The organism is Tenacibaculum aquaeponti (genome assembly GCF_057221555.1).
In genome coordinates this window covers 1,055,514-1,113,184 of record NZ_CM170147.1, presented here as the reverse complement: position 1 = coordinate 1,113,184, position 57,671 = coordinate 1,055,514, and the positions used below count along the sequence as shown (strand labels likewise).

The following is a 57,671-nucleotide window of genomic DNA, read 5'->3' as shown; positions in this document are numbered from 1 at the left end:
GAGTCAGCATTGTAAGAAATGGGAGATATTAGTAAGGATATTCATTCGACCTTCGATAACCATCGAGTTAAAGCTTTTATCAATATTAAATACACAGCAAATTGGATTAATACTAAAGAGGTAGAGTTTTTTAAATCGTATGGTATTTCGCCACAGCAGTATAATATTCTTAGAATTTTAAGAGGAGCAGCAGATAAAATTAAAGTTCAAGTTGTAAAAGATCGAATGGTAGAAAGAGCTCCTAATGCCACACGTTTAATGGATAAGTTGGTCGATAAAAATTTAATTCATAGATCCAAAGGAGAAGTAGATCGAAGAGAAGTATACGTGGCTATTTCAGATGAAGGTTTATTGTTATTAACCGAAATAGATAAGGAAATAGATACATTAAATCCTTTAGATCGACTTACTGAAGACGAGGCTGAATTATTAAGTGATTTATTAGACAAAATAAGATAAATAATTATGCGAGTAGAAAAGTTTCCAGCAAAAACTCGTGGTTTTGTAAACCATGGTTGGTTGCAAGCGAATTACTCTTTTAGTTTTGCGAATTTTTATGATCCTAAAAGAACAAATTTTGGAGCATTACGCGTTTTAAACGACGATTTAATTGCTCCAAGTATGGGATTTAGTACGCACCCACATCAAAATATGGAGATTATTACAATCCCATTAAGTGGCGTACTAAAACATAAAGACAATACTTCTAATGAATGGTTGTATGTACATCCTAATGAAGTTCAAGTTATGTCTGCCGGAACAGGTATTTATCATTCTGAAATGAACGGTACTACTGATAAATATTTAAGTTTATTTCAAATCTGGATTATTCCTAATCAAGAAGGAGTTTCACCAAGGTATAATCAAAAGGACTTTAAAGTTGAAGATAGAAAGAATAAACTTCAAGTTTTGGTCAGTTCTATCGATGATGATAATTTCGATGGTTTAAAAGTGCATCAAAATGCTAAACTATCAAGAATAGATTTAGATGAAAATAATGAGTTTATTTATAAATTATCTTCAGAAAATAATGGAGTTTATGTTATGAATATTTCAGGAGAAATAAGTATTAGTGATGAAGTATTTTCAGATAGAGATGCTGTTGGAATTTCCGAAACTTCTTCGTTCAAAACTAAAGCAAAAACAACTTCAGAATTATTATTTATAGAAGTACCTATGGTATTTTAATTTTTAATAAAATTTAGAAATAAAAATCAACCTAGTTTTTAGGTTGATTTTTTCTATAAAATAATTATTCGTTAAAATTAATTGGGGGGATTTTTCTCCTGTTTTTAGGGAGAAATATTTTTTCTTTTTTAGTGTTTTACATGTCTGTTTATTAGTTGTTTACATGTGGTTTTTTTGTGTTTTTAAAATTAGGTTTGATAACGTTTAATCAAATCGAAATGAAGAAAATAAACATTAACAAAGCAAGTAAAGAGGAGCTAGTGAAAATTCCGGGTATAGGAAAATCAGCAGCCGAAAAGATCGTTAAATTCAGAGATTCAGGCGGAGTTTTGAATTCTTTTGAAGAAGTAAAAAAAGTAGGAGCAGTTCGTAAAAATTATGATGAAGCTTTAGCAGAGGCTTTAGTTTTTGATGATATTGCAGTCCCCAGTAATCCTAAAATTCCAGGTTTACCAACAACACCTCCTATTGTAATAGCACCAGATCCAATTCTACCAGCAAATCCAACGCTACCATTGCAACCATTACCTTTTCCAGTATTTGAATCATATAAGTTTAAGGTGAAGCTAGAAGGTATTAATGATGAAAAATTACCTAGCTTAGTAGGATATAAACTGGTTGTAGGTTATCGAGTAGGAAACTATATAGGTGGAGGAAAAACAAATTATGTAGAAAAAAGCAAAACATTTAATATTGGAAATACTCCAATTGTTAATGTAAGCTTGGTTAAACCTTTTCTATCTGCGAGTTTTTTAGAAGATAATTTTAATTTATTGATTTTAGATGATGAAGGAAAGGCAATCTACGATTCTACTTTTCAAATAGATGAAGCAGGAGAAGTAGAAATAGGTTTACCTGTTTTTTTGGAACAAGATTTAAAAGTCAATTTAAAAAAAGAACAAGGTGTAAACTATGAAGGTTATAAACTAAAAGTTACTTCAAAAACGAATAGAGGAGTCTCTGGAATTCAAACTCAATCTCAAACATTCGACATAAATTCTCAAAGTAGTTTAGATATATCTTTCGATAATTTTGGTGAAGTAGAAGAACTTACTTTTGAAGCTTTTGCAGCTACTGGAGTTAAGATTTTAGAAGAAAAATATGATTGGTCAGATATCAATGAAGTTGGAGGAATTAAATCATTAACTATTAATTTACCAAAACCTAGTGAATTAGCTTATACAATTCAATTAGTTGTAGATCCAGATGAATTAAACAATCCATATTTAGATCATCGTTTAGTACTAAGTTATGATATAAAAGATTCTAACACCTTAGATTTTGTAAAAAGAATTGAAAAAGTATTTGTAATAAATGCTTTAGGACAGGCTAAAGTAGATTTAGATTATTACGGAATTATTGATAAAATGGAGTTGCAAGTAAAAGCTCCAAGTGGTGAAGTAATAGGAAAACGTACCATAACTATTCAAGATATTGATGCTAATAATGAGGTTGAAGTAAAAGTTCCACCTAAGCAATTAGCAGGAGTAGATGGAATTGAAACTTTACCAGAACGTCCTAAAAAAACATCAGGAAGAGTTATAGATGCAAAAGGAGATAAAAAATTTAATGATGTTCAAGTAATTATTTATGCTGCAACAAAGGAAAATCCTGAAGAAGAAGATTTCAGACCTATTGTAATTGCCACTACAGAAGCTGAAGGTTATTTTGTAATAGATACACCAGTAGGATATTATACTGAAGCTTTTGCTAAAGTTGGTATTCCAAAAAAAGGTCATAATGAAGCACAATCTATAGATGTAACTATAAGATTAGAACGAGATAAAGTTGTAACTGTTGATGATGGAGATGTAGAGATTGTTGAGAAATTATTTTTTCCTGCAAATGTAATTTTAGTTGTAGATACTCCAGAAGAAGATGAAGAAGATTGCGATTGTAACGATTGTGGTTCTTTAGATTTCCATTCATACAAACGAGTAGTAGATGAGTTTTCATTCTATACTGTTGTTAGAACTACTGAACCAGACATTAAAGGGTATACTTTAGAAGAAGATGGAGATATGTCTGTTCAAGATGTAATTAATATAATTCCTTCTTTAGAAGTAGAATCATCTAAAAACTCAAGTATAACTGCAGATTTCAGACAGCAAAAGATTAGTAAAAATATTCTTTTAAAGTATCTAAATGATAAAAAGGGAGTAACATTTACAACACTAACAAAAGCATTAAATGAAAGTAATGCTAAAAAACTTAGAGGAAAAATATTACCTCAAAAACAAATTAAAGCTGTAGGTCGTCATGTGTTAGATATAAATACAGCTATCGATTGGGATGAAGAACCAACAATTTATCAAGCAATAACATTGTCGCATGGACATTTACTACAATTTAAACAAGAATGGGTAAATGATGGTTATGGAATGGGAGATTTATTATATAGTTTACCATTAGCTCCAGGACAAAAGAAACAAATTGTAGTTTACGATTGGGAAAGAAGAGAATCTGCATCAAGAACAGAAGCTTTAGATTACCAAGAAAGTTTATATAACTCATTAAGTAGAGATAGAGATATTAATGAGATTGTAAGAGGTTCTTTACAAGAAAATGTACGAGGCGGTTCAACAGCTAAAAACTCTGCATTTGGAGCTGGTTTAGGTATAGGAGGAATTTTTAAAGGAATTGGAGCTTTATTAGGAGTAGCCGGAGGTTCAAGTAAAGCAAGTTCTAGTGCTTGGCAAAATTCTTCAAGAACAACAGCTTTAAATGATTTACAACAACTAAGAGATAAGACTGTACAGTCTGCAAATTCTGTAAGAAGTCAAAGAGGAACTGTAATTCAAACAGCTGCTCAAGGAGAACGTTTCACGGTAGAGTCAGAAGTAGTAGCAAATTATAATCATTGTCACTCTATGACGATGCAATATTTTGAAGTGTTACGTCACTTAAAAATCCAACAGCGTTTATCTTCTGTTCAAGAGTGTTTATTTATTCCATTAATTATGACGCCATTTGATAGTCAGAAAATTTTAAGATGGCGAGAAGCTTTAAGTCGATTTGTATTTAGTAGAAGGTTAAGAAGAGGTTTTGATGCTATTGAAAGAATTGATAATGATTATGAAGGAAGTGATTTACCAGAAGGAACTTTTGCTGAAGAGAATTTAAATTTTATTGAAGGAGGTTTAAATATAAAGTTCGATATTCCTAGTCCATCCGATTTAACACTCTTAGAAACTAGAGATAAAATAAAACAAGCTTTAGCACCAATTTTACCTTTACTTGGAAATATTGATGCGCATATAGATAGGGTTTTTGCAGCAGAAGCAAATAAAAGAAATGAAATTTTTTATAATTATATAGCTCCGGAATTAGCGGCTGCTTTTGTAGAAAATCTTAAGATTGAAGCGGTAATTCAAACAGGAAATGATGGTAATGAAACAACAGTTCAATTACCTGTAGATACTTCTTTAATTACTCGTTTCCAGAATGGAAGATCACATTATGTAACATTACGTCAAAACGATCAATTAGACGGAATTTCTAGAGAAAGTATTAAAGCAATAAACATAACTAAAGCAGCAAATGTTACTTTAAGTGGTGGTCAAAGTTTAGCAGATACTTTGCCAGGAAATACCAAAATAACAATTACTTCAGGTAATATGCGTTACCGAACAGAGCATTTCTCTGGTACTTTGTTCAGAAAGTCTAGAATTTTAGATGATTTGGTAGGTTATGGTTATAATGACGATTCAGAAAAAGTAAGAATTGCTACTCCTTTAAATAGAGCTGAAATGAGAAATCCTCGTAACGAAGATTTAGAATTAGCTAACGCATTACAAGATCATTTAAATGATAATTTAGAGCAATATCATAAAGTAATTTGGATGACAATGAGTGATGAACGTAGATTTATGTTCTTAGATGGTATTCAAGTTACAGATTATTCTGATACAACTAATTATCCTGGAGGGATTATTAGAAGTGTAGCTTCTGTGGTAGAAAACAGAGTTATTGGTATTGTAGGAAATAATTTAGTAATGCCAGTAGCACCAGGTTTCAGATTAGACCCAAATACCAGAGGAAGAGATATCGATTTACTTTCATTATACCAGCCATTAACACCATTAGAACCAATTAATGTAAGTATTCCAACTAAAGGAGTATTTGCAGAAGCCGTTATGGGTAAATGTAATAGTTGTGAAATTAAAGAGGAAGATAGGTTCTGGAAATGGGAAGAGCATCCAATACCAGATTCACCTACAGCGATAGGTACTATTAATACGGATAGTAGACGTAGTGAACCGTTAAATACAACACCAACTAGTTTCCCTAATCCAATTGTAAATATTCAAAATGCACCAGATGCACCAAATCCAACAGGAATAGCTGCACTTCAAGATTTATTAGGTAAACAATCGTTTAAAGATATTACAGGATTAGAGCAAAATCAGAAAAATGCATTAGAAGCTTTAAAAGCGTCTTTATCTACAGCACAAGCATTTGGAACTAAAGCAGGTGATATGGCTGCGCTTGGAGCACAACTTGAAGCAATTAAGAAAGCGAAAGAGAATAAGATGTTAGATCATGATAAAGCAAAATCTTTAACAGAAGAAGCTATAAAATCTTTTAATTCTGGAAAATCATCAAGTAAAGTACTACAAGGTTTAGAGCAAATGAAGAAGGTTGATGAAATGAAAAAATCAGGAACAATATCAGATGATAAAGCGAAGGAAGTAACAGATGCTATTTTAAAAGGAATGAGTAAAGAAACTGGTTCTAATGAAAATGTAAATGATATTATGGAAAAGAGTTCTAGTTTATTAGGCTCTGGAGCATTCAATTCATTACAAGCAAAAACAACCAATCCTGATGGTTCTAGCTCTGAAATTTTATTAGCTAGTAATGGAAATAATGGAGTATTAATTCCTTTAATAGCTCCTAATAATTTTGATGAGTTATTTAAAAACGCTAGTAATCACAGAACCACTACTGTAGGTGCTGGAATTAAATTGAGAAAATCTCATAGAAATCTTACTTCAGCTGAATGGACTCAATTTACAAACGCAATTACAGCATTAAAAAATAAACAAAATGCGAATGGAGATCCTGTGACTGCTACAGAAAATAGGTATCAAGACTTTGTGAAAATTCATCAAGATGCAATGACAATGGCTAATATGGCAATTGTAAGAGCTCATGGATTAATGCTAAATCACCAAGGATTAAGTAATTTTTTAGCATGGCATAGAGCATATTTATGTCTTTTTGAAGATGAGTTAATTGCTGAAGGAGGTATTCCTTTACCATATTGGGATTGGTATAATGATCAAAGCGTACCATCAGAGATTTCAGTTGCAACAGATTTAACAAATTGGAATGTAACTAGAAATGTTGGAGGAGACACAACTCCTGAAGGAAATGGTAGATTCTTTGGAAGATTTAATGATAAATCTGAAATCGAAACACATTGGAAATCTAATGTAGACAACCCAGATTGGGCAGGTTTTCAAAGAACATTTGAAACTCCAATTCATGATAGAATTCATGTATATATTGGAGGAGATATGGCGACAAGTGGTTCTCCTAATGATCCTATTTTCTGGATGCATCATGCGTTTATTGATAAATATTGGGCAGATTTCCAAACGATAACTAACAATAAAGTTCAACCAAGTAATACGAGTGATAAATTAGAGCCTACAGGAACATTTAACAATGTAACTGTACAAGATATGATAGATTATAAGACTTCTTGTAAATATGAATATGAAGAAGCATTTTTTATCCCAGTAATCACTGGTCCATCTAATAATAATGGTACTGTAATGGCTTAAAAATTTAATTATTTGTTTGTGATTAAAGCTCTTGATTTATCAAGAGCTTTTTTATTAAGATTTTTTGTTGAATAATTTGTGTCTTTAATAAAGTGTTTTTCCTCATAAAAAAGGAGGATATATGATTTTAAAAATAGTTAAATTATTGTTAGTTAGTGTGTTATCGTGTTTTAGATTTGTAACGTATTAACCGATTAAAATTAATAATATGAAAATTTTTAAAAGCATCGCAATTATTTTTATTGTATCGTTAATGATGACATCTTGTGAAAAAAACGAGATAAACGATATGAATGAAGAAACGGAAACTATTTTAGTACAAAGAGAAGGTACTAAAGAGAAATTACGATTGGATTATCATGAAAAGTATGGAGTTGTTAAAGCTCATGAATACCCAATGAATCCAAAAGGAATACAAGCAGAGCCTACTTTAGAAGACTTTTTAGAAAAATCTGATATTAAAAAGGAAGAGTTACTGGATTACAGAATTGTAAAAGATGAATTCTCAGGAGTTGGTTTAGCAGAGCATAGAATGGAAGATGGTAATGTGATTAACGTACCGCATAGATTCGAAAGAGAGCCTGTTTATAAACTTGAAGGAAAAACGATTCACGGGAAAAAGATAATTATTATTATTATCATTAGATGTGCTAATGGAATGATAATAGATGTAATCGTTATAGAGTTTTAGTAAAACCAAAAAAGACTGTCTAAGTAATTTTAGACAGTCTTTTTTATAATTAAAAGTTTAATTTTTATTTTTTAAGGACTTTTATAAACTTTCGTTCTCCTTTTGAATTCGTAATTGCTAAATGATAAAGTCCTACAGATATAGTATTAATATCTAATTCTATCGAGTTTGTTTCTTCTTCAGTAGTTAAAATTAAATTTCCAACGGCATTGTATAAACGAATATTATATGTGTCAAAAACATTAAGTTGAATATTAATTTTATTAGTTGCCGGGTTTGGAAAAATCTTATTTATGAAAGCAAAATTTTCATCAGTATTCAATGTATTTCTATTAATAGAAAAATCTGCTATTACTGGAAAATGATCAGAAGCTGTGCTAGTATCAAATTCTTGTAACCCAAATAAATTTAATCGTTCACTAGGCATTTCTTCAGTTTGAATTACAAAGGTCTTTTCCGCTTTTAAAACATAATCAGAGTAAATAATAAAATCTAGTTTACCTGGAGGAAAATTAGAACCATCAGATCTCCATGTGTAAGCCATAGGAATATCTGTTTGTAAAGCATTATCGTGTTTAAAATCTGTATCATCCCAATCTAAAGGTGCACCAGAACCATAAGTACTTACATTTTTAATTTGTCCAGTTAATAAAGTTGCTAATTGATCTGAAAGTCCAACTAAGTTTAAATCACCAGAATATACAATTGGAGTATTTTTTGGTAAAGTAATTTGTCCGCCTGGAGATTTTGCATCTAAAACAAAAGCAGCATATTCATCAACTTGCCTTTGTCTTCTGTCATCAGCTCCACAACAATTTAAGTGTGCATTGGTGTATAATAAATCTGTTCCATATTTTTCAGGTAAATTTATAAGTACTGGGAATTGACGATCTAAATCCCATTCTTGAGTAATTTTCCAACGAGAAACAGTTACTTCTCCACCATGTTTTTTAACATACCATCCATTAGAAGTTTCTAAAGGAATCCACGAATCAAATAAAGATTTAATGTATTCTGTAGTCGTGTCTGCACTTTCTACAAAACCAATAATATCTGGTTGAATAACTTTTATTAATCGTTCGTATTCATCTAATTTATTGGTGTCTAATAACGAATTTAATTTTGTGTTATACGCTACAATTCTTATGTAAGAATTATCAGACTTATTAATATCAATAGGTTGATAAGGAGTTGTAGGGGTTTCATCAAAGGTGTAAGTGAATACACTATTTAAATTAGGTAACCAATCAAAGTTAGCTCTATTACGAATTAGGATTTTTACCGAAGAAGAAGGAAATAATGGATTAATTCCATCAGGTATACTTGCTCTAGGAATTGCAATTTCAAATTCTTTTGATGTTACTGTTGGTGCAGCTCTTAAACCTACTTCAGAAAAATTAACTTGTGTTTTTGGAGTGTTCACAAAATTATTGAATAATACACGTTCTCCAAATTGAATACCTAGTTCAGCGCCATAGTCATCTCGTACTCTAAATCCTGTACTAGAATTATTATCAGTGTCTAAGTACATGAAAAAATTATGTGGAATTATATTTCCATCTGTTAAATCGAATTCTTTATTTGCTTTAACTTTAATATATAAATATTCAGCATCGTTCGTTACTTGAAATTCTAATAAATCAATACCATCAAGAGATTCATTTGTATCAGTAAAGGTTGTTAATTCAGAAGTCCAATCATCAAAATTTCCATCAATACGAATTGAAGTAGATTGAGAATAACTACAAGTACAAGTAAAAATTAAAAGAGTTAATAAAAATTTTATCATTTATTTTTTAGTTATAAAAAGGTTAGCAAATTTATGTTTTCATTAATTTATAACATAAAAAAATAAGATTAAAAGAAAGTTAAGGTTTACAAATTCGAAAAATAAAAGTATCTTGCAGTTATTATGCATGCATAATAAAATTTAAAATCAGACTGAATGACTAAGTACAAGAATATTTTTGAGCCGTTAGATTTAGGTTTTACAACAATTAAAAATAGAATCCTTATGGGATCTATGCATACTGGTTTAGAAGAAGAGAAAAATGGATACGATAAAATAGCCAGATTTTATGCCGAAAGAGCAAAAGGAGGAGTAGGATTAATCGTTACTGGAGGAATTGCTCCAAATATTCAAGGATGGACAGGTCCTTTTTCTGCTAGAATGAGTACAAAAAAACATGCAGAAAAACATAAAGTAATTACAGAAGCTGTTCATGCGGCTGGAGGAAAAATATGTATGCAAATTTTACATGCAGGTAGGTATGGTTATCATCCACTTAATGTAGCTCCATCTGCAATTAAATCGCCAATAACACCTTTTAAACCATTTAAACTTAGAGAATCTGGTATTAAAAGGACAATTAAAGATTTTGTTAAGTCTGCTGTTTTAGCAAAAGAAGCAGGTTATGATGGAGTCGAAATTATGGGATCTGAAGGGTATTTAATTAATCAGTTTATTGCAAAAAGAACTAATAAAAGAAACGATGATTGGGGAGGAAGCTACGAAAACCGTATGCGTTTACCTATTGAATTAGTTAAACAAACTAGAGAGAAAGTAGGTGAAAATTTTATTATTATTTACAGACTTTCTATGTTGGATTTAGTAGAGAACGGAAGTTCTTGGGATGAAATCGTAATGTTAGGAAAGGAAATAGAAAAAGCAGGAGCAACAATTATCAATACAGGAATTGGTTGGCACGAAGCTAGAATTCCTACAATAGCAACTTCGGTACCAAGAGCAGCTTTTACTTGGGTGACTAAAAAGATGAAAAGTGAAGTTTCTATTCCTTTAATTACTTCGAATAGAATTAATATGCCAGAAACTGCTGAAAAAGTTCTAGCAGAAGGTCATGCAGATATGATTTCTATGGCTCGTCCATTTTTAGCTGATCCAGAATGGGTGAATAAAGCAGAACAAGAAAAAGACGACGAAATTAATACCTGCATAGGCTGTAATCAAGCTTGTTTAGATCATGTTTTTGAACAAAAAGTAGCAAGTTGTTTAGTAAATCCAAGAGCTTGCCACGAAACAGAATTAAACTATTTACCAACAGATAAAAAGAAGAAAATAGCAGTTGTAGGTGCTGGTCCGGCTGGTTTGGCTGCTTCTACAGTTGCAGCGCAAAGAGGACACGAAGTTACTTTGTTTGATAGTGAAAGTGAAATTGGAGGACAGTTTAATATAGCTAAACAAATTCCAGGTAAAGAAGAGTTTTATGAAACGATTCGATATTTCGGTAAACAAATAGAACTTCACAATGTTAATTTGAAGTTGAATACTAGAGTAAATGCTGAAGATTTAGCACAAGGAGATTTTGATGAAGTAATTTTAGCTACAGGAATTACACCTAGAACACCAAGAATTCCGGGAGTAGATCATGAAAAAGTATTGAATTACATAGATGTTTTAAAACTTAAAAAAGAAGTTGGTAAAAGAGTCGCTGTAATTGGAGCTGGAGGAATTGGATTCGATTTATCTGAATATTTATCACATGAAGGAGAAAGTACTTCTCAAAATATAGATGCATGGTTAAATGAATGGGGAATTGATAAAAGTTTAGCAGCTAGAAGTGGTATTGAAGGTGTAGAAAAACATGTACATCCTTCTCCAAGAGAAATCTTTATGTTCAAGAGAAGTAAAGGAAAGTTTGGAGGTAATTTAGGGAAAACTACAGGATGGATTCATAGAGCAAACCTAAAGAAAAAGAATGTACAATTTATTAATGAAGTACAATATGATAAAATAGATGATCAAGGTTTACATTACACTCAAAATGAAGAACAGAAAGTTTTAGAGGTAGATAATGTAATTATTTGTGCAGGTCAATTACCATTTAAAGAATTACTACAACCATTACAATCTAAAGGAGTTAAAGTTCATGTAATTGGAGGTGCAGATGTAGCTGCTGAATTAGATGCTAAGCGTGCTATAGATCAAGGAAGTAGATTAGCTTCTCAATTATAAAAAACTATAAAGAATCACTCTTCCTTCAAAGGAAAATCAAGAAAAACTAGAATTATAATACGCTCATGAAATCATATCTAATAAACGAAATCGCTACTTTTCTAAAAGGAGATTTAATAGGTAATTGTACTGAAAAAATACATGCTCCAGAACAAATAGAAAAAGCAACTAAAAATCATATCACTTTTATAGGAAATAGTAAGTATGCACGTTTATGGGAGAAATCAGAAGCTAAGACAGCCATAGTAGATGAGAAAATAACAATAGAACCAGGAGAAGGTAGAGCTTTTGTTAAAGTTAAAAATGCAGATTTAGCAATGGCAAAAGTATTAGAACTTTTTCAAGCTGAATTACCATTTTTTTCTACAGATATTCATGCTACAGCTGTAATAAGTGAGACAGCAAAATTAGGTGACAATTGTAAGGTTGGTGCAAATTCTTTTATAGGAGAAAATGTTGTTTTAGGAGATAATGTAATAATATATCCGAATGTATCAATCTTTGATGATACAACGATTGGAGCTAATACAATCGTTTGGTCTGGAACAGTGATTCGTGAGCGAAGTGAAATAGGTAATAATTGTATCTTTCATACTAATGTGAGTATTGGAGCCGATGGATTTGGGTATAGACCAAGTGAACAAGGATTAACAAAAATTCCTCATATTGGAAATGTTATCATAGGAAATAACGTAGAAATTGGGGCAAATTCATGTGTAGATAGAGGCAAATTTAGCTCAACAATATTAGGAGACGGTTGTAAAATAGATAATTTAGTACAAATAGGTCACAATTCTGTTTTAGGAAGATTCTGTATCATGGCCGGAAATAGTGGTTTAGCAGGTTCTGTTACTTTAGGAGATGGAGTTGTAATTGGAGGTAGTGCATCTATAAAAGATCATACGACTATACATTCTGGTGCTACCGTAGGTGCAGGATCAGGTGTTATTTCAGATGTTGCTGCAGGAAAAACTGTTGTAGGATATCCAGCTTGTGAGTCAAGAGAAATGATGAAACAATGGGTTGCACTAAGAAAACTTGCACGAAAATAAATAACTCAATTATATAGAACCGTTAATTTATTCTTGAATAATATAAATATTTCTCGATATTTGTATTTCATTTTGCGTAAAATACTAAGGCATTTATATGTTTATCTCAAGAGAATGATAGGCTTAGTATAAACCAGATTTGTGGAAGCGCATTAAAAGATAGATATATGGCAATGAACAAAAACACAGTGTTGGCTTACGCCACACTTTTAATGATTTTTATTGGATTTTTATTAATAGGATTAGGAGCATACAGATACGAAGACATAGGCTGGGGTTTTGCGGCAATAGGTTTAGGATTCTTTGCCATAGCTTGGGTTTTTAATGCTTTAAAAGGCCGTGTATAAAACAAATAATTACTTCTCAAATAAATTTTATAAACAAAATTAACCGCTACATAAATGTCAGACGATAAAAAAGTCATATTTTCCATGAACAGGGTTTCTAAAACCTATCAATCAACTGGAAAACAAGTTTTAAAAGATATATATTTAAGTTTTTTTTACGGAGCAAAAATTGGAATTTTAGGTTTAAATGGATCGGGTAAATCTACCTTACTTAAAATTATAGCCGGAGTAGAAAAAAATTATCAAGGAGATGTTGTTTTTTCTCCTGGGTATAAAGTAGGATATCTAGAGCAAGAACCTCAACTTGATGAAGACAAAACTGTACTTGAAATCGTAAAAGAAGGAGTTGCCGAAGTTGTAGAAGTGTTAGATGAATACAATAAAATCAACGATATGTTTGGTTTAGAAGAAGTGTATTCTGATGCTGATAAAATGCAAAAATTAATGGATCGTCAAGCAGAATTGCAAGATAAAATCGATGCAACTAACGCTTGGGAATTAGATACCAAATTAGAAATTGCAATGGATGCACTTCGTACTCCAGATCCTGATAAAAAAATAGGTGTTTTATCAGGAGGAGAAAGAAGAAGAGTTGCACTTTGTAGATTATTACTTCAAGAACCTGAAATATTATTATTAGATGAGCCTACCAACCACTTAGATGCTGAATCTGTACATTGGTTAGAGCATCATTTAGCACAATATAAAGGAACCGTAATTGCCGTAACTCACGACCGTTATTTCTTAGATAATGTAGCAGGTTGGATTTTAGAGTTGGATAGAGGTGAAGGTATTCCTTGGAAAGGAAATTATTCTTCTTGGTTAGATCAAAAAGCAAAACGTTTAGAACAAGAAAGTAAATCTGCTTCTAAGCGTCAGAAAACTTTAGAACGAGAGTTAGAATGGGTTCGTATGGCACCAAAAGGGCGTCAAGCAAAATCAAAAGCTCGTTTAAAGAACTACGATAAGTTAATGAATCAAGATCAAAAGCAAACAGAAGAGAAGCTTGAGATTTACATCCCTAATGGTCCACGTTTAGGAACTAATGTAATCGAAGCTGCTGGTGTTTCTAAAGCTTTTGGTGAAAAGTTATTATATGAGAATTTAGAGTTTAATTTACCTCAAGCAGGAATTGTTGGTATTATTGGACCAAACGGTGCCGGTAAAACAACAATTTTTAGAATGATCATGGGAGAAGAGAATCCAGATGCTGGAACTTTCTCAGTTGGAGAAACTGCTAAAATTGCATATGTAGATCAAAACCATGCTAATATCAATCCTAATAAATCTATTTGGGAGAACTTTTCAGATGGTCAAGATTTAGTAATGATGGGAGGGAAGCAAGTAAATTCTCGTGCATATTTAAGTCGATTTAATTTTTCTGGTAGTGAGCAAAATAAGAAGGTAAATACTTTATCTGGTGGTGAGCGTAACCGTTTACATTTAGCCATGACGCTTAAAGAAGAAGGAAACGTACTATTATTAGATGAGCCTACCAACGATTTAGATGTAAATACACTTCGAGCTTTAGAAGAAGGATTAGAAAACTTTGCAGGATGTGCAGTAGTCATATCTCACGACCGTTGGTTCTTAGATAGAATTTGTACACATATTCTTGCTTTTGAAGGAGATTCTCAAGTGTATTTCTTCGAAGGATCTTTCTCTGAATATGAAGAAAATAAAAAGAAACGATTGGGTGGAGATATTATGCCTAAACGTATTAAGTATAAAAAATTAATTAGATAATCTCTGAAGCTCACCTAAATGGTGAGCTTTTTTAATGTTTAAAATATCTTTATTAATACATTTATTCTTTAAGTTTTGTAAATCTATTTGTAAACTAATATTTAAACAAATTAAATAATAATAGATAATAACTATAATTTACAATTCTGTGAATTATAAGATGAAAAAATTAAGTATAAATTTAAAAGGTGAATTTTTATTAATTTATCTTTTTTTATGGATTAGAGTTTTAACATATTCATAAAATATATGATATTTATTATCAGACTGATAAAAATATTATATTTCTCAAAATTTGTGTTTTATGTCTACTAAATAGATTGTAATTTTCAGACTTGAATGGATAATTAAAAGCCATGAGTAAATATTATATTTTCGATTTCGACAGTACGCTTACAAAAGTAGAAGCGTTGGATGTTTTAGCTGAAATAACATTAGCAAGCAATCCAAAAAAAGAAGAGGTAATTAATGAAATTATCAAAATCACAAACCTAGGGATTGATGGGGAAATCTCCTTTACCCAGTCGTTAGAACGTAGAATAAAATTACTTAATGCAAAGCGATCCGATTTAAATCTGTTAATTCAAGAATTAAAGAAAAGAGTGTCCAGTTCTATTGAAAGAAATAAAGAATTTTTTGAATCGTATTCAGAAAATATTTATGTAATTTCAGCAGGATTCAAAGAATTTATCATTCCTATAGTTGCAGAATACAACATTCCAGCAGAAAGAGTATTTGCTAATACTTTCGAGTTTAGTGAAAATGATGAAATTATAGGATTTGACAGAGACAATGTTCTTTCTGTGCACAATGGAAAAATAGCTTGCTTACAAGGCTTACAATTAGATGGAGAAATTCAGGTAATTGGCGATGGTTATAGTGATTATATAACTAAAGAAGCAGGAGTAGCCGATAAATTTTTTGCTTATACAGAAAATGTTCAGCGTGAAAAAACAATTAAAAACGCAGATTATATTACACCAAATTTAGATGAATTTTTATTTATAAACGATTTGCCAAGAAATATATCATATCCGAAAAATCGTATCAAAATGCTATTATTAGAAAATATACATGCAGATGCGTATAAGAAATTTACAAATGATGGTTTTACAGTAGAAACTGTAAGTAGAAGTCTTTCAGAAGAAGAGTTAATTGAGAAGCTACAAGATGTACACGTAATAGGAATCCGATCTAAAACACAAATTACTGAAAAAGTAATTAAAAATGCTCCAAAGTTATTAGCTGTAGGAGCGTTTTGTATTGGAACTAAACAGATTGACTTAGATGCGTGTAAAGAAAATGGAATAGTTGTTTTTAATGCACCATATAGTAATACCAGATCAGTTGTAGAGTTAGCCATAGGAGAAATAATTATGTTAATGCGTAGTGTTTTTCAGCGTAGCACAGAGATTCATAACGGTGAATGGAATAAAACTGCACAAGGCTCAAAAGAGGTAAGAGGAAAGAAGTTGGGTATTGTAGGATATGGGAATATCGGAAAACAATTATCTGTTTTAGCTGAAGCCCTAGGGATGGATGTGTATTATTATGATGTTGAAGATAAGTTAGCTTTAGGTAATGCTACTAAAATGAACTCTTTAGTAGATTTGCTAGCTGTTTCTGATGTAGTAACTTTACATGTAGATGATAACTCTTTAAATAGAAATTACATTGGTGCTAAAGAAATTTCACAAATGAAAGACGGAGCTCATTTAGTAAATTTATCAAGAGGTTTTGTTGTAGATATTCCTGCTTTAACAGAAGCATTAAAATCTGGTAAGTTAGCTGGTGCTGCAGTAGATGTTTATCCTGAAGAACCTAGGAAAAATGGAGAGTTTTATACAGAGTTAAAGGGATTACCAAATGTTATTTTAACACCTCACGTTGGTGGAAGTACAGAAGAAGCTCAAAGAGATATAGCAGATTTTGTACCCGGAAAAATTATGGCATATGTTAATTCAGGAAATACTGTTGATGCTGTAAATTTTCCAAATATTCGTTTACCAAAACAACAAAATTCACACCGTTTTTTGCATATGCATAAAAATGTATCTGGTGTAATGGCTAAAATTAATAAAGTTGTTGCGGAATACGGATTAAATATTGTTGGGCAATATTTATCTACAGATCCTAAAGTAGGATATGTTATTACAGATGTAGATAAAGATTATAATCAAGATGTAATTCAAGAATTAAAGAATGTTGAAGGAACAATACGTTTTAGAGTATTGTATTAATACATTATTTACAGCTTTTTTGAGTCGTCCTAAAATAGGTTAAGATAAATCTTTCAACCTATTTTAGGACGACTTATTGATTATTACTTCTTCATTTGTAAAGCTAAAGAGAGAGTTAAAATAGAAAGGCTATTAAATTTATCAAATGATATATTTCCAAATTGAGGATAGGTTTTATTTAAACATGCTTCTGCTGAAGTTTGAATAAGTGAGTATAAAGGGTCGGAAGTGTTAGAAAGTTTTTCAGAGATTGGGTTACTACCTTTTAAATACCCATATAATAAATAACGCATACAGATACCTGATCCAGAAGCATAATCACCAGAATCAGTAACTTTAAGTCCGTTATTAGGAGTGTAAGGGAACCAAGGAGCTATAATATTATTTTGAATGGGAGTAATTGGATTAGTGGTAGTCATATTAGGGATTCCACTTAAAATTACATTCATCGTTTCATTAGCAAAACTTTCTTCAGATAAGATTATCGTTGAATATTCATAAAATCCACCTAGATATAATCCTTGATCTCCTGCCCAACATGTATTTGCTTCATACCAAGAATTAGGATTTACTAGAGTACTTCCTCCATAATTTTGAACACTATTGTTATAGGCAGGATATCGTTCTCTAATTAGTCCTGATTGCTCTCCAGTTTTGAATAAAATACTGTATTCAGAATCAGTTATCCATTGTTTAAAAAAAGATACAAAAGAATCAATGTATGGAGAAATACGTTTTTGTAATTCAAAATCTTCAGATATTTTATATAATCGAGTAGATAAAGTGAACCATAACCCATTTACTACACTATCTTGAAAAGGACCGAGTTTTGCAGTTAAGGGATCACCAAAATTAGCTTGCCAAACTCCTCCTTCGTATCTAGGTGCAGTTTTGTTAATATAAGGGCTGTTTTGGTTTATAGCAGTTAGGTATACATTTGGAGCCCCACCATATTGTGTATATGTACCTGTTTCCATTGCGATCCAGCACGCTTTAGCTATATTTTGAGCCTTTACCTTAGTTTCAGGAGTAAATAATTTTTCATAAAAAGGATCATAAGCTTTAGAACAGGCAATACCCCACCAACCAGCATCGTCATACCAATTTGCACACTGAGCAGTTCCTGGAATTGTACTTGTTCCGTTGTAGTAAACATTAGCAGGTACTTGTTGTGTTCCATTTTGGTTAAAAATAATATCACAATTGTATTTTGCTAAAACATCAGATACAGCTTTTTGAGCTTCTGTTTTAGTAATATTAATATCTTCAGTGTTATCTAAAGAATTGGCAATAGAAAGAGCAAGGAAATCTAAAACAGTATCAAAAATACAACCAGCTTGCCAATAGTTTGGAGACTCAGCTAATAATGTATTATTTAATAAATCATGATAATTTGAATACGCTAATGCGTACTTTGAAATTGTGGTGTCAGTTTTCATAATAAAAGCTTTAATGATAAGTATTTCTTATGTATTAAATTTACTGTTCTACTTTAAGAGGTATGAAAAAAATGGAATAAGCGATATGAAAATTGGAATTAATATGGAGTTTTAATTCACAAGATTAATGGATAGAAATAAATTTAAAAAACGAAAGCCTTGTTTTTAACAAGGCTTTTTAATTGTAATAGAATAATTGTTATTTAGATTTTTGTAAATTCCCTTGAATAGACCAAGCAAAGTCTAGCATTAATCTATTTTTTAATACTGGATCTTTATAACTTGTGTATTTGTCTCCTTGGTAACTAGGTCCGTTAAAGCTTGAGCCTTTTTTGGTGTCGATAGCTGCAACCATATGGCATGACATACAGTTAGAATGTACACCTAAATTCGTGTTTATTTTATTGCCATTATTTATAACATAACTGTCAGATCCAAATCTCCCAAAATGAGATTCTAGGTATGGATTGAAAGCAATTAAAGGGTTTCCTTCATTTTTACCATTAATGTATGGTTGGCTAGGTGTTATCATAGAATAAGCAACAGCCATAGCGTAATGCGTAGCTGCACCTTTAAGTTTAATTCCTTTTTTAGAAGAAGCAATTGCATTAGAGCTAGGATTTCTTGGATTTAAAGGTGTAGGTGACCACCAATAGGTTTGCCATGTCCAACGTTTAATTTCTTTTGTAGTAACATGCATTGCCACTAAAAGAGCAATATCTCCTTCTTTAGCTTTTATATCAGCATTGTTTATTTGTTGATTATAAGATTCTGCTTGTTTTTTTGAAATTTTAAAATGTATAAAATCATCTAAGTAAAATGTGTTGTTTTCATTAATATTGTTACAGTTGTAGTCTAAACGGCCATTTGGATTGTTTTTCTTTTCGTTTAAATTTATGTGAATACAAGATTTCCATTTACTTTGAGGATAACCATCATCATATGATTTTGGACCATTCCATGCTGACATTGTATACATACCATCGTATATTTTATCTTCCGTTATAATTTTATATACAGGTTTAATGTTTATTGCATCCGAAGGAAAATCTGGAATTTTACTATAAGGATCTTTTTGCATTTTTTGTAAACTAGATAAATAAAATATTTTATTATCAAGAGCAAATTTTTCAGAAGCCTCGTTATAACCTACGGTAACAACAATGCTTAAATCATCGGTAACAAATTCAGGGTTATGGTGTGTAAATTGATGAGGTTTTTCAAAGAGAGTTTCAGTTTTATTTTTTTTAGATGAACTATTTAGTTTGTCAACAATTTGAGAAGGACTAGACCACGTTTGATATCTTAATTTATTATCCTCTACACTCGTAGTTAAATGTTTCCAAATATACCAACTATGTTTATACATAGCTTTAAGATCATTAGAAGTAATCCATTTATTAATAGTTATAGAGTCCATTGGATATCCATAGTTATTAGAAACTTTTGTGTATTTCTTTTCTTCTTTCTTTTTTTCATTATTGCATGATACAAATACAATCATACAAGTAATTAAAGTGATTAGTTTTATTGATTTCATGACTCGATTTTGTTGGTTATTTATTACATTAAAATTACAAATGCTTTATTTACTTTTGATATAAAAATGCACAAGTGTAGTTAAAAGATTCATCAAAGAGTGTTTTTGTATAATAAGAGTTTTAAAAAAAAATAAACCTTGTTGAAGCATTTATCAACAAGGTTTTAGTAGTAGTAAATATAAAGTTTGGTTAAACTTTTTAATTGAAAATTATTTCATTTTCTTGACAATATTTAGTATTTCATTTAAGTGTTTTTGTTTTGTTTGTTTTTTAGATAACTTGTTGTTACGATCAACAGCACCATTAAAAATATGACTTATATTTAAAGGAGAACCGCTAGATCCATTACTACTATGACAAGAAAAACAATTCCCCATTGTCTTAACAGATTGTTCGTGTATAGCTTTTGGTGGAACAAAGCCTAATTGCTCATATGTTTCCATTGTAATATTATATGCTGCAACCGATCCACGAGTTAATTTGCCAGGAGCAGAATTACTTAAATTATTTCCTAAAGTATTTAATAATTTAGCTTGTTCAGTAGGGTATTTGTATCCTTCGGTATCAATCCAAATTGAACCATTATAAAAATAATTATTCCAAACATCTTTTAATTGAAGTTTTACGCTTTCATTAATAATTTCAATATTATCAAAGTTTTGTTTTCCATCTTGACTTGTAGCTAAAAAAGTATTTCCTGCTTGACGAGGTACTCCATATTTGTTAACTGCAAAAACATTTGGATTATCTTTGGAAGGGTCATTAAAATGACTAGCAAGATTATCAATTGTTCCTGTTGCATCTTTGTTGAAAAATAATTTATTCGTGGCAGATGTAACTGGTACATCAGATGTAGTGGTTGCTTTCCAATCATAATAAGGTGCTAAATCATCATGTTCAAAAGTAGCCCAAATAAATTCTGGGTGATTGTATACAACACCAACTACATGCATACCTAACAAAGCTATTTGTGTATCGTTACCATTAATTACAGCATCTGTTAAGAAATAAGAACTTGTATCTTTAATAGCTTTTGCATCAACCCAAGCAACCTTTAATTCTAATGAGCTTACAGGGAAAGTTGCATCAACATACTTACTGGCTTCCATTTTAGCATAATGTTCAATGTTTTTGTATAATGTATCATTTACATGAATAGAATAATAAACATCATAACTTGTGTTGTCTGTACTAAAAGCCTTATTTGATTTAAGAATATCGCCTGTTGCTTGAAGGTTTTCTTGAGCTGTAAGAATAATTTTATCCTGACCTTCAGGTTGAGTTACAGGTACATTATGACTATCAACTTGAGTTAATTCTCTCATAAACAAGGGTTTTCCGTTGATGTCATTTGTTAACCAAAGAAATTTTTGCCAAGACCATTGATGAAAATCACAATTTGAAACCGTTTTATTGTTACCAAAAACACTAGATTGCCCTTCTTCTGGAGCTTTGGTTTTTCTTTTTCCTGTAGTTGGATCAATAGTAAACCACGATGATTTTGCTGTACATAAATCTTCAATTTCGTTTTTAATGTACGTTACTATCTCTTTTTCAATTTTCTTTATTTCTTTTTTTTCTTTTTTACAGGATATAATTGATAATACACCAATTAAAAAAGTGAAAATTAATTTAAGAAGCTTCATAATTATTTAATATTAGTTAGTTTATAATGGTTTTAAAGTTATTGAAAAAGCAATTTGAAGCTATTATAAAAAGCTTAAGAATATAAAAGAAAGGTATGAAAGTGTAGTTTTAAGCTATGAAGTATGTTTGTTTTTAATGAAATAGGAGTAGTTAATATTTTAAATTTATAGTAAAATTCAAAATAAAACTGAAAAATATAAAGTTTAGTTATATTCTATAAATCGTTAAAGTCACTTAATTCGTTTTCAATTTCAAGAACTCCTTTTTGTAAAATGTTAATATATTGAGTAATATTTTCAACTTTAAATCTACTTAAAGGTCCTGAAGCACTTAATGAAGCTATAACAGTTCCTGTTTTATTTTTAATGGGAATAGCAATACATACAAGTCCAAATTCAAGTTCTTCCATGTCTAAAGAATATCCTTGATTTTTAATAAGCTTTAATTCTTTTTTAAAATTACTTATGTTGGTTATGGTATTATCGTTATGAGGTTTTAAATCGATATTACTTAATATTTCTTCTTGTTCATTTACAGGTAAATATGCAAGTAAAAGTTTTCCGGAGGCTGTAGCATGAATAGGTTGATAAGAACCAATAGAAGTATTAATTTTTAAACCATGTAAACTATCAGCTTTATTTATATGAAAAACTTGATATTCTTTAATTATACTTAATAAAACAGTTTCTTGAATATCTAATGCTACTTTCTTAATAGCTGTATTGGTTAATTTAATTAATGTTTTATATAAAGATACACGATTGCCTAGCTCAAATAGTTTACTTCCTAAACTATATTTTTCATTAGAATTCTGATAAACAATATTTAAAGAATTAAGAGTATGTAGTAATCTATAAACTGTACTCTTGTTGTAACCAGTTTTTTGTGCTAATTCTCTAACTCCCCATGTGTGTTTTTCATGAGAGAATGCATCAAGTAAAACAAATGCTTTAATGATAGATTGATTTAATTTTTTATCATTATTCTGATTATTCAAAAGAAAGTAATTTTTATTCATTTGCTAAAATAATAAAAAAGTGTTAAATTTATAAAACACCGTTTTATTTAGTGAAACACTTATTTTTTAATTATTCAAATAAAAAGATGTTCTTAAAACTTTTTTTATAAGTGTAAAAAGAAATTAAATATGTATAAAAACACGTTAGAATACGCTATACAACAAGATAAAGAAGATGAACTTTCATATTTAAGAAACCAGTTCCATATTCCTAAAGATGATAAAGGAAATGACTGGTTATACTTTACAGGAAACTCACTAGGATTACAACCAAAACAAACACAAAAATACATTCAGCAGGAATTAGATGATTGGGCAAAATATGGAGTAGAGGGCCATTTTGAAGGAGAAACGCCATGGTTGCCTTATCATGAGTTTCTAACAGAAAAAATGGCAAAGATTGTTGGTGCTAAACCATTGGAAGTTGTAGTTATGAATACGTTAACAACAAACTTACACTTGTTAATGGTTTCGTTTTATCAACCAACCAAGCAAAAGTATAAGATTGTCATTGAAAGTGATGCTTTTCCTTCTGATAGATATGCAGTACAATCACAATTAAAATTTCATGGTTTCGATATTGAAAACGGATTGGTAGAATGGAAACCAAGAGCTGGTGAAGAGTTATTGAGAATAGAAGATTTAGAAACTATAGTTGAAGAACAAGGAGATGAAATTGCGTTACTATTAATCGGCGGCGTAAATTATTATACAGGTCAATATTTAGATATTAAACGTATTGCAGAAATTGGTCATGCTAAGAACTGTATTGTTGGAATCGATTTGGCTCATGGAGCAGGAAATGTTCAACCTAATTTACATGATAGCGGAGTAGATTTTGCCGCTTGGTGTACTTATAAATATCTAAATTCTGGACCAGGAAGTTTATCAGGATTATTTGTTCATGAAAAACATGCGCATAACAGAGATTTACCAAGATTCGCAGGTTGGTGGAATCATAATAAGGATACACGTTTCAATATGCGCCAACCGTTTGATGTAATGTCTGGTGCAGAAGGTTGGCAATTATCAAATCCGCCAATTTTATCAATGGCAGCAATTCGTTCGTCTTTAGATTTATTTGATACTGTAGGAATGGATGCACTACGAGAAAAGTCAGAAAAGCTTACCGGATATTTTGAGTATTTGATTAATCAAATTGATACTGATAGAATTAAAATCATAACACCTTCTAATCCAAAAGAAAGAGGTTGTCAATTATCAATTCAAGTACAACATGCAGATAAAAGTTTACATCAAAAATTAACAGATCATCATATTATCACCGATTGGAGAGAGCCAGATGTTATTCGTTGTGCACCAGTGCCAATGTATAACAGTTTTGAAGATGTATTTAGAATGGTCGAGATTTTAAAAAGCTTATTGTAAAATGGAGCGTCTTATATGTATTACAATCTTAATTTTTCTATTTAGTTGTTCAAATAAAAGTAAAGAAAACTTGAAACAATGTTTAGATGAAAATGAAGTAGAACTTCTATATGAAGGGAAAATAATTTTTGAGGAAGCTTTAGTGAAATTTTATTCAAAAAAGAATTTAGCGCAAAACTATAAAGTATATCTTGAAGATTTAACAATTGCATCAGATAGTTTAGTAATGTTAGAATCTAATGCTAAAGCGGTGCAATTTATAGATAAATTGAGAAAATTAAATAAGATAGATAGCTTTTGGACTATTAATAAAACAGATCAATTAATACTAAAACAGGAAGATTATGAAATTGCAAAAGGAAATTATCTTTCTTGTCTAGAAAGTGTAGCTAAAACAGAAATATTTAAAGACTTTTTTATAGTGTTAAATGATAAAGAGGTAAACATTTCAAGTGCAATTGTTGCTAAAAGTTTATTACATGAAGATTTAATTACAAGAATGTTAAAAGAAGATAAAGAGTTATTAAGTATTTATGTAGCCTTTCATATGTATTATGAATCAATTTTAAATAGTCAATTATATCTTGAAGAAAAGGTTTTTTAAAAAAATACAGATTCGTTAAAAATTAATTACTCATGACGAAACAAGACAAAATATTAATCGTTGGAGCTGGTTTATGTGGAAGTTTATTAGCTTTACGTTTAGCGCAACGAGGATATAAAATAGAAGTATACGAAAGCAGACCAGATTTACGAAAAGTAGATATTTCTGCAGGCCGATCAATTAACTTAGCTTTATCTGATAGAGGATTAAAATCATTACGATTAGCTGGTGTTGAAGAACAGGCGAAAGCATTATGTATTCCAATGTATGGGCGTTTAATTCATGATATTGAAGGAAATACTTTTGCCTCTAACTATTCAGGAAGAGCAGGAGAATATATAAACTCAGTTTCGCGTCAAGATTTAAATGCTTTATTACTTGATGAAGCAGAAAAACACGAAAATGTAAACATACATTTCAATGCTAAGTGTACAGGAATAGATATAGAAAATACTGTAGCTCATTTCAAAAGTTATGAAACTGATGAAGAATTTTCTGTTAATCCAGATATTATTTTTGGAGCAGATGGAGCAGGATCAATACTTCGAAAAAGTTATTATTTAGAACGTAAATTTCTATTCAGTTATAGTCAAGATTATTTAACACATGGATATAAAGAGTTAGAAATTCCAGCAGATAAATTAGGCAATCATCAAATCAGTAAAGATCATTTACATATTTGGCCAAGAGGTGAATATATGCTAATTGCGTTGCCAAATTTAGATGGAAGTTTTACAGTAACCTTGTTTTTAAGTTATGAAGAAGGAAAGTTTAATTTCGAAAACTTAACTACAGAAGAAGAAGTTACACATTTCTTTGAAACTCAATTCCCAGATGCATTAGCTTTAATTCCAAACATAAAAGACGAATTTTTCAATAATCCAACAGGATCTCTAGGAACAGTAAAATGTTCACCTTGGATGTATAAGAACAAAACATTATTAATCGGTGATGCAGCTCATGCAATTGTGCCTTTTTACGGACAAGGAATGAATGCTTCTTTTGAAGATGTGGCTGTTTTTGATGGTGTTTTAGAACGATTCGAAGGTGATTGGGAGCAAGTGTTTAAAACGTATCAACAAGAACGTAAAAGAGATACTGATGCAATTGCTGATTTGGCTGTCGACAATTACTACGAAATGCGAGATCATGTTGCAAATCCATTATTCAAACAAAAACGTAAATTAGAGATGGATTTAGAAGAAAAGTTTCCAGAATCGTATTATTCAAAATATTCTATGGTAACTTTTAATGAAGATATTGGTTACAACGAAGCAATGAAAAAAGGACGAGCACAAGATAAAGCGTTATTAAATTTAATTGCTGATGCTGAGGTTTCAACTTCAGAAAATATGTCTACACAAGAATTAGAAATCGTATTGAATAAAGTAAATCACGAAACAAAAGAGATTCTTGCTGAAGATAAAATTGCTGGATTGAAATAGTAGTTCCAGATATATAGTAAAAATAAACTAAATGTCACCTCGAGCATTATTGAGTTAAAATCTTTTAAACGAAGATAGCTTACGAAGTAAGTCGAGAGGTTATTATGAAAAAATATTATGTTTATATGTTAAAATGTTCAGACAGCTTATTATACGTAGGTTTAAAGAATAATATTCAAAGAAGATTTGAAGAACATGAAAACGGCATTAATAAAAACTGTTTTACCTATAAAAAAAGACCAGTTGAATTAATTTTTAACCAAGTTTTTAATGATGTTGAACAGGCTATATTTTTTGAAAAGAAAATAAAGAAATGGAGTTCAAAGAAAAAGTTAGCTTTAGCTAATGGAGATTTTGATATGTTAAAAATCTTATCAGAATGTAGAAATGCAACTCATTCAAAATACAATTTGAAATAATAGGTCTCGACTGCGCTCGACCTGACAAAGAATAAATGAAAACATACATTATTATACTCAGAGGAATAAACGTTTCAGGAAAAAATAAACTTCCTATGCAAGAATTACGAGTTATGCTTGAAGGTTTAGAATTTTCTGAAGTAAAAACGTATATCCAAAGCGGAAATATTGTTTTAAAATCTTCGAAAGAAACTTTAGAAGTCGAAAATACAATCAAAGAAGGAATAGCAAAAACATTCGGTTACGATGTTCCGGTGTTAGCTAAAACAGTTTCTCAATGGGAAAAAGCAATAGCTAATAATCCGTATTCAGAAGTAGAAGAAAAACAACAATATTTTACATTTTTATCGGCAATTCCTGAAATTAAAAGTTTTGCTATTGATGCGAAAGCTGATACTTATGAAGTAATTGATGATGTCACATATGTAAATGCAGTCGGAGGTTATGGAAAAACAAAATTGACGAATAATTTGTTTGAAAAGAAACTGAATGTAATAGCAACCACAAGGAATTTAAAAACAACCTTAAAGCTATTAACATTAGCAAAAGAGATTAATTAAATGTTATTCTGAATTAACCAGAGTTGAATATATTTTCGGTATTTCAGAATCTCATAATGAAGAAATAAAAAATGGAAAAAAAAGTAACGCCAAGAGGAGCATATCCACATGTAAAAGTAGTAGGAGATTTTATATTTGTTTCAGGAACAAGTTCTAGAAGACCAGACAATACAATTGCTGGAGTTGAACTTATTGACGAAATGAATACTAAAAAAATAGATATTGAAGTTCAAACTAGAGAAGTTTTAAAAAATATTGATAGAAACTTACAAACGGTTGGAGCAAGTTTAAAAGATGTTGTAGATGTCACTACTTTCTTAGTAAGTATGAATGATTTTGCAGGTTATAATAAAGCCTATGGAGAGTTTTTCGATAAGCAAACCGGACCAACAAGAACTACAGTTGCTGTTCATCAATTACCACATCCAGATTTAGTAGTAGAAATTAAAGTAACAGCATATTTGAGAAGTTAATTAATATGTTTGGGAAAAGTATTAGAATATATTTATCAGATGGATCTCCTACAGGTTTAAGACATGTAGAAATAGCAAATTGGTCTGGACAAGCCATTGCTTGTCCGAGAAGTAGGTTTTCTGAATTGAAACAATGGAATGAATCACAAAGACCAGGTGTTTATTTGTTAATTGAAAAAGATTCGTCAGATGAAAGCAATAGAGTTTATATTGGTGAGTCTGAGAATGTTTTTAAAAGACTTATCGATCATGATAGAAAAAAAGAGTTCTGGAATGAAGTTGTTATTTTGACAAGTAAAGATGAAAACCTCACAAAATCTCATATCAAATATTTAGAATCTAGAATAAGTATTTTAGTTAAAGAAGCTGATAGATATAGTTTAGAAAATGGAAATAATCCAGTAGAATCATCATTGCCTCGAGCAGATAAAGATGCTATGGAAGAATTTATTTACAATACTAAAATTGTCTTAGGTACTTTAGGGCATAAGTTTTTGGAACCAATAAATAATTCTAGCTTAAAGTATGATGTAAAAGAAGATTTAGATACTTTAATAGGTAAAAAACTATATTTTAATGTTAATGAATTGAAAGCATTTGGCAAATTAAGTGATGAAGGTTTTATTTTAATTAAAGATTCTGAAGTTTCATTAAAAACAACCCAAAGTATTCCTGGTAAGATTAAAGAACTTAGAAAGAAGTATATCGATGATAGTTTGTTAGTTGAAATGAAAGATAAACTAATTTTAACTAAAGATATAGTTTTAAGTTCACCGTCTTATGCAGCAGCTCTTGTAGCAGGAACTAGTAGAAGTGGTCCTCAAAGTTGGAAAGATATAAAAGGTAGATCTTTAAAATCTTTAGAAGAAAGTTTGATAAGATAATGTATATAAAAAACTACATAAACGGAGAATTTATAAATCCAGTTGATGGAAATTATATTGATAATTTTAATCCTTCTGTTGGAGAAGTATATGGACAAATACCAAATTCTTCTAAAGAAGATATTGAATTAGCTTATAAAGCAGCTAAAGAAGCTTTTCCTAATTGGTCTAAAACTACTTTAGAAGAACGAAGTTGTGTATTACTTAAAATAGCAGATTTAATAACTGAAAAGCTCGATTTTTTAGCAGAAGCAGAAGCTAAAGATAATGGGAAACCACTGAGTTTGGCTAAGGCTATTGATATTCCAAGAGCATCATCTAATTTTCGTTTTTTTGCTAATGCTATAACACAGTTTCCTTCTGAAGCTCATGAAAGTGTTGGTTTAAATGCAATGAATTTTACGTTACGCCATCCAATCGGAGTAGTAGGTTGTATTTCTCCATGGAATTTACCTTTGTACTTATTTACCTGGAAAATTGCTCCTGCAATTGCTGCTGGAAATTGTGTGGTTGCCAAACCAAGTGAAGTTACACCAATGACTGCTTATTTATTAGGTGAAATTTGTAATGAAGCAGGTTTGCCAAAAGGTGTGTTAAATATTGTACATGGATTAGGACAAACTACTGGTCAGGCTATTGTTGAACATAAGAATATTAAAGCAATTTCTTTTACAGGAGGAACTACAACAGGAGCTCACATTGCAAGAACAGCAGCACCAATGTTTAAGAAATTGTCGTTAGAGTTAGGAGGGAAAAATCCAAATATCATTTTTGCAGATGCTGATTATGATGAAATGTTAACGACAACAGTAAAGTCATCTTTTGCCAATCAAGGTCAGATTTGTCTATGTGGAAGTAGAATTTTTGTAGAAGAAAAGATCTATGAAAAGTTTAAAAAGGATTTTATAGATAAAGTTTCAAAACTCAAAGTTGGTAATCCGTTTGATGCTGATACAAATCTCGGAGCTTTAGTTTCTAAGCCACATTTAGAAAAAGTAAAATCGTATATAGATATTACCGAAGAAGAAGGTGGAAAGATTTTATTTGGAGGAGAAACAGTAACTGTAAAAGGCAGTGAAAATGGATATTATTTACAACCTACTGTAATTGAAATTCAGGATAACTCATGTAAATTAAATCAAGAAGAAATATTTGGTCCCGTAGTTACAATTATGTCTTTCAAATCAGAGGAAGAAGTATTAGAATATGCAAATGACGTAAGTTACGGTTTATCTGCTACATTATGGACAAATAATTTAAATAGAACGATGCGAATGACTCAAGAATTACAAGCAGGAATTGTTTGGGTAAATACTTGGTTACTTCGTGATCTAAGAACTCCGTTTGGAGGTGCAAAAGCAAGTGGAGTAGGGAGAGAAGGAGGTTTTGAAGCATTACGTTTTTTTACCGAACCCAAAAACATATGTATAAAATATTAAATAACTAAAATGGATTTAAGAATTCAAAATAAAAACGCCTTAGTTTGTGGTAGTACTCAAGGAATTGGAAAAGCATCTGCGGTTGCTTTAGCCGAAGAAGGTGTTAGTGTAACTTTAGTAGCACGTAATGAAGAGAAACTAAAAAAAGTTTTAGCAGAACTACCAAATCAAGAGTTGCAGCATAATTATATTGTAGCTGATTTTTCAAATCCACAAGAATTAAAAGAGAAAATAGAAGCTTCATCTTTAAATTTTCATATTCTAATTAACAACACAGGTGGACCTGCAGGCGGACCAGTTTTTAATGCACAGATCGATGAGTTTGAACGCGCATTTACAATGCATTTAAAGTGTAATCATGTGTTAGTTCAAGCTGTAGTTCCTTTTATGAAAGAACAAGGTTACGGAAGAGTGATTAATGTGATCTCTACTTCTGTAAAACAACCTTTAGATGGCTTGGGGGTTTCTAATACCATCCGTGGAGCTGTAGCAAATTGGTCGAAAACTATGGCTAATGAATTAGGTCAGTTTGGAATCACAGTAAACAATGTGTTACCTGGAGCTACAGCAACAGAACGATTAAACGAAATTATAAATAATAAAGCGAAGAAAACTGGTAAATCTATAGATGAGGTTATAGAAACAATGAAAAATGCAGCACCTGCTAAACGCTTTGCCCAACCTGAAGAAGTTGCAAATGCAATCGTTTTTTTAGCAAGTGATCGGGCTAGTTATATTAATGGAGTCAACATTCCTGTGGATGGTGGAAGAACAAAATCATTATAATCTGTAAAGTTTAAAATTGAACTTTATTGTTTTATAGCTAAAAGTTGATTTTATTTCTTTATCTAATTTCTTATTACTTTTTATTTAAATTTATAACTCAATACAAAACAAAATGAACTTAGTACAGCCCTTAAATTTTAAAAAATGGATTGATGAACATCGTCATTTGCTAAAACCACCTGTAGGAAATAAGCAGGTTTGGGATAATGGAGAGTATATTGTAATGGTAGTTGGAGGACCAAACAATAGAAAAGATTATCATTATAATGAAACACCAGAATTTTTCTATCAAGTAGAAGGAGATATGGTGCTAAAAATTATCGATGATAAAGGAGAAATGGTAGATGTTGAAATTAAAGAAGGAGACATTTATTTATTACCTGCTAAAGTTCCACATTCTCCTCAACGTAAAGAGAACACTGTAGGTTTAGTTATTGAATATCCAAGATCTGAAGGGATGTTAGATGCTTTAGAATGGTATTGTGAAAATTGTAGTACACCACTATATAGAGAAGAATTTGCTTTAGATAATATTGAAACAGATATGCCAATTATATTCGATAAGTATTATTCAGATAAAGAAAAATGTACTTGTTCTAATTGTGGAACTGTAATGGAAGCACCAAAGAAAAAAGGTTAATTACTAAGAGAAAAAATAGAAACTTTAAAAGAATTTAATGCAAGCTAAACGAAAACTAAGAATTAACGGACACTCTCATTTGCTTCCTTACCCTGAAGAAATTCCTCAATTTATGAAAGACAAAGGGATTTTTTGGGTAGATAAAGATAAAAAATTCATGCTCCAAAAAAACTGGAAGCGACCAGTAACTGATTCTAGTTTCTTTCTGAACGAAAAATTAGCATGGATGGATCATTTTAAAATAGATCATGCTGTAGTTTTAAATCTATCTCAGTTATATGGAAATGGTTTACGATTAGAAGAAATGAAACAAGCTTTACGTTTTCAAAATGATTTTAATGCAAAAGTACAACAAGATCATCCTAGTAAGTTTACTTGTGGATTTGTTGTTCATCCTGGTTTCGTAAGGGGAGCTTGTTGGGAAATAGAACGCTGTGTAGAACAGTTAGGAATGAACCTATTATGTTTGCCAACTCACTATATGGATACGATTGGAACTTGGCGTTGTATTTTTGACGATGAAAATGAACCAATATTCGAATTGGCTGATAAATATAATTTAGCTGTAGAGATACATCCTTATGATGGAGAAAAGTTTATTAAGTTAGAAAATACGAGTTGGCGCTTTCATTTAATTTGGATGTTAGCTCAGTGTGCAGATGCATATCACTTTTTAACCTTAAATGGTTATTATGAAAAATATCCCAATATGAGAATATGTTTTGCTCATGGAGGTCAGTTAGCTCAAATGAATCTAGGAAGAAGAATACAAGGTTTTGATGGTAGACCAGATTTGTTTGAAGGGAAACAACATCCAAGAAAGGCTGTAGGGCATAAAAATATTTTCTTTGACACTTTAGTTCATGATACTGGTTCTTTAGAGTTATTAATTAAAAATCAGGGTGTTAATCAAGTGTTAATAGGTTTAGATGATCCTTATCCACTTGGAGAAATGGAAAGTGATAAACAATCTTCTTATCCAGGTAAGATTTTAGATTTGGCAATAGATAGAGAAATTATTTCAGAAGAAGATAGAGATCAAATGTGGCAATGTAATGTTTTACAATGGTTGTTTGGAGATAATGAAACTAAAAAACAAGAGTTAGTAAATAAAATATTAGCATAAAAAAAGCCTCAGATTTTTGAGGCTTTTATATTGTACAGTAGTGGCTATAATAGCTTATTTGAATGTAGATGTTACATTAATTGCTACTTCGCTCCATGTTTTAGAAACTCCATCAGCTCCTTTGTGTAAATCTTTACAGGCTATATTTAATGAATCTACAGCGTTCTTTGCATTCCATTTTTCAATATCCATAATTGCAGACATTGAGAAAACTTTATCTTTTATAGTATAAGTAAATGGTAATTTTTCAGTTACATTATTCATTGTGAATTCTGCACTACCGATACTATCATTTTCAATAGATAATTTTCCAGTTAAAGAAATAGTGTTAGCCATAACTCCAAAGAAAAATTTTCTAATTTTAATATTTCTTCCGTTATCTTTAGTTTCTATACTGCTAATTGGAATTTCAAATTCAGCTCCATTAATAGCTTCTTTAACAGAATTACCTTCTCCTCCTTTAAGTACTTCTATTTTCTTAAACATCCCTTTTACAGGAACTTTGTCTGTAGTTTTATAAGCTGTGAAATTAATGCTGTTTTCTGCGTTTTTAATTGCAAAAGGAGCAGTTTTTTCTATAGGAGCAGGAATTTCTTTACTTTCTTCTTTTTTAGTTTCAGATTTACAAGATGTAAGTTGTAAAGAAAGAGCAACTACACTTACAATGGTTAGGAATTTATTCATTCTGGATTTATTTTTATATTAAGCGTTAAATTAATACTATTTATTTTATGAAATTTAATTTCAAAATAATTATAATTTATTTTAAAATTGAATTAACTAATTTAATATAGTTTCTCTTAGCTTCATTTTCATCCATTCCTTTTAATTGAATCCAAGCATTAAATTTAAAAGCATTTCTTAAATTGTGTTCTTCATTATTAAAAGAAAAATTATCACCTTTTGTAGCTTGTTTATAATAGGCATATAGACGCAATTGCACATCTGGGGCAAATTTTTTTTGAGTATTATTTGCTCTAGAAAAAGCATCAGCAAAAAGTTTATCTAAATCAGAAGCCATATTATATACAATAATGTATATACAAATATACGAATGGAGTAAGGAAAAACAAGCTGTCTAAACGATCTAAAAGCCCACCGTGTCCAGGCATAATTGTACCACTGTCTTTCACGTTTGCTAATCTTTTAAATTTACTTTCTACTAAATCACCATAAGTCCCAAAAATTGAAACCAAAACAGCTATTATAGTCCAATTAGCTAAATTTAATAGTTGTGTATACTTACCTATTAATAAACCTGTGAAAATAGAAAAAAGAAAACCTCCGAAAAAACCTTCAATTGTTTTTTTTGGAGATATACGTTCAAATAGTTTTCTTTTGCCGAAGTTTTTTCCTATTAGATAAGCAAAACTATCATTAGCCCAAATTATTAAAATAACAAAAACTATTAATTGTGGTTTATAAGTATCTTCTTCAAAAGGTAAAAAAGCCAAGAATAAAAAAGGTATGATTAAATAGTTAAGAGTTAAAAAGATTCTGTTTAAAAATCCTCTAGTCTTGTTTTTTTGATTATATAAATCTACTGTTAAGTATAATAAATAAATTACTGAAATAATTAAAAAATATAAACTTAAATCTTCAGATAAATAATCTATGTATTTTAAATATACAATACCAGAAAGTACAGGGATAAATCCTAAAATTTCTCTTGTATTAATTATTTTAGAAAATTCCCAAATACATATAGAACCAAAGATTGTTATTAATAGTATATAACTTTCTTTAGAAAAAATAATACAGGAAATAAAAAGGACAGCATAAACAATTGCTGAAATAATTCTAGTTAAGAAATTACTCATAATTACAAGTCTTCAAATAATAATAAATATAAATTTTTTGAATTACGATTGAATTCTAAGATATCATCTTTAGAATCTGTTATAGAGTAATTTTTTATTGAACTTATATTTGTAGGGATGTTTCCTTTAAAATTCATCTTAATTCCTGTAAGACCTTCCCCAATGTTTTTTACTAATTGACTAGTAGTAGCATAAACAATGAAATCATTCGAGAGTTGTGCTAATTTTTGACTACCTAATTGATTCGAAGAGAATAAAATTTCTCCAGAATTAGCAATTAAATGCTCACAACTCGTAAGAATAGGCAGTGTATTCGTTAACTTTTCGTTTGTAGTTACAGGAATATTGGTAGTTAGTTTTAATAGGTCTATATCATTGCAAGAAATTTCACTCCATCTATTTTCAGCTATAATATGCTTTAAATTATGAATTACTTCTTCAATTTTAGTACTATATAAAAATTTACCGCCTTTATTAATAAAATAATGTACAAAAGAATCGTCCAATGATAAATTGACAGGTTGTTTTTTGATCAATTTATCATTAGACGAAGCTTTATCTATATTAAATAACTTTCTTAAAAAATTCATTTAAAAGTTATTAGTTATACTATGTCTTCAGAAGAGCTTAATTCATCAGATATTTTTTCATCTTTTTCAAAAGGTCTCTTACCGAAAATTTCTAATAAATCATCTTTAAAAATCACTTCTTTCTCTAGAAGTTTTTGTGCTAAAATATCTAATTTGTCTTTATGCTGATCTAAGATTTCTATTGCTCTTTGATATTGTCCTTCAATAATTTTAGAAATCTCTTTATCAATAGTTTTAGCAGTTTCTTCACTATATGGTTTTACAAACGAATCATTTCCTGAAGAATCATAATAAGTTACATTTCCGACTTCATCATTTAAACCGTAAACAGTTACCATAGCACGTGCTTGTTTTGTAACTTTTTCTAAATCACTTAAAGCCCCAGTAGATATTTTATCAAAAATTAACTTTTCAGCAGCTCTACCACCCATTGTAGCACACATTTCATCAAGCATTTGCTCTGTTTGTACAATTTTACGTTCTTCAGGTAAGTACCATGCAGCCCCTAAAGATTGTCCTCTAGGAACGATTGTAACCTTAACTAATGGAGCAGCATATTTCAACATCCAGCTTACAGTTGCATGCCCCGCCTCATGGTAAGCAATAACTTTCTTTTCTTTAGGAGTTATTACTTTGTTTTTCTTTTCTAAACCACCAACGATTCTATCTACTGCATCCATGAAATCTTGATGATGAATTGCAGATTTATTATTTCTGGCAGCAATTAAAGCGGCTTCATTACATAAGTTAGCGATATCTGCACCTGAAAAACCAGGAGTTTGTTGTGCCAAGAAATCTAATTTTACATCATCAGCAAGTTTTAAAGGCTTTATATGAACATCAAAAATTTCTTTACGTTCGTGAAGATCTGGTAAATCAACATATATCTGACGATCGAAACGACCAGCACGCATTAAAGCTTTATCAAGAATTTCGGCACGGTTTGTAGCAGCTAATACAATAACATTAGTGTCAGTTCCAAAACCATCCATTTCGGTTAATAACTGGTTTAATGTGTTTTCACGTTCATCGTTACTACCTGTCATGCTGTTTTTTCCACGAGCACGCCCGATAGCGTCAATCTCATCAATAAAAATTATAGAAGGAGATTTTTGAGTAGCTTGTTTAAATAAGTCACGTACACGTGAAGCACCAACACCAACAAACATTTCAACAAAATCTGATCCAGATAGTGAGAAGAAAGGTACTCCAGCCTCACCAGCTACTGCTTTTGCTAATAAAGTTTTACCTGTTCCTGGAGGTCCTACTAATAAAGCTCCTTTTGGGATTTTTCCTCCTAATTTAGTGTATTTATCAGGGTTCTTTAAGAAATCTACAATTTCTTGTACTTCTTCTTTAGCACCTTCTAAACCAGCAACATTTTTAAATGTAGTTTTTACTTTAGTATTTTCATCAAATAATTTAGCTCTAGATTTTCCAATATTGAAAATCTGTCCGCCTCCACCAGCGCCACTACCACCACCAGACATTCTTCTCATAAAGAATAACCAGATAGCAATTAATAAAATGAAAGGTAAAAAACCAAGAATTGTATCTAATATACTTGTTCTTTCTTTGTACTGATAATCTAAAGATAAATTATTTTTTTCTTTAGCTCGTTCTATTTTATTTTCGAAATTTTGAAGATCACCAAAGTTATATTCGTAAAGCGGACTACCTTTTCTGTAAAATGGATTTTTTACAATTTTACTGTATTTTTCTTTAGTTTTTATAGCTTCTTCTTTGATATAAATTTCAGCTCTAGAATTGTTTAAAATAAGAACTTTATCAATATCATTGTCATTTAATATTTCATTAAAAGCAATAGAAGATAAATCTTTTCCTTCGGTAAACCCACTAGATCTACCAAAAAGAGTCATTCCTACTAAGAATAAAATTAATATTATATAAATCCAGTTCGAGCCCAGATTAAAGTTTGAAGTGTTTTTTTTCTTTTCGCTCATAAGTGTAGGTGAAAAATTATAGAATTATGCGGGGTTAATCTCGGTAATTTTAGCATCCCCCCAAAGACTTTCTATGTCGTAATAATCTCTAACGTGTTTCTGGAAAATATGAACAACAACATTAACATAATCCATTAAAACCCATTCTGAGTTTCCTTGACCTTCAACATTAAAAGGTTTGTCTTTGAGTTCTTTACTAACTACTTTTTGTACCGAACCTGATATAGCATTTACTTGAGTATTAGAATTTCCTGTGCAAATTACAAAATAATCACATACTGTATTCTCGATATCTCTTAAGTCTAGTAACTGTATATCTTCTCCTTTTACATCGTCTATCCCTTTGATTATTGTAGCGATTAAATCGTCTGTACTTGCTTGAGTTTTTGTCATTAAATATTTTTAATTTTTAGCAAAGTTATTACTTTTTTGTGACTAATTTACGTATTATTGAAACGAGTTCACTATTATTAATTGTGTATGAATATAATCAAACTTGATGCCACTGAATCTACCAACTCTTTTTTGAAAGAATTGTCAGTAAATTCAAATCTTTCAAACTATACAGTTGTTATAACAGATAAACAAACTTTAGGTAGGGGGCAAATGAATACCAAATGGATTTCTGAGCCATATAAAAATCTATTATGTAGTGTGTATATTACATTTTCAGACTTCCCAATTCATAAACAAGTATATCTTAATTTTGCTATTGCAATAGCAATACATGAAGCTTTATCTAGTTTTAAACTGCCAAATTTAGATATTAAATGGCCAAACGACATTCTGTCAGGGAAGAAGAAGGTTTGCGGTATTTTGATTGAAAATATTCTGAAAGGAAATATGATAGATGCTTCAATTGTAGGGATTGGTATAAATGTCAATCAAGAAAATTACCCTAAAGAAATCCCTAATGCTACTTCAATAAAAAATATTATCGGAAAATCAATTAAAGTAGATGAAGTTTTAAATAGGGTTGTAAGAAAAATTGAAGATAAAATTCATTTACTAATAACGAAGCAGTACGGTATTTTAAAGAAAGAGTATCATAATGTTTTACATAAAAAAAACATCCCTAGCATGTTTAAAGATGATAAAGATGTTGTTTTTATGGGTAAAATATTAGAAGTTGATACCTCTAATGGAAAACTTTTAATTGAACTTGTAGATGAAACTATAAGATCTTTCCATCTTAAAGAGGTTTCAATAATACAATAATTATAGTTTTTCTAAATTTTCTGTAAGTGTATTAATGAAGTTGGTTAAAGGTTTTTTAACCATCATAGCCATCATAGGGTTAAAACTACTTTCAAATTTTAACTGAACGTTACTTTCATTATCAGATACTTCTTGTATGTCGGCAGATAATGTAAAAGGTAATTTACTACTAGCAGCACCTAAAGTAACATTTGAATATTCAGTTTTTTCTTTCATTACTAATCTAATCTCAGGCATTCCTTTTAAACCAAAAATAAAAGATTCACCGTCTACTTCAAACTTTTCAGTATTCTCTGGCATTAAAACTTTAAAGTTTTCTAACTGAATTAAAAATTCGTATAAATCTTTTTGTGATTTATTTACATTAACGTTATTTCCTTCAATATTCATTTTTTATGGTAGATTTAAATGATCAATATATAATTATTGTTCCCATTCACTTGGATTTAATCTCCAATTTTCTAGGGTTTGTAATTCTTGTTGAGTAATGTAGTTGCTATCCAAAGCTTGTTCTAATAAGCTTTCATAATTACTAAGTGTACAGAAATCTAAATTATGTTTATTAAAGGTCTCTTCAGCAATAGAAAATCCATAAGAAAATATAGCAACCATACCTTTAACAGTAGCATTAGCTTCTTTTAAAGCTTTTATTGCATTTAAACTACTTTTTCCTGTGCTTATTAAATCTTCTACAACAACAACATTTTGTCCGCTTTCTAAAAAACCTTCAATTTGATTTTTACGACCGTGTTTTTTCGGTTCTGGTCTAACATAAACAAAAGGAACACCTAATTCTTGAGCAACTAATACTCCAATAGCAATTGCTCCAGTTGCCACACCTGCAATTACATCTGGTTTACCGTACTTTTCTTCAACTAGTTTGGCTATTTTTTCTTTTAAAAAATTTCTAACAGATGGAAAAGAAAGCGTTACTCTATTATCACAATAAATAGGAGATTTCCAACCAGAAGCCCATGTAAAAGGCTCGTTTGGACTTAGTTTAATAGCTTTTATTTGCAAAAGAAGTTCAGCAGTTTTTTTTGCAGTATCTTTGTTTAAAATCATAGCGCAAATGTATAAAGTTTTTGTGAATGATCGGCCTATAATATTTACTTCTTCTCTAAAAAATGAAGAAAATTATTCTTTATTAAAAATCAAAGATATTGTTATAAGTAATATTATAAAACAGGTAAAAACAGGTAAGTTAAAAGGAATATACCTATACTCTGAAAATTTAGAAAGAGATTGGGAACAATTCTGTGATAGTTATAATATGATTAATGCAGGAGGGGGGCTCGTATATAACGATAATAATGAATTGTTATTTATTTATCGGGCAAGAAAATGGGATTTACCTAAAGGACGAGTTCATGGAAATGAAGATGTAAAAGAAACAGCTATAAGAGAAGTAGAAGAAGAATGTGGAATAAGTGATGTAGAGATTAAAAAATTTTTATTAAACACTTATCATTTTTATTATCACGAAAGAAAACTAAGGTTAAAGAAAATTTATTGGTATTTAATGTATTCTAATTATTCAGGTAAACTAACACCTTTATTTGAAGAAGGAATCAAAAAAGTTAAATTTAAAAACTCTACTCAAGTAAAAGCGGCTTTGCAGAATACATATGCCAATGTTAGAAGTGTTCTAGACAAACACTACAAACTTCAAAACTAAATACTGTCATACTGTCATTTGAATTTGCTAATTACTGTCAAAACAATAGATTTTTTCTAATGGCATAACCTTTGACTATTTCTACTCGTAAAATTTAGATTAAAAATAAAATCGATTATAAAGTTATGAGTAAAATTATAGGAATAGATTTAGGTACTACCAACTCATGCGTTTCTGTAATGGAAGGAAATGAGCCAGTAGTAATTCCTAATTCAGAAGGAAAAAGGACTACACCTTCAGTTGTTGCTTTCGTAGAAGGAGGAGAGCGTAAGGTTGGTGACCCAGCAAAACGTCAGGCAGTAACTAACCCAACTAAAACGGTTTATTCTATTAAACGTTTTATGGGAAATAAATATTCTGAAAGTTTACAAGAAGCAGAAAGAGTGCCTTACGAAGTTGTAAAAGGAGATAATGATACACCTCGTGTAAAAATTGACGATCGTTTATATACACCACAAGAAATTTCGGCGATGGTGTTACAAAAGATGAAGAAAACAGCTGAAGATTACTTAGGTCAAGATGTTGCCGAAGCTGTAATTACTGTTCCAGCTTACTTTAACGATGCTCAGCGTCAAGCAACAAAAGAAGCAGGAGAAATTGCTGGATTAAAAGTTCGTCGTATTATTAACGAACCTACGGCTGCTGCTTTAGCTTATGGTTTAGATAAAGCTGACTCTGATAAAAAAATTGTCGTTTTTGACTTTGGTGGAGGTACACATGATGTTTCTATTTTAGAATTAGGAGATGGAGTATTTGAAGTGTTAGCTACTGATGGTGATACTCACTTAGGAGGTGATGATGTTGATGAAAAAATCATTAACTGGTTAGCAGAGGAATTTAAAGCTGAAGAGAATATGGATTTACGAAAGGATCCTATGGCTTTGCAGCGTTTAAAAGAAGCTTCTGAAAAGGCAAAAATAGAATTATCTAGTACTACATCTACAGAGATCAACTTACCATATATCACAGCTACTGCAAGTGGACCTAAACACTTAGTTCGTACATTAAGTAGAGCAAAATTTGAGCAGTTAATCGACGATTTAGTAAAGAGAACTATAGAGCCATGTCAAACTGCTTTAAGAAATGCAGATTTAAGTACTTCTGATATTGATGAAGTAATCTTAGTAGGAGGTTCTACTCGTATTCCTGCTATTCAAGAAGCTGTTGAGAAATTCTTCGGAAAAGCTCCAAGTAAGGGAGTAAATCCAGATGAGGTAGTTTCTTTAGGAGCTGCAATTCAAGGAGGAGTTTTAACAGGAGATGTAAAAGATGTATTATTATTAGACGTTACACCTTTATCATTAGGAATTGAAACAATGGGTAATGTATTCACGAAGTTAATTGAAGCGAATACAACTATTCCAACTAAGAAATCACAAGTATTTTCTACAGCTGTAGATAATCAACCTTCTGTAGATATTCATGTATTACAAGGAGAGAGAGCAATGGCAGCTGATAATAAAACAATTGGACGTTTCCAATTAGCTGATATTCCTCCAGCACCAAGAGGAGTTCCTCAAATCGAAGTAACATTTGATATTGATGCGAATGGAATTATTAATGTTTCTGCTGCTGATAAAGCTACTGGAAAAAAGCAAGATATTCGTATTGAAGCTTCTTCTGGATTAACTGATGAAGAAATCCAAAAAATGAAAGCTGATGCTGAAGCAAATGCAGAAGCAGATGCTAAAGCTAAAGAAACTGCAGATAAAATTAACGGAGCAGACTCTATGATTTTCCAAACAGAAAAGCAATTAAAAGAGTTTGGTGATAAGTTATCAGCAGATAAAAAAGCTCCAATTGAGTCAGCTTTAGAAGAGTTGAAGAAAGCTCATGAGAGTAAAGATTTAGCACAAATTGATGCTGCTATGGAGAAAATTAATGAAGCATGGAAAGTTGCATCTGAAGAAATGTATGCTGCACAGCAACAAGCTGGTGGGGCTGCAGGCGGACCTCAAGCTGATGCTGGAGCAAATGCACAAGCAGACAGCAATGATAATGTAGAAGATGTAGATTTTGAAGAGGTGAAGTAATTCACAATACCTTAATAAATTTAAAAGCCAGGTTTACAAAAGTAAATCTGGCTTTTTTGTTATGGAAATTTTTTGATTCAATTTGGAAGTGAATAAGGGAGAATATTTTTTTATTGAATTCAGTTTATTTATTTTGTGTCAACACAAAATGATGTAATGCATACTTCAAAAAAGATATTAAATCTGTTGCTCTTACTTTTTTCTGTTGTTGTTATTGCTCAATATCCAGTATTTACTCAGCTTACAGAGAAGAGTGGTTTACCAGATGTAGAGTTTTATGATGTTGTAGAAGACAGAGAAGGTTTTATATGGTTAGCTGCTGATAAAGGTTTGTTTCGATATGACGGTAAAGAATTTAAAAATTATTCACACCCAGATAAAAGAGGGTTATCGGTATTTGGACTAAAGTTAGATTCTCAAGGGAAGGTATGGTGTAATAATGTATCTGGGCAATTTTTTTATGTAAATAAAGATAAATTAATACTATTTAAAGATTTAAAAGAAGAAACAAAAGGGAAACTTACTAATTTTATTTTCTATAAAAATAAGTTAATTGTATATAATTATAGGGGGATAATATTTGTTAATATTAATAATCCTATGAAAATGAAAATTAAAGCATATGATGACTTGGTAAGGTCTGTTTATGTTGATCATGATAGTTTATTTTACCATTTAGGGAAAAATAAATTTTATTCTAAAGATGCAGAAAACTTTTCAATAGTTAAAGAATATGAAAATGAATTATACTCCGAATTTCCATATATGTCTTGGTATTACTTGTCTTTTAAAGAAGAAAAATTTTTTCTAGGAGTAGAAAAGTTAGGAGGTAAAGTTGATAAGACAAATAATAGAGTATTAGTTGTAGAAAATGATCGCTTTATAAATGTAAACTTACCTGATATTATTAAATATACACCTATTATAAATTATTACAAATATCAGAATTTGTTATGGTTAGCTACCGAAAATGGAGTTTTTTCTTGCGAATATAAAGATAGAAAAATTACTATAAAACAGCATTTTTTAAAAGGACAAGAAGTATCAAAAATTATAAAAGATCGTAATGATAATTATTGGTATACTACATTAAATAATGGAATTTTTATAGTACCAAATATTTTTCTTAGAGAGTTCGATTTAGAAACTGAAGAGAAAAATATTACAGCTATAATTAAAATAGATGAAAACAAAATTCTTATAGGATCTTATGATGGAGAGCTTCTTTTAATAGATATAAAAAATAATAAAAAAAGTAAGATTAATTCACCATTTAAAGAAAAGATTTTTGGATTAGTAATGTTTAATGATAAAAAGGTAATTGTAAGTTACAAAGCACATACAGTTCTTTTAGATATAGAAAACTTCACAAGTCAAGATATAACTAATAACCTATTTGCTGGAGTTAAAGATTTTTCACTTATAGAAAATAATAAATTGTTAATTGCTTTATATAATGGAGCAATAGAATTAAATTTTAAAGGAGAAAAACAAACTGTTAGAACTCTAGGTAATATAAGATCATACACTACTTTTTATAGTGAAAAATATAATAATAAGTATGTAGGTTATGTTGATGGAGTAAGAATGTATGATGAAAATTTTACTGAAAGCGAAATTTTACATAACGAAAGAAATGTGTTTGCTGTAGATATTGATGAAACAGCAAATGGTATTGTATGGTTATCTACTTTCAAAAATGGAATTTATGGATTAGATAAAGACAGTGTAATAATTAATTATAATACAGGTAATGGATTGTTGTCTGATTTAACAAGAGAGATAAAAGGAGATGGAGATAATTTATGGATTTCTACTAATAAAGGGATACAGGTGTTAAATACAAAAACAAATGAAATAAAAAATTTAACTAGAAAAGATGGAATTAATTCATATAATATTTCAGATATTATTACTTTGAATGATGAATTGATTTTTAGTTCAAATAAAGGGGTTTTTGTATTAGATAAAGAAAAAATTTTCAAAAGAAAAAGTATATTAAATTTTTACTTTACAGATATACTTATTAATAATGAAAAAGTTGCTAAAAAGAAAGTTTATAAATTACGTTATGACGAAAATAAGTTACAATTTAACTTTCATTGTAATGGTTTTTTAGCTCAAGAAAACGTTAAATATTCTTATAAACTTTCAACATCAAAAAATAAAGAAAATTGGAATAAATTAGATAAAAACATTAATCAAATTACATTTAATAGTTTAGCTGCAGGAGATTATGTTTTTACTCTTAAAGCTACAGATTTAAATGATGATAATCAGGAGTTTGAAAGAGTAATTAAATTTACTATTGCTTTGCCGTTTTATAAAGAATGGTGGTTTGTAATTTCTGTTTTTTTATTAGGTGTTTTGTTTATTTGGTATCGTTTTAATATTCGTCTTAAAAGAGTTAATACCAGGCAAGAAGTAGCTTTAGAGAAAGCACGATTACAGAAAGAATTGGTTTCTACAAAATTAGAAACACTACGTTCTCAAATGAATCCACATTTTACATTCAATGCGTTAAATTCAATACAAAATTTAATTTTAAAGAATGATAAACAAGAGGCGTATAACTATTTAACAAAGTTTTCATCTTTAATTCGTGAAAACCTACATTTAAGTACACAAAATTTTGTTGTTTTTGAACAAGAGTTGTCTCTAATTAATCGATATTTAGAATTAGAAAAACTTAGATTTAAAGATAATTTTATATATCAAATTATACTTGGTGAAGATGTTGAAGAGGTTAAAATACCTACTATGATTATTCAACCTTATGTAGAAAATGCAATAAAGCATGGTTTACTTCATAAAAAAGAAGGGGTTAAAAGAATAAAAATAGAGTTTTACATTAGTGAAGGCGTTTTGGTCAGTAAAATTTATGATAACGGAATTGGTATAAAAAGATCAAAAGAAATTCAAAAAGCAAATGGAGTGAAAAGAAAATCATTTTCAACAAAATCAATTCAAGAACGATTACTATTCCTCAGAGATTACTACAAAACTGATATTGGAGTAGAGTATCCAGAAGTTAAAGAAGGTACTATGGTTGTTATTAAAATTCCATATTTATCTTAATTTATTTCAAATTCTAGCTGTTCGGAAGCTTTTTTATATTGTTAAGAAAGTAAATTTTCTAACTCTCATATTTATGTTAGTATTTGTAGAGTTAAATGAAAAGATTTCTAGAAAGATATATTTACAATCAAGATTTAGCGCTACAAGGATTAGAAGCAAAAAGAATTACAATTCTAAATTTTTGCTGCTTAATGATGGGGTTTGATATTTTGTTTTTTTCAATTAAACGATTTTTTGAAAAAACACTAACATCTGAGATAGCATATTTTTATACTGCTTTTTTAATATTGTTTATTATCGTTTATACATTACAAAAAACAAGATATTATATAACAGCTAAAGTATTGTTTTTGTGTTCTTATATTATAGCAGTTGTAGGTTTAACTCATATTTTATTTGAATATGAAAATACAGAATATAATTACTTAGCACTTCCAATTTTAGCTTTGTTCTTTTTTGATAAAAAATGGGTGCATTATGTAACTTTACTAATATCAGTTGGTTTGTTTTTTATACCTTATTATGTGACAAAAAAAAGAAATATAGAGAACTTCGTTCCGGAAGAAAAGATATTCTTATTTGTGATTTTATTTCTAGTAGTGAATTTTTTTAAAAATTTAAATGATTCAAACGAGGAGAAACTAAAAAAAGCTTATGTTGAATTAGAAGAAAAAAGGAAAAATGAATTTGCTCATTTACAATTGAAATCGTTAAAAGCACAGATGAATCCACATTTTATGTTTAACGCGATGAATTCAATTCAAAATTTAGTATTGAAAGGAGATAAACATAAAGCTTACGATTATTTAACCAAGTTTGCTGCTTTAATAAGAGAAAACTTAAACATGAGTGAGAAAAGTTTTATTTTCTTTGATGAAGAATTACTTTTATTAGAGAAATATTTAGAATTAGAGAAGCTCAGATTTCGTACAAACTTTGAATACAGCATAAATGGGGGAGAAAACTTATATAATATTAAAATTCCTTCTATGATAATTCAGCCATTTGTAGAAAATGCAATAAAACACGGGTTGTTACATAAAACAGAAGGAGTAAAAAAAATAATTTTAAAGTTTGAATTAAAAGAAGTTCTACATTGTACTATTATTGATAATGGTGTTGGTGTTTCAGAGTCAGAAAGAATAAAGCAAAGAAATGGAGAAAAATCTACTTCATTATCTACTAAATTGATAGAGGAAAGATTAATGTTGTTAAAAGATTATTATAAATTGAATATTGGTTTTAACTATGAAAAAGTAAAAGAAGGAACAAAAGTAATTATTAAAATATCTTTTATAAATGAAAATGAATAAATTAAAAGCAATATTGGTAGACGACGAATTAAACGCTAGAGAAAATTTAAGATATTTATTAGGGGATTTTTGTAGAGAAGTTGAAATAGTTGGAGAAGCTTCAAATATTGATGATGCAGTTATTCTAATAGAAAAAGAAATTCCAGATTTAGTGTTTTTAGATATAGAAATGCCAGAGAAAAATGGTTTTCAAATCTTTAATGAGTTCGAGGAAATTAATTTTCAAGTTATTTTCATAACAGCTTACGATCAATACGCGATAAAAGCTTTTCAAGTAGCTGCAATAGATTATTTATTGAAACCTGTTGAGGTAAGCTTGTTACAAAATGCTGTAAAAAAAGCGGAAAAATTTATAAAACAAAAAAAATCTGATACTAGAATTTCAGTATTAAAAGAAAACAAAAAAAAGTTAAAGAAAATAGCAATTCCCTATAAAAACGATTATGCAATTATCGATACAAAAGATATTATTTGTATTCAAGCAGATCGAATGTATTCTATAATTTATACAATTCAAAATAAAGAATATATAGCATCAAAAAAATTGAATTACTACGAGAATTTATTTGAAAATGAAGTTTCTTTTACAAGAGTTCATCGATCTTGGATTGTAAATACAGATCATGTAATTATTTATTCAAAAAGAGAACGACAATTAAAGTTAAGCCTAGAGAAATTAATACCAGTAAGTAAAGGTTATAAAGAATCTTTTGAAGCTTCTTTTACTTCGTAAATTAACTTTGGAAATAAAAAATGTTCATTCGGAAATAAAAAGCTAATCCTTTAAAAACAGGAGTGTTTTTTTGTGTCATAAATTATATAATCATAAAAGTTATGCTTAAAAAAATACTTTTAATAGTAGTCATGCTACTTTGTGTCGGACTGAGGGCGCAAACAAGAGTTTATAGTGGTTTCCCAGCAGGTAGGGGAATTGCTGTAATAAATGATAATGCGTACACAATGGTTGGCTCAGAGCTAAAAAGTGTATCACTTACCCAAGCAAATCCAACGGAACAAGTTGTGTCTAGTGGTTATGATAATAGACCAGCTAATAGTATAGCGTTTCAAGGAACAATGCTATATAGGGAAGGAAATGCTTTCATTATACCAGGAGGTGGAGTACAAAAATTTGCTTATGCATATCCAAGTGGTTCAAAATCTATCACTGCAATTAATGGGCTTACCGCAAATGTATTGTTTGTTTACAACGGAGGTCTTTATTTTTTATCAAAAAGAGGTTCGTTTTCTAATATAGAAATTAAAAGATACACAGGAGGAACAAATACAACTGTAGTTGCAACTTTACCTACTGCTTGGAATAGCGTTTATGATGCTGTGGTTGTTGGGGATAATTTATATTATACGTCATATTCAGAAGGAAGAATTTATAGAGTTGATTTATCTGCTAGTTCTCCTAGTGCGCAAGTATTCAAATCTGGTTTATCAGAACCTTGGGGAATAAGACATGCACAAGGATATCTTTATTTTATTGATGCAGGTTTAAATGGTGGAATTAGAAGAATTTCAGTAAATGGAGGAAGTGTTCAAAACGTAGGAGGAACAATCCCTTACGGAAGAACATTAGATATTATTGATCAAGATATATATGTTTTATCACCTGCTTCTGTAGCAAACGGAGGTGGAGTTTATAAGTATACTGATCCCAACATTGTTCCTGTATGTAAAGCACCAACAGCTCCTCAGGTAAGTTTTGTAGATGAAACTACTGCAGATGTAAGTTGGACGGCTCCAGCGAATTCAGTAGATTCATACGAGTTAACATATGTAGAAACTGGACAGTCAATTAGTAGTGGTACAACTATTCAAAATATCTCAGGAACTTCGGTACAGATTAATAATTTTGTTCCAGGAACTAGCTATGATATTTATATTAAAACAAATTGTACAGGTGCATTAACAGCAACGTCGGATAATGTTAAAGTGGTTTATGTTGCAAAATCTTGTAATAAGCCTAATAATCTTAGAGGAATATTAACTGGAGCAACAACAGCTGACATAACATGGGATCCAGTTGCAGAATTTGTTGATTCGTATGAGTTGACATATGTTGATGCTGGACAACCTATAAGTTCAGGAACAACAATTCAAAATATTTCTGGAACAACTACATCTTTAACAGGATTAGTAAATGGTCAAGAATATGATGTCTATGTAAGAACAAACTGTGATAACAGATTTAGTGCCCCTTCTGAATACCAAAAAATAACTTATACTCAAACTACACGTGTGTATGTAAGTCAATTTGCTACAGGAAGTAATACAGGAGGGTCATGGGCAAATGCTTACACAAGTTTAGAAACTGCATTAGCAAATAATTTAAATGGTAAAACAGAAGTTTGGATAGCAAGAGGAACATATACGCCTTCATCAAATAATAGAAACGCAAGATTTGAATTTAATGTTGATGGATTATTAATCTATGGTGGTTTTGCTGGAAATGAAACAAACTTAAATCAAAGAGATTATTTAAGTAATAAAACAATCTTAAGTGGAGATTTGTTGAGAAATGATGATGCCAATGTCACTTTTAATAATACTACAAGAAGTGATAATAGCTTAAGAGTTATTAATGTTGCTGGAAACAATATAGTCATTGATGGAATTACAATTTCTGGTGGTTATGCAGATGCAACTTCTGGAGATGGTAGATTTGGAGCAGGGTTATCTCTGAGTCCTAATATAAGTAACTTCACAATTAAAAACACAACAGTTAAGGATAATGTTGCTTATTGGGCGGCAGGATTAAATTTATCAGCAGATAAATCAGGATCGGTAGTTATATCAGTAGATGCTTGTGTTTTTGATAATAATTTAAGTTCTAATTCAGGCACAGCAATGTATGTTATTCCAAGAGAAGGAACTAATGCAACCTATTTTATATTAACAAATTCATTATTTAAAAATAACAGAACGACAGATGATGGTTCTAGAAAAGCTAAAGGAGGAATGGTTTGGGTTAGAGCATATTATACGGGAACTATAATTTCTACGAACATTATAAATAATACATTTGTTAATAATCTTAATGAAGGAACAGATGCAAATTCAGATTTTGCAACAGTTGCTCTAAGTAGAAATACAGGTAGTTATGGAAATAGTTTTGTAGCAAATAATATTTTCTGGGGAAATAAAAACAATAATGGAAATGTGGCTTTAGCTGTTGGAAAAGGAGGAGGGACTAATTTTACTAATAATTTAGCAGCCTTGAACAGTATAGATGAGGATAATTTTTCTAACATTTCATTTTTAGCTTCAAATACGAGTAATAGTGACCCTTTGTTTACTGATGCGGCTAATGGAGATTTTACAATACAAACCAATTCGCCAGCAAAAGATACTGGTGACAATAGTAGAATACCTTCTGGCATATCAACTGATTTATTTGGTAATCAACGAATATTTAATACTACTGTTGATATGGGAGCGTATGAATTCGGACCAGCTGCTCCAGTGATAAAAAAGGCATTAAATGTAACTGCTACCAATGGTTCGGTAACTATAAGTCCTAGTTCGGCAGATGGACTTTATGTAGATGGAACATCAGTTGAATTAACAGCTACACCAGCTGCAGGTTATCAATTCGATGGATGGAGTGGAGATGCGACAGGAACTACAAATCCATTAACTATTGTCATGGATGCTGATAAAACAGTTACAGCAATGTTTAGTAAAATTCAACGTACCTTAACTATTAATGCTACAAATGGTTGGGTTAGTAAAAATCCAAATCCACCAGGCGGAGCTTACGATGATGGAACTTCAGTTGTATTGACAGCTATACCTGATTCAGGATATCAATTTGATGGATGGAGCGGCGATGCTACAGGGACAACAAATCCATTAACAGTTGTAATGGATGCTGATAAAACAGTTACAGCAATGTTTAGTCCTATTCAACGTACATTAACTATAAATGCTACAAATGGTTCGGTTAGTACAAATCCAAATTCAACAGGAGGAACTTACGATGATGGAACTTCCGTTGTATTAACAGCTACACCAGCTGCAGGTTATCAATTCGATGGATGGAGTGGCGATGCTACAGGGACAACAAATCCGTTAACTATTGTCATGGATGCTGATAAAACAGTTACGGCAATGTTTAGTAAAATTCAACATACCTTAACTATCAATGCTACAAATGGTTCGGTAAGTACAAACCCAAATTCAACAGGAGGGACTTACGATGATGGAACTTCCGTTGAATTAACAGCTACACCAGCTACAGGTTATCAATTTGATGGTTGGAGTGGTGATGCAACGGGAACAACAAATCCGTTAACTATTGTCATGGATGCTGATAAAACAGTTACAGCAATGTTCAGTAAAATTCAACGAACATTAACTATAAATGCTACAAATGGCTCTGTGAGTACAAATCCAAATCCAACTGGAGGAAAGTATGATGATGGTACTTCGGTTACTTTGATAGCTACACCAGCTGCAGGTTATCAATTTGATGGATGGAGTGGTGATGCAACAGGAACTACAAATCCATTAACAATTACAATGAATGCAGATAAAACAATTACTGCAATGTTTAGTGCAGTTACAGCTAGTGTTGTTGATGAAGAATTCGATAAAGAAGTAAAAATTTATCCAGTACCAACTTCAGATATTTTAAATATTGAAGTAACAACAGGTTACGATATAAAGAAAGTTGTTTTATATAGTATAGTGGGGAAAAAGGTGTTAGAAACAAAAGAGAGAAAGATGAATCTATCTAGTTTAGTGAACGGAATTTATATACTTAAAGTGACAAATTCAGAGGGACGTGTAGCTTCTAGAAGGATTATTAAAAGGTAATGATGAATAAAATCGAAAAATATAAACTAGAAATACTATTGTTATTAATGTACTCCTTGGTGTTTTTTATCATATTTTCAATATTCTAATTGCTCAAGCCTGGAAAGTAAAATCAAAACTTTTCAGGCTTTTTTATTTATACTGATAAATGTTTTAGGTTTGTGTTTAAATTGATGTAGTAATTTATGCGTAAGTACGATAAAACTAATTTTTTTAAGCACACATATTGTCAATTTGAATACAAAGAATTAAGTGTTTTACAAGAAGAAAATATTCATTTTAAGAGTAAATCGGGAAGTTCTTATGTATACACTGAGAATGGTGTATATAGATATTCAAATCACTGGGGAAGAGTAGCAAATTGTCGATGGAAATTAAATGGTATTACTAAATATCAGAATCAGAATTATTATGTGGGATATGCAAAATGGACTGATTTTTATAGCTTAACTTCAGAAGCAAAACTATTTGGATTAAAAATTGATTTTGAAACTAAAAAAGTAGAAGTATACAAACCTGAAAGAAAAGATCAGTTATTTAATTTAACTGTTGTTTTTAAAAAGAAAAAGGAAGTAGAAGAGGTGTTTAAAAATACCAAATGGATGCAATATCATGAAGAAGAAGTTGAGGTTTTACAAGAGAAAATCATAAAACAAATATTAACATCTAATAAATCACTTCGAGAAATTAAATTAGAATTATCCTAACTTGAAATTCAATGAAATTTTATCAACAAGAAATTAGTTTACCTGCTTTTGAAAGAGGTTATCATTTAATTACAGATATCGTAATTAATGAAATACCTGAGTTAAAAGAAATCAAAATAGGACAGTTGCAAGTATTTATAAAACATACTTCTGCCAGTTTAACGATTAATGAAAATGCAGATTCAACAGTTCGTATGGATTTCGAAACGCATATCAATAAAATGATTCCTGAAAATATGCCATATTACAAGCACGATTACGAAGGAGCTGATGATATGCCAGCACATATAAAAAGCTCGATGTTAGGTTGTCAAGTACAGATTCCAATTACAAATGGAAAATTAAATTTAGGAACTTGGCAAGGAATTTATTTGGGTGAACATCGAAATTATGGTGGACGTAGAAAATTGGTGTTAACAGTTTTTGGTAGTTAACATTTTAACTCTATGTCAGTTCTATTAGAGTTGAAAACTTCTTTATGTTAAAATATAATTTTTTTAGTTACCGGTTGTGAATAAACATATAATAGCGTCAATCTGAACTTGTTTCAGATTCTCATCTTACATATGTTGTTTATTATTAGAGTTAGATTCTGAAATATTGAGTTAAATTCGGAATGAATTAATAATGAGGTTTCTAGTACTTTTCCTCCCTCCAATGTTGATCATTCAATGTTAAGTAATGAATAGCAATTAATAATTTAGATTTGATATCTTCAATTTGAAAAGCTTCATAATTCATAATCACTTGACTAATCATTGTTGGTCCAAAATCTGAAGCAATATTAAAGTTATTTACATAATCTTTAACTGCTTTATTTTCTTTACCATATTTATTCAAAAAACGAATATGCCTAATCAGTTATCAGGCTTATTAATTCTTCTGCTTTTTCAAATTTAAAATCGATGATTTGAAATTTATCATTAAAGATAATTTTAGAAGGGAAACTATTTACTTGATAATTAATTTGAACTTGGGAATTTGGTCCAGCATACAAGTTAATCCAGTTAATTTTATCCATTGAACTACTTTTTTTCCAAGCACTAGGATCTAAATCAACATTTACTCCGATTATTTCTATCTTGTTTTCTTTAAGTGTATTATAAATTGTATTCCCTTCTTGATTAAATTTTCTACAAGGAGAGCAACCAGTCCACCAAAAATTGAGTACAGTATACTTATTTTTTTTGATAATTTTTTTTAATTCTACTTGTTTATTCTGAAGGTCAACTAGAGTAAAATTTGAATATTTTAAGCTTTTTGTATTATCAAATAAAGATTTTAATATAAAATTAAATTCCTTGTAAACATTAGAATTTAGTAATTTACTATCTGTTTTTTCTAAGATTTTCTTCAGTTTTAATTCATCTTCTCTTGAAAAATAATCTGGATCAAAAGGAGGGAAGTTTCCTTGTAAATACAAACTAAGAAATTTCAAATATGCAATAGATTTTGTAGTCTGATAAACATTGTCAAATTTTTCAAAGAAAATCTTTTTTTCTATTGGATATACATTTTTATGCATACTATCTTTTTTCTTTTCATAATCGTTGATAAAGGAGAAATGATCAGTGAGTGTTGGTTTTTTAAAAAACTCATTGTAATAAAGCATGGTATTATTTCCTTGTGAAGCCTTAATTTTAACAATATCTTTAAAAATATCTGATGTTGATTTAATTATATCAAAAGATATTTTTGTTTTTCCGGGTTCTAAAAATACAGGGATAAATAAGTAATTAGTTTTATTAGCGTCTAAATCATGTTTAAACCTAATTTCTCCATATTGAATTACTCTAGAACTTCCAGTAAATGAAAATTTTCCATTTTTAATTTTTGTATTAATCTGGTTTTGAGTTGAGTCGTTTGGGATTAATAAGGTTAACTCTAGATTGTTACCATTTTCTACTTCTCCTTCTATTTTAAATTCAAATTGATCTTTTTCTTTTTTCTGACATGAGATTCCTGATAATAAGACCAATAAGAGTATAATTTTTTTCATCATTTTTAAATTAAAAACCTCATTTAATAACTGTATAAATGAGGTTTGTATATGTTTTAACTCTTCTCCAATCCTTTTTGTAAAGCTTCTTTAATTCCTTCTAAATTCTCAGAGAACGCCATCATCTGACTTAAAATTTGAGCCATTTCATTTTTATCTCCAAAACCTTTCAGTTTATTATTTTTCAAAAAGATTTCTTTAATGCTCGTCCATCTTGTTAACTCTTCATCAGAAAGTTGATCGATTAACTCTTTATACTTTAAAAGGTTTCCTTCTGCAGCAGAAGTCAAGGTCTGTGATTCACTTTCATAATGCGATAATAACAAGCGTTGTAATTCGCTATCATTCATAATAGGAACCACTTTTGCCACCAGTTTATTCATATCACGATACGATCCTTGTAATTTAAAAGAAGGTTCTGTTCGGTATTGATCTTCCATGGCAGCCGATTGAATATAAGCCTGATTTACCTTTAAAACGGTGTCTCTAACTGTAATTACTTTTTCTAAAACAGAAGTGTAATCCTGAATTTCTTGTTTGGTATGATTTCCTTTTAAATCAACATCAGCGGTATTATTTTCCACTTTATCAATTAAAGCATACACATCTTCGAAATATTTACTACTCAATTGGTGTAAAACAGGATTCGATGTTAATGAGTTTTCTATTAAACTCAACTTGAATAAATGCGCTGTGTCTCCAATAATATCTCCTAAATTGTAAATATCAGCACGGTTAGCTAACATGTCAGGAATCTGAAAACGATCTCCACTTTCTGTATATGGGTTACCAGCCATAATTACACAAAATTTCTTTCCACGTAAATCATACGTTTTTGATTTCCCGTTAAAAACCCCTTCGATCTTACGAGTTCCATCGGAAAGTGAAATAAACTTCTGTAAAAACTCTGGATTACAGTGCTGAATATCATCTAAATATAACATCACGTTATCACCCATTTCAAAAGCTAAATTCAGCTTTTTTAATTCTTCTCTAGATGCAGAATTGTTAGCGGACATAGGATCAACAGAAGTCACTTCATGTCCAATAGCCGGACCGTTAATTTTCATAAATACCAAACCTAAACGATTCGATATGTATTCCATTAAGGTAGTTTTACCATAACCAGGAGGAGAAATTAATAATAACATACCCATTCTATCAGTACGTTTATTGTCACCAACTGTTCCCAATTGTTTCGCTAAATTGTCTCCAATTAATGGGAAATATACCTGATCAATTAATTTATTTCTTACAAAAGATGATAAAACTCTCGGTTTAAATTCTTCTAGTTTTAAATCCTCTTTTAGTTGTTCAGTTACTTCTTGCTTAGCTTCTTTATATCTAATGAAATTCGGAACTTCTACAGTAGTGAATTGTGCTAAATTCGAAATGAAATCATGATAGTTAAAGACAAAAGTTCCTTCAGTAATTGTACTGTGATCTCCTCTTAAATCTTTTATTTCTTCTATCGGATGAACTGCTTTAACTTCAGAAGTTGATTCGTGTTCAAATAATAAAATAGCAACAATTTCATCTATATAATTTTGCTTTGAATTTTCTGCTGAAGACAAGAACGAACTTACCCATTGTTTTGTTAAATGAATTTTATCAGTATATTCATTTGATTTATCAACTCCGTTTCTGAATTTATGATAAGCATCTTGTTTCTTTAATGTTTTTACAAACTCATCTTTCAAACCAAACGCATCTGTACTAATTTGGAATGAATTATTTTGTTTCAATTCCTCGAAAAGATAATTTGCAATCTGCTCACTTTCTGATTCAGAAAACAATTTACTTTGCTGAGCGAATTCAGTGATTTTAGTACTTAAATTTTCAATAATAAAAGCAAATGAATCACTATTTGGAAAAACACTTAATACTTCACCAGAAGCTTTAATATTGGTGTTTAATAAAGTTTGAGCTTCTTCCGAAAGAGAATTCCAAAAGTATTGTGCGTAGGCTCTGGTGTTAGGAGAATAGGTGAGTAGTCCTAATTCATGATGTTTATGAACTAATGTGTGTAAAATCTGACTCGCATCACTATCATGAACTCCTTTTACATAACCTTCAGAATATAAATTACTACTTTCTTGTTGAACAACAGTTAATAATTCTTCTTGTGTTTTATTGATTAATTCAGTTTCTGGAATATTTTTGAAAATCTTGTACGCCAAATAAGCAGCACGATATATTTCGTTATTCTCAGAAACTAATTCTTGATTCCAATATTTTTTAGATTGTAATAAAATATCATTTTCAATAGTATCGTAAAAATCGGTACCTGTTAAGTGATAATATAATTCTTCGTTTTTATATACAATCGTTAAATCTAAAACTTGTTTGTTAACTCCGAATTTATGTTTACCAAGTTTAATAATATTTTCACCATCTTCGTATAACTCTTGCTTATCTTTAAGTTTACGAAGCGCATCTTCTTTAGCAACTTTTAATTTCGTTTCGATAGCTTCCGCTTTTCCGGCGTCGTCTAACTCACGTAACTGATTAATAATATCTCTAACTTTATTAATCATTAAATCCGCAGCAAAATATCCATTGATATCTTCAATAGTATCGAAACTTTGCGCTTTTTTCTCAACTCCTTTTAAAATACGTTCAGAAGCAGTTTGTAATGCCACTGCTTTCTTGTTACGTTTTTCAATAAGGTTGTTTTTACGTGTATCGAAAGCGGCATGAATTTCTTCACGTTTTTCTATAATTTGCGTAATAAACTCTTCAAAATCGGCAAATTTCCCTTCTAATTCTTCAAGCTGAATGGCAGTTTTTGTTAAAAATTCATCACACTTTTCAGGCGTAGTAGCCATGTCAATATAATTGATAATACTTTGATCAATTAATTTTAACTGTGCAACAAAATCTGCTTTAGCTTCGGAACTTCCTAGGCTTTTTATACTGTTTTTAATTCCTGCTTTTAATTGATTTAACGTTGCAAAAATTAAAGAGATATTGTCTATAATTTTCGTTGATTGCGAAGTGTCTTCTATTTCAAGATTAGAAACAATATCAATCAGCATTTCTAAATCAGCAGTAATTTGGTTGACTTCTTTTTCTAAAGCTTTCGCTTCAACTACTTTCTTAATTTCTGGTAACGAAGTTTCTTTTTCTGCGACACGTTTATGATACGGAGCTAATGCTTTATCGTTCAATAAAAACTGTACACAACGTTTAGAAATTAATGTGTTTTGCTCAGCAACTTGTTCTTCTAAAGCTTCTAAATGTTCTTTTTGAATATAGCGAACATCGTGTAAACTGATTACTTCGCCACGTAAGGTTCTTAATTGGCTTAATAATCCAACAAAATCATCAATAGATTTAAATGAAGTACTTTTTATTTTACTAAAAAGTTCATCTGATTTCTTGTTGATTGCTGTGGTTTCTTTTGAAGCTTGTTTTTTTAATTGAACTACTTTTTCAAACTCTTCAATTGCGGCATTTGCTGCTTCATTAATTTGAAGAATAGGTTCATTTAATTGGTGTGTATCTGCTTCTGGTAACCAATAATATGTATCGTTAATATCTTTGGATATTTTAGCAATATCATTATATAAACCAGTATAATTATCTTCTTTGTTTAAAAGATTGATTAATTCGTGACATTCTGCCATGGCACGAACAATATCTTTATTTCCAATTTTAAACAGTAAACTATCTGTATGTTGCGAAGGCATAAAATCTCCTTTTAAATATGGAGTTTGCCAAATTTGAACTACATGATGTTTGGTTTGCTCGTTTTCAGTTTTAAAATAACATAATTCACCGTTTTCAAGTAAGGTAAATCCGTTACAAATAATTGGAGTTTTAACTTCTTGCTCAATAATATTGTAAGACATTAAGACGTATAATCCACGAATTGTTGCGTAAAAAACATACAAGAAATCTTCACCGTTTGGTGAACTTACTTTCTTTTGAAATTTTACTTCTTTTACATCACTTTCGAAAATTTTATACTCTCCAGTTTGTAAATAATATCCGTTAGGGAAA

Annotated in this window: 46 protein-coding genes (2 of these 46 cut by a window edge); 30 read left to right on the top strand and 16 right to left on the bottom strand. The window is 30.1% G+C overall.

Annotated features, from left to right (window positions below; all coding sequences use genetic code 11):
• The 5 genes from AC2TEO_RS04925 to AC2TEO_RS04905 all read left to right on the top strand — a co-directional run.
• On the top strand, positions 1-15 hold the final stretch of the coding sequence (locus AC2TEO_RS04925) for an NADPH-dependent FMN reductase (RefSeq protein ID WP_442267046.1). Its footprint begins 516 nt before the window's first position; 15 of the gene's 531 nt are visible here — the last part of the coding sequence; its start codon lies beyond the left edge, outside the window; the stop codon is at positions 13-15.
• A 3-nt stretch (positions 16-18) separates the two neighbouring features.
• Complete coding sequence (locus AC2TEO_RS04920) at positions 19-459, top strand: MarR family winged helix-turn-helix transcriptional regulator (protein ID WP_442267045.1); 441 nt, start codon at positions 19-21, stop codon at positions 457-459.
• 6 nt (positions 460-465) lie between these two features.
• Positions 466-1,188: a pirin family protein gene (locus tag AC2TEO_RS04915; protein WP_442267044.1), complete on the top strand. Its 723-nt coding sequence runs from the start codon at positions 466-468 to the stop codon at positions 1,186-1,188.
• 218 nt (positions 1,189-1,406) lie between these two features.
• Complete coding sequence (locus tag AC2TEO_RS04910) at positions 1,407-6,980, top strand: tyrosinase family protein (RefSeq protein WP_442267043.1); 5,574 nt, start codon at positions 1,407-1,409, stop codon at positions 6,978-6,980.
• Positions 6,981-7,188: 208 nt separating this feature from the next.
• Positions 7,189-7,671 carry a hypothetical protein gene (locus AC2TEO_RS04905; protein WP_442267042.1) on the top strand — a complete coding sequence of 161 codons (483 nt, stop codon included), beginning with the start codon at positions 7,189-7,191 and terminating at the stop codon, positions 7,669-7,671.
• Positions 7,672-7,735: 64 nt separating this feature from the next.
• Here the strand turns inward: AC2TEO_RS04905 and AC2TEO_RS04900 are convergent, their stop codons facing one another.
• Positions 7,736-9,460: a T9SS type A sorting domain-containing protein gene (locus tag AC2TEO_RS04900; RefSeq protein ID WP_442267041.1), complete on the bottom strand. Its 1,725-nt coding sequence runs from the start codon at positions 9,458-9,460 to the stop codon at positions 7,736-7,738.
• A 156-nt stretch (positions 9,461-9,616) separates the two neighbouring features.
• Between AC2TEO_RS04900 and AC2TEO_RS04895 the strand changes: the two genes are divergently transcribed.
• The 5 genes from AC2TEO_RS04895 (at position 9,617) to serA (ending at position 17,029) form a co-directional block, all read left to right on the top strand.
• Positions 9,617-11,644 (top strand): oxidoreductase, encoded by a 2,028-nt coding sequence (locus AC2TEO_RS04895; RefSeq protein ID WP_442267040.1) that lies wholly within the window; start codon positions 9,617-9,619, stop codon positions 11,642-11,644.
• A gap of 65 nt (positions 11,645-11,709) precedes the next feature.
• Positions 11,710-12,696 (top strand): UDP-3-O-(3-hydroxymyristoyl)glucosamine N-acyltransferase, encoded by a 987-nt coding sequence (gene lpxD / locus AC2TEO_RS04890; protein ID WP_442267039.1) that lies wholly within the window; start codon positions 11,710-11,712, stop codon positions 12,694-12,696.
• A 167-nt stretch (positions 12,697-12,863) separates the two neighbouring features.
• Positions 12,864-13,043 (top strand): CAL67264 family membrane protein, encoded by a 180-nt coding sequence (locus AC2TEO_RS04885; RefSeq protein WP_442267038.1) that lies wholly within the window; start codon positions 12,864-12,866, stop codon positions 13,041-13,043.
• Between the two features lie 54 nt (positions 13,044-13,097).
• Complete coding sequence (gene ettA / locus AC2TEO_RS04880) at positions 13,098-14,789, top strand: energy-dependent translational throttle protein EttA (protein ID WP_442267037.1); 1,692 nt, start codon at positions 13,098-13,100, stop codon at positions 14,787-14,789.
• Positions 14,790-15,145: 356 nt separating this feature from the next.
• Positions 15,146-17,029 (top strand): phosphoglycerate dehydrogenase, encoded by a 1,884-nt coding sequence (serA, locus tag AC2TEO_RS04875; RefSeq protein WP_442267036.1) that lies wholly within the window; start codon positions 15,146-15,148, stop codon positions 17,027-17,029.
• 83 nt (positions 17,030-17,112) lie between these two features.
• Here the strand turns inward: serA and AC2TEO_RS04870 are convergent, their stop codons facing one another.
• The 4 genes from AC2TEO_RS04870 to AC2TEO_RS04855 all read right to left on the bottom strand — a co-directional run bounded on the left by AC2TEO_RS04870 (position 17,113) and on the right by AC2TEO_RS04855 (position 22,653).
• Complete coding sequence (locus tag AC2TEO_RS04870) at positions 17,113-18,468, bottom strand: hypothetical protein (RefSeq protein WP_442267035.1); 1,356 nt, start codon at positions 18,466-18,468, stop codon at positions 17,113-17,115.
• 199 nt (positions 18,469-18,667) lie between these two features.
• A complete protein-coding gene (locus AC2TEO_RS04865; RefSeq protein WP_442267034.1) occupies positions 18,668-20,008 on the bottom strand; it encodes a hypothetical protein in 1,341 nt (446 codons plus the stop codon).
• 210 nt (positions 20,009-20,218) lie between these two features.
• The gene (locus AC2TEO_RS04860; RefSeq protein ID WP_442267033.1) at positions 20,219-21,655 is read right to left on the bottom strand and encodes a hypothetical protein; all 1,437 of its coding nucleotides are present in this window, start codon (positions 21,653-21,655) and stop codon (positions 20,219-20,221) included.
• Positions 21,656-21,870: 215 nt separating this feature from the next.
• The gene (locus AC2TEO_RS04855; protein WP_442267032.1) at positions 21,871-22,653 is read right to left on the bottom strand and encodes an IclR family transcriptional regulator; all 783 of its coding nucleotides are present in this window, start codon (positions 22,651-22,653) and stop codon (positions 21,871-21,873) included.
• Between the two features lie 150 nt (positions 22,654-22,803).
• On the opposite strand from AC2TEO_RS04855, the gene kynU reads away from it, so the two are divergent.
• From kynU to AC2TEO_RS04800, 11 genes are all read left to right on the top strand, one after another.
• Complete coding sequence (kynU, locus tag AC2TEO_RS04850; protein ID WP_442267031.1) at positions 22,804-24,063, top strand: kynureninase; 1,260 nt, start codon at positions 22,804-22,806, stop codon at positions 24,061-24,063.
• Between the two features lie 70 nt (positions 24,064-24,133).
• Positions 24,134-24,667 (top strand): hypothetical protein, encoded by a 534-nt coding sequence (locus tag AC2TEO_RS04845; RefSeq protein ID WP_442267030.1) that lies wholly within the window; start codon positions 24,134-24,136, stop codon positions 24,665-24,667.
• Between the two features lie 32 nt (positions 24,668-24,699).
• The gene (locus tag AC2TEO_RS04840; RefSeq protein ID WP_442267029.1) at positions 24,700-26,112 is read left to right on the top strand and encodes an FAD-dependent oxidoreductase; all 1,413 of its coding nucleotides are present in this window, start codon (positions 24,700-24,702) and stop codon (positions 26,110-26,112) included.
• 104 nt (positions 26,113-26,216) lie between these two features.
• Positions 26,217-26,531 (top strand): GIY-YIG nuclease family protein, encoded by a 315-nt coding sequence (locus AC2TEO_RS04835; RefSeq protein WP_442267028.1) that lies wholly within the window; start codon positions 26,217-26,219, stop codon positions 26,529-26,531.
• Between the two features lie 35 nt (positions 26,532-26,566).
• Positions 26,567-27,091, top strand: coding sequence for a DUF1697 domain-containing protein (locus AC2TEO_RS04830; RefSeq protein WP_442267027.1), 525 nt, complete (start codon positions 26,567-26,569; stop codon positions 27,089-27,091).
• Between the two features lie 71 nt (positions 27,092-27,162).
• Positions 27,163-27,564: a RidA family protein gene (locus AC2TEO_RS04825; protein WP_442267026.1), complete on the top strand. Its 402-nt coding sequence runs from the start codon at positions 27,163-27,165 to the stop codon at positions 27,562-27,564.
• Positions 27,565-27,569: 5 nt separating this feature from the next.
• Positions 27,570-28,448 carry a GIY-YIG nuclease family protein gene (locus AC2TEO_RS04820; protein ID WP_442267025.1) on the top strand — a complete coding sequence of 293 codons (879 nt, stop codon included), beginning with the start codon at positions 27,570-27,572 and terminating at the stop codon, positions 28,446-28,448.
• Positions 28,448-29,887: an aldehyde dehydrogenase gene (locus AC2TEO_RS04815; protein ID WP_442267024.1), complete on the top strand. Its 1,440-nt coding sequence runs from the start codon at positions 28,448-28,450 to the stop codon at positions 29,885-29,887. Before AC2TEO_RS04820 ends, AC2TEO_RS04815 begins: the two co-directional genes overlap by 1 nt.
• Positions 29,888-29,896: 9 nt before the next feature.
• The gene (locus AC2TEO_RS04810; protein ID WP_442267023.1) at positions 29,897-30,673 is read left to right on the top strand and encodes an SDR family oxidoreductase; all 777 of its coding nucleotides are present in this window, start codon (positions 29,897-29,899) and stop codon (positions 30,671-30,673) included.
• A 112-nt stretch (positions 30,674-30,785) separates the two neighbouring features.
• Positions 30,786-31,313, top strand: coding sequence for a 3-hydroxyanthranilate 3,4-dioxygenase (locus tag AC2TEO_RS04805; RefSeq protein WP_442267022.1), 528 nt, complete (start codon positions 30,786-30,788; stop codon positions 31,311-31,313).
• Positions 31,314-31,350: 37 nt separating this feature from the next.
• Positions 31,351-32,439: an amidohydrolase family protein gene (locus tag AC2TEO_RS04800; protein ID WP_442267021.1), complete on the top strand. Its 1,089-nt coding sequence runs from the start codon at positions 31,351-31,353 to the stop codon at positions 32,437-32,439.
• A 54-nt stretch (positions 32,440-32,493) separates the two neighbouring features.
• Here AC2TEO_RS04800 and AC2TEO_RS04795 read toward each other — a convergent pair whose 3' ends face one another.
• The 6 genes from AC2TEO_RS04795 to rsfS all read right to left on the bottom strand — a co-directional run bounded on the left by AC2TEO_RS04795 (position 32,494) and on the right by rsfS (position 37,206).
• Positions 32,494-33,123: a YceI family protein gene (locus tag AC2TEO_RS04795; protein ID WP_442267020.1), complete on the bottom strand. Its 630-nt coding sequence runs from the start codon at positions 33,121-33,123 to the stop codon at positions 32,494-32,496.
• A 76-nt stretch (positions 33,124-33,199) separates the two neighbouring features.
• Positions 33,200-33,460 (bottom strand): acyl-CoA-binding protein, encoded by a 261-nt coding sequence (locus tag AC2TEO_RS04790; protein ID WP_442267019.1) that lies wholly within the window; start codon positions 33,458-33,460, stop codon positions 33,200-33,202.
• Position 33,461: 1 nt separating this feature from the next.
• Positions 33,462-34,259: a phosphatidate cytidylyltransferase gene (locus AC2TEO_RS04785; RefSeq protein WP_442267018.1), complete on the bottom strand. Its 798-nt coding sequence runs from the start codon at positions 34,257-34,259 to the stop codon at positions 33,462-33,464.
• A gap of 2 nt (positions 34,260-34,261) precedes the next feature.
• On the bottom strand, positions 34,262-34,849 hold the full coding sequence (locus AC2TEO_RS04780) for a hypothetical protein (RefSeq protein ID WP_442267017.1): 588 nt from the start codon (positions 34,847-34,849) through the stop codon (positions 34,262-34,264).
• A 14-nt stretch (positions 34,850-34,863) separates the two neighbouring features.
• Complete coding sequence (ftsH, locus tag AC2TEO_RS04775) at positions 34,864-36,813, bottom strand: ATP-dependent zinc metalloprotease FtsH (protein WP_442267016.1); 1,950 nt, start codon at positions 36,811-36,813, stop codon at positions 34,864-34,866.
• A 24-nt stretch (positions 36,814-36,837) separates the two neighbouring features.
• Positions 36,838-37,206 carry a ribosome silencing factor gene (gene rsfS, locus AC2TEO_RS04770; RefSeq protein WP_095070708.1) on the bottom strand — a complete coding sequence of 123 codons (369 nt, stop codon included), beginning with the start codon at positions 37,204-37,206 and terminating at the stop codon, positions 36,838-36,840.
• A gap of 87 nt (positions 37,207-37,293) precedes the next feature.
• Here rsfS and AC2TEO_RS04765 point away from each other — a divergent pair, with 87 nt between their 5' ends.
• The gene (locus AC2TEO_RS04765; protein ID WP_442267015.1) at positions 37,294-38,031 is read left to right on the top strand and encodes a biotin--[acetyl-CoA-carboxylase] ligase; all 738 of its coding nucleotides are present in this window, start codon (positions 37,294-37,296) and stop codon (positions 38,029-38,031) included.
• On the opposite strand, the gene AC2TEO_RS04760 is transcribed toward AC2TEO_RS04765, so the two are convergent.
• Both AC2TEO_RS04760 and pyrE read right to left on the bottom strand, forming a co-directional pair.
• Positions 38,032-38,421, bottom strand: a complete 390-nt coding sequence (locus AC2TEO_RS04760) for an SRPBCC family protein (protein ID WP_442267014.1) — start codon at positions 38,419-38,421, stop codon at positions 38,032-38,034.
• A 33-nt stretch (positions 38,422-38,454) separates the two neighbouring features.
• The gene (gene pyrE, locus AC2TEO_RS04755) at positions 38,455-39,096 is read right to left on the bottom strand and encodes an orotate phosphoribosyltransferase (protein ID WP_442267013.1); all 642 of its coding nucleotides are present in this window, start codon (positions 39,094-39,096) and stop codon (positions 38,455-38,457) included.
• 7 nt (positions 39,097-39,103) lie between these two features.
• Here pyrE and AC2TEO_RS04750 point away from each other — a divergent pair, with 7 nt between their 5' ends.
• The 8 genes from AC2TEO_RS04750 to AC2TEO_RS04715 all read left to right on the top strand — a co-directional run bounded on the left by AC2TEO_RS04750 (position 39,104) and on the right by AC2TEO_RS04715 (position 52,101).
• Positions 39,104-39,709 carry an NUDIX hydrolase gene (locus AC2TEO_RS04750; RefSeq protein ID WP_442267012.1) on the top strand — a complete coding sequence of 202 codons (606 nt, stop codon included), beginning with the start codon at positions 39,104-39,106 and terminating at the stop codon, positions 39,707-39,709.
• Between the two features lie 125 nt (positions 39,710-39,834).
• Complete coding sequence (gene dnaK, locus AC2TEO_RS04745; protein WP_442267011.1) at positions 39,835-41,742, top strand: molecular chaperone DnaK; 1,908 nt, start codon at positions 39,835-39,837, stop codon at positions 41,740-41,742.
• Between the two features lie 156 nt (positions 41,743-41,898).
• Positions 41,899-44,820 carry a sensor histidine kinase gene (locus AC2TEO_RS04740; RefSeq protein WP_442267010.1) on the top strand — a complete coding sequence of 974 codons (2,922 nt, stop codon included), beginning with the start codon at positions 41,899-41,901 and terminating at the stop codon, positions 44,818-44,820.
• Positions 44,821-44,915: 95 nt separating this feature from the next.
• A complete protein-coding gene (locus AC2TEO_RS04735) occupies positions 44,916-46,133 on the top strand; it encodes a sensor histidine kinase (protein WP_442267009.1) in 1,218 nt (405 codons plus the stop codon).
• Positions 46,120-46,866, top strand: coding sequence for a LytR/AlgR family response regulator transcription factor (locus AC2TEO_RS04730; RefSeq protein ID WP_442267008.1), 747 nt, complete (start codon positions 46,120-46,122; stop codon positions 46,864-46,866). Before AC2TEO_RS04735 ends, AC2TEO_RS04730 begins: the two co-directional genes overlap by 14 nt.
• Positions 46,867-46,967: 101 nt before the next feature.
• A complete protein-coding gene (locus AC2TEO_RS04725; RefSeq protein WP_442267007.1) occupies positions 46,968-50,960 on the top strand; it encodes an InlB B-repeat-containing protein in 3,993 nt (1,330 codons plus the stop codon).
• 185 nt (positions 50,961-51,145) lie between these two features.
• Entirely contained in the window at positions 51,146-51,667 is a 522-nt protein-coding gene (locus AC2TEO_RS04720; RefSeq protein ID WP_442267006.1) for a hypothetical protein, read from the top strand.
• Between the two features lie 11 nt (positions 51,668-51,678).
• Positions 51,679-52,101, top strand: a complete 423-nt coding sequence (locus tag AC2TEO_RS04715; protein WP_442267005.1) for a secondary thiamine-phosphate synthase enzyme YjbQ — start codon at positions 51,679-51,681, stop codon at positions 52,099-52,101.
• 202 nt (positions 52,102-52,303) lie between these two features.
• Here AC2TEO_RS04715 and AC2TEO_RS04710 read toward each other — a convergent pair whose 3' ends face one another.
• The 3 genes in view from AC2TEO_RS04710 to AC2TEO_RS04700 are tightly spaced (at most 53 nt apart) and all read right to left on the bottom strand, a layout consistent with a single transcriptional unit that may run on beyond the window.
• A complete protein-coding gene (locus tag AC2TEO_RS04710) occupies positions 52,304-52,507 on the bottom strand; it encodes a hypothetical protein (protein WP_442267004.1) in 204 nt (67 codons plus the stop codon).
• A gap of 13 nt (positions 52,508-52,520) precedes the next feature.
• A complete protein-coding gene (locus AC2TEO_RS04705; protein ID WP_442267003.1) occupies positions 52,521-53,669 on the bottom strand; it encodes a redoxin domain-containing protein in 1,149 nt (382 codons plus the stop codon).
• Positions 53,670-53,722: 53 nt separating this feature from the next.
• Positions 53,723-57,671 carry the 3' portion of a DNA repair ATPase gene (locus AC2TEO_RS04700; protein ID WP_442267002.1) on the bottom strand. The gene runs 908 nt beyond the window's last position, so 3,949 of the gene's 4,857 nt are visible here — the last part of the coding sequence; its start codon lies off the right edge, out of view; the stop codon is at positions 53,723-53,725.

Coding starts and splice junctions, on each gene's coding strand:
- AC2TEO_RS04920 (WP_442267045.1), top strand. CDS start 19: ATGGGAGATATTAGTAAGGATATTCATTCGACCTTCGATAACCATCGA.
- AC2TEO_RS04915 (WP_442267044.1), top strand. CDS start 466: ATGCGAGTAGAAAAGTTTCCAGCAAAAACTCGTGGTTTTGTAAACCAT.
- AC2TEO_RS04910 (WP_442267043.1), top strand. CDS start 1,407: ATGAAGAAAATAAACATTAACAAAGCAAGTAAAGAGGAGCTAGTGAAA.
- AC2TEO_RS04905 (WP_442267042.1), top strand. CDS start 7,189: ATGAAAATTTTTAAAAGCATCGCAATTATTTTTATTGTATCGTTAATG.
- AC2TEO_RS04900 (WP_442267041.1), bottom strand. CDS start 9,460: ATGATAAAATTTTTATTAACTCTTTTAATTTTTACTTGTACTTGTAGT.
- AC2TEO_RS04895 (WP_442267040.1), top strand. CDS start 9,617: ATGACTAAGTACAAGAATATTTTTGAGCCGTTAGATTTAGGTTTTACA.
- lpxD (WP_442267039.1), top strand. CDS start 11,710: ATGAAATCATATCTAATAAACGAAATCGCTACTTTTCTAAAAGGAGAT.
- AC2TEO_RS04885 (WP_442267038.1), top strand. CDS start 12,864: ATGGCAATGAACAAAAACACAGTGTTGGCTTACGCCACACTTTTAATG.
- ettA (WP_442267037.1), top strand. CDS start 13,098: ATGTCAGACGATAAAAAAGTCATATTTTCCATGAACAGGGTTTCTAAA.
- serA (WP_442267036.1), top strand. CDS start 15,146: ATGAGTAAATATTATATTTTCGATTTCGACAGTACGCTTACAAAAGTA.
- AC2TEO_RS04870 (WP_442267035.1), bottom strand. CDS start 18,468: ATGAAAACTGACACCACAATTTCAAAGTACGCATTAGCGTATTCAAAT.
- AC2TEO_RS04865 (WP_442267034.1), bottom strand. CDS start 20,008: ATGAAATCAATAAAACTAATCACTTTAATTACTTGTATGATTGTATTT.
- AC2TEO_RS04860 (WP_442267033.1), bottom strand. CDS start 21,655: ATGAAGCTTCTTAAATTAATTTTCACTTTTTTAATTGGTGTATTATCA.
- kynU (WP_442267031.1), top strand. CDS start 22,804: ATGTATAAAAACACGTTAGAATACGCTATACAACAAGATAAAGAAGAT.
- AC2TEO_RS04840 (WP_442267029.1), top strand. CDS start 24,700: ATGACGAAACAAGACAAAATATTAATCGTTGGAGCTGGTTTATGTGGA.
- AC2TEO_RS04835 (WP_442267028.1), top strand. CDS start 26,217: ATGAAAAAATATTATGTTTATATGTTAAAATGTTCAGACAGCTTATTA.
- AC2TEO_RS04830 (WP_442267027.1), top strand. CDS start 26,567: ATGAAAACATACATTATTATACTCAGAGGAATAAACGTTTCAGGAAAA.
- AC2TEO_RS04825 (WP_442267026.1), top strand. CDS start 27,163: ATGGAAAAAAAAGTAACGCCAAGAGGAGCATATCCACATGTAAAAGTA.
- AC2TEO_RS04820 (WP_442267025.1), top strand. CDS start 27,570: ATGTTTGGGAAAAGTATTAGAATATATTTATCAGATGGATCTCCTACA.
- AC2TEO_RS04815 (WP_442267024.1), top strand. CDS start 28,448: ATGTATATAAAAAACTACATAAACGGAGAATTTATAAATCCAGTTGAT.
- AC2TEO_RS04810 (WP_442267023.1), top strand. CDS start 29,897: ATGGATTTAAGAATTCAAAATAAAAACGCCTTAGTTTGTGGTAGTACT.
- AC2TEO_RS04805 (WP_442267022.1), top strand. CDS start 30,786: ATGAACTTAGTACAGCCCTTAAATTTTAAAAAATGGATTGATGAACAT.
- AC2TEO_RS04800 (WP_442267021.1), top strand. CDS start 31,351: ATGCAAGCTAAACGAAAACTAAGAATTAACGGACACTCTCATTTGCTT.
- AC2TEO_RS04795 (WP_442267020.1), bottom strand. CDS start 33,123: ATGAATAAATTCCTAACCATTGTAAGTGTAGTTGCTCTTTCTTTACAA.
- AC2TEO_RS04790 (WP_442267019.1), bottom strand. CDS start 33,460: ATGGCTTCTGATTTAGATAAACTTTTTGCTGATGCTTTTTCTAGAGCA.
- AC2TEO_RS04785 (WP_442267018.1), bottom strand. CDS start 34,259: ATGAGTAATTTCTTAACTAGAATTATTTCAGCAATTGTTTATGCTGTC.
- AC2TEO_RS04780 (WP_442267017.1), bottom strand. CDS start 34,849: ATGAATTTTTTAAGAAAGTTATTTAATATAGATAAAGCTTCGTCTAAT.
- ftsH (WP_442267016.1), bottom strand. CDS start 36,813: ATGAGCGAAAAGAAAAAAAACACTTCAAACTTTAATCTGGGCTCGAAC.
- rsfS (WP_095070708.1), bottom strand. CDS start 37,206: ATGACAAAAACTCAAGCAAGTACAGACGATTTAATCGCTACAATAATC.
- AC2TEO_RS04765 (WP_442267015.1), top strand. CDS start 37,294: ATGAATATAATCAAACTTGATGCCACTGAATCTACCAACTCTTTTTTG.
- AC2TEO_RS04760 (WP_442267014.1), bottom strand. CDS start 38,421: ATGAATATTGAAGGAAATAACGTTAATGTAAATAAATCACAAAAAGAT.
- pyrE (WP_442267013.1), bottom strand. CDS start 39,096: ATGATTTTAAACAAAGATACTGCAAAAAAAACTGCTGAACTTCTTTTG.
- AC2TEO_RS04750 (WP_442267012.1), top strand. CDS start 39,104: ATGTATAAAGTTTTTGTGAATGATCGGCCTATAATATTTACTTCTTCT.
- dnaK (WP_442267011.1), top strand. CDS start 39,835: ATGAGTAAAATTATAGGAATAGATTTAGGTACTACCAACTCATGCGTT.
- AC2TEO_RS04740 (WP_442267010.1), top strand. CDS start 41,899: ATGCATACTTCAAAAAAGATATTAAATCTGTTGCTCTTACTTTTTTCT.
- AC2TEO_RS04735 (WP_442267009.1), top strand. CDS start 44,916: ATGAAAAGATTTCTAGAAAGATATATTTACAATCAAGATTTAGCGCTA.
- AC2TEO_RS04730 (WP_442267008.1), top strand. CDS start 46,120: ATGAAAATGAATAAATTAAAAGCAATATTGGTAGACGACGAATTAAAC.
- AC2TEO_RS04725 (WP_442267007.1), top strand. CDS start 46,968: ATGCTTAAAAAAATACTTTTAATAGTAGTCATGCTACTTTGTGTCGGA.
- AC2TEO_RS04720 (WP_442267006.1), top strand. CDS start 51,146: ATGCGTAAGTACGATAAAACTAATTTTTTTAAGCACACATATTGTCAA.
- AC2TEO_RS04715 (WP_442267005.1), top strand. CDS start 51,679: ATGAAATTTTATCAACAAGAAATTAGTTTACCTGCTTTTGAAAGAGGT.
- AC2TEO_RS04705 (WP_442267003.1), bottom strand. CDS start 53,669: ATGATGAAAAAAATTATACTCTTATTGGTCTTATTATCAGGAATCTCA.